57 protein-coding genes and 1 tRNA gene (1 of these 58 running past the window's edge) are annotated in these 57,671 nt (G+C 43.6%); 27 read left to right on the top strand and 31 right to left on the bottom strand.

Annotation, left to right across the window (positions count from 1 at the left end):
- Positions 1–1,258, top strand: the 3' portion of a protein-coding gene (mltF, locus tag BW947_RS01835; RefSeq protein ID WP_076496613.1) for a membrane-bound lytic murein transglycosylase MltF. It extends 170 nt beyond the left edge of the window; 1,258 of the gene's 1,428 nt are visible here — the last part of the coding sequence; its start codon lies off the left edge, out of view; the stop codon is at positions 1,256–1,258.
- 331 nt (positions 1,259–1,589) lie between these two features.
- On the opposite strand, the gene tadA is transcribed toward mltF, so the two are convergent.
- Positions 1,590–2,114 (bottom strand): tRNA adenosine(34) deaminase TadA, encoded by a 525-nt coding sequence (tadA, locus tag BW947_RS01830; RefSeq protein WP_076496612.1) that lies wholly within the window; start codon positions 2,112–2,114, stop codon positions 1,590–1,592.
- Between the two features lie 305 nt (positions 2,115–2,419).
- On the opposite strand from tadA, the gene BW947_RS01825 reads away from it, so the two are divergent.
- Positions 2,420–6,991, top strand: a complete 4,572-nt coding sequence (locus BW947_RS01825) for an NACHT domain-containing protein (protein WP_076496611.1) — start codon at positions 2,420–2,422, stop codon at positions 6,989–6,991.
- A gap of 72 nt (positions 6,992–7,063) precedes the next feature.
- Here the strand turns inward: BW947_RS01825 and guaA are convergent, their stop codons facing one another.
- Together guaA and guaB are read right to left on the bottom strand one after the other, a co-directional pair.
- The gene (gene guaA / locus BW947_RS01820) at positions 7,064–8,641 is read right to left on the bottom strand and encodes a glutamine-hydrolyzing GMP synthase (protein WP_076496610.1); all 1,578 of its coding nucleotides are present in this window, start codon (positions 8,639–8,641) and stop codon (positions 7,064–7,066) included.
- Positions 8,642–8,754: 113 nt separating this feature from the next.
- Positions 8,755–10,221 carry an IMP dehydrogenase gene (guaB, locus tag BW947_RS01815; protein WP_076496609.1) on the bottom strand — a complete coding sequence of 489 codons (1,467 nt, stop codon included), beginning with the start codon at positions 10,219–10,221 and terminating at the stop codon, positions 8,755–8,757.
- Positions 10,222–10,342: 121 nt separating this feature from the next.
- Here guaB and xseA point away from each other — a divergent pair, with 121 nt between their 5' ends.
- Positions 10,343–11,689: an exodeoxyribonuclease VII large subunit gene (gene xseA, locus BW947_RS01810; protein ID WP_076496608.1), complete on the top strand. Its 1,347-nt coding sequence runs from the start codon at positions 10,343–10,345 to the stop codon at positions 11,687–11,689.
- A 94-nt stretch (positions 11,690–11,783) separates the two neighbouring features.
- Here the strand turns inward: xseA and der are convergent, their stop codons facing one another.
- The 8 genes from der to rlmN form a co-directional block, all read right to left on the bottom strand.
- A complete protein-coding gene (gene der, locus BW947_RS01805) occupies positions 11,784–13,250 on the bottom strand; it encodes a ribosome biogenesis GTPase Der (protein WP_076496607.1) in 1,467 nt (488 codons plus the stop codon).
- Between the two features lie 79 nt (positions 13,251–13,329).
- Positions 13,330–14,517 carry an outer membrane protein assembly factor BamB gene (bamB, locus tag BW947_RS01800; protein WP_076496606.1) on the bottom strand — a complete coding sequence of 396 codons (1,188 nt, stop codon included), beginning with the start codon at positions 14,515–14,517 and terminating at the stop codon, positions 13,330–13,332.
- An 11-nt stretch (positions 14,518–14,528) separates the two neighbouring features.
- Positions 14,529–15,149, bottom strand: a complete 621-nt coding sequence (locus tag BW947_RS01795; protein WP_076496605.1) for a tetratricopeptide repeat protein — start codon at positions 15,147–15,149, stop codon at positions 14,529–14,531.
- A 24-nt stretch (positions 15,150–15,173) separates the two neighbouring features.
- Entirely contained in the window at positions 15,174–16,454 is a 1,281-nt protein-coding gene (gene hisS / locus BW947_RS01790) for a histidine--tRNA ligase (RefSeq protein ID WP_076496604.1), read from the bottom strand.
- A gap of 147 nt (positions 16,455–16,601) precedes the next feature.
- Positions 16,602–17,717 carry a flavodoxin-dependent (E)-4-hydroxy-3-methylbut-2-enyl-diphosphate synthase gene (gene ispG / locus BW947_RS01785; RefSeq protein WP_076496603.1) on the bottom strand — a complete coding sequence of 372 codons (1,116 nt, stop codon included), beginning with the start codon at positions 17,715–17,717 and terminating at the stop codon, positions 16,602–16,604.
- Between the two features lie 48 nt (positions 17,718–17,765).
- Positions 17,766–18,821, bottom strand: a complete 1,056-nt coding sequence (locus tag BW947_RS01780; RefSeq protein WP_076496602.1) for a RodZ domain-containing protein — start codon at positions 18,819–18,821, stop codon at positions 17,766–17,768.
- A complete protein-coding gene (gene pilW, locus BW947_RS01775; RefSeq protein WP_076496601.1) occupies positions 18,818–19,606 on the bottom strand; it encodes a type IV pilus biogenesis/stability protein PilW in 789 nt (262 codons plus the stop codon). The genes BW947_RS01780 and pilW overlap by 4 nt, the downstream gene beginning before the upstream one ends.
- 32 nt (positions 19,607–19,638) lie before the next feature.
- A complete protein-coding gene (gene rlmN / locus BW947_RS01770; RefSeq protein ID WP_076496600.1) occupies positions 19,639–20,760 on the bottom strand; it encodes a dual-specificity RNA methyltransferase RlmN in 1,122 nt (373 codons plus the stop codon).
- A gap of 151 nt (positions 20,761–20,911) precedes the next feature.
- On the opposite strand from rlmN, the gene BW947_RS01765 reads away from it, so the two are divergent.
- A complete protein-coding gene (locus tag BW947_RS01765; protein ID WP_076496599.1) occupies positions 20,912–22,003 on the top strand; it encodes a CNNM domain-containing protein in 1,092 nt (363 codons plus the stop codon).
- Between the two features lie 99 nt (positions 22,004–22,102).
- Positions 22,103–23,848 (top strand): bifunctional metallophosphatase/5'-nucleotidase, encoded by a 1,746-nt coding sequence (locus BW947_RS01760; RefSeq protein ID WP_076496598.1) that lies wholly within the window; start codon positions 22,103–22,105, stop codon positions 23,846–23,848.
- A gap of 50 nt (positions 23,849–23,898) precedes the next feature.
- Here the strand turns inward: BW947_RS01760 and BW947_RS01755 are convergent, their stop codons facing one another.
- Entirely contained in the window at positions 23,899–24,792 is an 894-nt protein-coding gene (locus tag BW947_RS01755; protein ID WP_076496597.1) for a LysR family transcriptional regulator, read from the bottom strand.
- Between the two features lie 195 nt (positions 24,793–24,987).
- Between BW947_RS01755 and BW947_RS01750 the strand changes: the two genes are divergently transcribed.
- Together BW947_RS01750 and BW947_RS01745 are read left to right on the top strand one after the other, a co-directional pair.
- The gene (locus tag BW947_RS01750; protein WP_076496596.1) at positions 24,988–25,431 is read left to right on the top strand and encodes a DoxX family protein; all 444 of its coding nucleotides are present in this window, start codon (positions 24,988–24,990) and stop codon (positions 25,429–25,431) included.
- 11 nt (positions 25,432–25,442) lie between these two features.
- Positions 25,443–26,153: a pirin family protein gene (locus BW947_RS01745; protein ID WP_076496595.1), complete on the top strand. Its 711-nt coding sequence runs from the start codon at positions 25,443–25,445 to the stop codon at positions 26,151–26,153.
- A 58-nt stretch (positions 26,154–26,211) separates the two neighbouring features.
- On the opposite strand, the gene BW947_RS01740 is transcribed toward BW947_RS01745, so the two are convergent.
- The 5 genes from BW947_RS01740 to BW947_RS01720 form a co-directional block, all read right to left on the bottom strand.
- Positions 26,212–26,739, bottom strand: a complete 528-nt coding sequence (locus BW947_RS01740; protein ID WP_076496594.1) for a GNAT family N-acetyltransferase — start codon at positions 26,737–26,739, stop codon at positions 26,212–26,214.
- 176 nt (positions 26,740–26,915) lie between these two features.
- On the bottom strand, positions 26,916–27,425 hold the full coding sequence (locus BW947_RS01735; RefSeq protein ID WP_076496593.1) for a GNAT family N-acetyltransferase: 510 nt from the start codon (positions 27,423–27,425) through the stop codon (positions 26,916–26,918).
- Positions 27,426–27,606: 181 nt separating this feature from the next.
- Positions 27,607–27,909 carry an NrfJ gene (locus tag BW947_RS01730; protein ID WP_076496592.1) on the bottom strand — a complete coding sequence of 101 codons (303 nt, stop codon included), beginning with the start codon at positions 27,907–27,909 and terminating at the stop codon, positions 27,607–27,609.
- 126 nt (positions 27,910–28,035) lie between these two features.
- On the bottom strand, positions 28,036–28,245 hold the full coding sequence (locus BW947_RS01725; RefSeq protein ID WP_076496591.1) for a DUF3820 family protein: 210 nt from the start codon (positions 28,243–28,245) through the stop codon (positions 28,036–28,038).
- A gap of 185 nt (positions 28,246–28,430) precedes the next feature.
- A complete protein-coding gene (locus BW947_RS01720) occupies positions 28,431–29,030 on the bottom strand; it encodes a dienelactone hydrolase family protein (RefSeq protein WP_076496590.1) in 600 nt (199 codons plus the stop codon).
- 272 nt (positions 29,031–29,302) lie between these two features.
- Between BW947_RS01720 and BW947_RS01715 the strand changes: the two genes are divergently transcribed.
- Positions 29,303–30,127 carry a M90 family metallopeptidase gene (locus BW947_RS01715; protein ID WP_076496589.1) on the top strand — a complete coding sequence of 275 codons (825 nt, stop codon included), beginning with the start codon at positions 29,303–29,305 and terminating at the stop codon, positions 30,125–30,127.
- A 28-nt stretch (positions 30,128–30,155) separates the two neighbouring features.
- Complete coding sequence (locus tag BW947_RS01710) at positions 30,156–30,731, top strand: nuclear transport factor 2 family protein (protein WP_076496588.1); 576 nt, start codon at positions 30,156–30,158, stop codon at positions 30,729–30,731.
- A gap of 102 nt (positions 30,732–30,833) precedes the next feature.
- Here BW947_RS01710 and ltaE read toward each other — a convergent pair whose 3' ends face one another.
- Complete coding sequence (ltaE, locus tag BW947_RS01705; RefSeq protein WP_076496587.1) at positions 30,834–31,847, bottom strand: low-specificity L-threonine aldolase; 1,014 nt, start codon at positions 31,845–31,847, stop codon at positions 30,834–30,836.
- 326 nt (positions 31,848–32,173) lie between these two features.
- Here ltaE and BW947_RS01700 point away from each other — a divergent pair, with 326 nt between their 5' ends.
- The 3 genes from BW947_RS01700 to tpx all read left to right on the top strand — a co-directional run bounded on the left by BW947_RS01700 (position 32,174) and on the right by tpx (position 34,410).
- Positions 32,174–32,779, top strand: a complete 606-nt coding sequence (locus tag BW947_RS01700) for an OmpA family protein (RefSeq protein WP_076496586.1) — start codon at positions 32,174–32,176, stop codon at positions 32,777–32,779.
- A gap of 33 nt (positions 32,780–32,812) precedes the next feature.
- A complete protein-coding gene (locus BW947_RS01695) occupies positions 32,813–33,640 on the top strand; it encodes a mechanosensitive ion channel family protein (RefSeq protein WP_076496585.1) in 828 nt (275 codons plus the stop codon).
- A 179-nt stretch (positions 33,641–33,819) separates the two neighbouring features.
- Complete coding sequence (gene tpx, locus BW947_RS01690) at positions 33,820–34,410, top strand: thiol peroxidase (protein WP_076496584.1); 591 nt, start codon at positions 33,820–33,822, stop codon at positions 34,408–34,410.
- 61 nt (positions 34,411–34,471) lie between these two features.
- Here tpx and BW947_RS01685 read toward each other — a convergent pair whose 3' ends face one another.
- Positions 34,472–35,113 carry a trimeric intracellular cation channel family protein gene (locus BW947_RS01685; RefSeq protein ID WP_076496583.1) on the bottom strand — a complete coding sequence of 214 codons (642 nt, stop codon included), beginning with the start codon at positions 35,111–35,113 and terminating at the stop codon, positions 34,472–34,474.
- Positions 35,114–35,491: 378 nt separating this feature from the next.
- Entirely contained in the window at positions 35,492–36,052 is a 561-nt protein-coding gene (locus tag BW947_RS01680) for a DUF4136 domain-containing protein (protein WP_076496582.1), read from the bottom strand.
- 191 nt (positions 36,053–36,243) lie between these two features.
- Here BW947_RS01680 and BW947_RS01675 point away from each other — a divergent pair, with 191 nt between their 5' ends.
- The 4 genes from BW947_RS01675 (at position 36,244) to ruvX (ending at position 38,144) form a co-directional block, all read left to right on the top strand.
- The gene (locus tag BW947_RS01675) at positions 36,244–36,561 is read left to right on the top strand and encodes a hypothetical protein (protein ID WP_076496581.1); all 318 of its coding nucleotides are present in this window, start codon (positions 36,244–36,246) and stop codon (positions 36,559–36,561) included.
- 165 nt (positions 36,562–36,726) lie between these two features.
- On the top strand, positions 36,727–37,056 hold the full coding sequence (gene yciH / locus BW947_RS01670) for a stress response translation initiation inhibitor YciH (RefSeq protein ID WP_076496580.1): 330 nt from the start codon (positions 36,727–36,729) through the stop codon (positions 37,054–37,056).
- Positions 37,057–37,124: 68 nt separating this feature from the next.
- Entirely contained in the window at positions 37,125–37,688 is a 564-nt protein-coding gene (locus BW947_RS01665) for a YqgE/AlgH family protein (protein WP_076496579.1), read from the top strand.
- A gap of 30 nt (positions 37,689–37,718) precedes the next feature.
- The gene (gene ruvX, locus BW947_RS01660; RefSeq protein ID WP_076496578.1) at positions 37,719–38,144 is read left to right on the top strand and encodes a Holliday junction resolvase RuvX; all 426 of its coding nucleotides are present in this window, start codon (positions 37,719–37,721) and stop codon (positions 38,142–38,144) included.
- A gap of 74 nt (positions 38,145–38,218) precedes the next feature.
- On the opposite strand, the gene hemH is transcribed toward ruvX, so the two are convergent.
- The 4 genes from hemH to BW947_RS01640 all read right to left on the bottom strand — a co-directional run bounded on the left by hemH (position 38,219) and on the right by BW947_RS01640 (position 42,148).
- Positions 38,219–39,232, bottom strand: coding sequence for a ferrochelatase (gene hemH, locus BW947_RS01655; RefSeq protein WP_076496577.1), 1,014 nt, complete (start codon positions 39,230–39,232; stop codon positions 38,219–38,221).
- A gap of 33 nt (positions 39,233–39,265) precedes the next feature.
- Complete coding sequence (locus BW947_RS01650) at positions 39,266–39,805, bottom strand: glutathione peroxidase (protein WP_076496576.1); 540 nt, start codon at positions 39,803–39,805, stop codon at positions 39,266–39,268.
- A gap of 183 nt (positions 39,806–39,988) precedes the next feature.
- Complete coding sequence (locus BW947_RS01645; RefSeq protein WP_076496575.1) at positions 39,989–41,101, bottom strand: PilT/PilU family type 4a pilus ATPase; 1,113 nt, start codon at positions 41,099–41,101, stop codon at positions 39,989–39,991.
- A gap of 9 nt (positions 41,102–41,110) precedes the next feature.
- The gene (locus tag BW947_RS01640) at positions 41,111–42,148 is read right to left on the bottom strand and encodes a type IV pilus twitching motility protein PilT (RefSeq protein WP_076496574.1); all 1,038 of its coding nucleotides are present in this window, start codon (positions 42,146–42,148) and stop codon (positions 41,111–41,113) included.
- A 35-nt stretch (positions 42,149–42,183) separates the two neighbouring features.
- Between BW947_RS01640 and BW947_RS01635 the strand changes: the two genes are divergently transcribed.
- The 8 genes from BW947_RS01635 to BW947_RS01600 all read left to right on the top strand — a co-directional run bounded on the left by BW947_RS01635 (position 42,184) and on the right by BW947_RS01600 (position 49,275).
- Positions 42,184–42,882, top strand: a complete 699-nt coding sequence (locus tag BW947_RS01635; protein ID WP_076496573.1) for a YggS family pyridoxal phosphate-dependent enzyme — start codon at positions 42,184–42,186, stop codon at positions 42,880–42,882.
- Positions 42,883–43,109: 227 nt separating this feature from the next.
- Entirely contained in the window at positions 43,110–43,928 is an 819-nt protein-coding gene (gene proC / locus BW947_RS01630) for a pyrroline-5-carboxylate reductase (RefSeq protein WP_076496572.1), read from the top strand.
- Positions 43,929–43,978: 50 nt separating this feature from the next.
- A complete protein-coding gene (locus BW947_RS01625) occupies positions 43,979–44,527 on the top strand; it encodes a YggT family protein (RefSeq protein WP_076496571.1) in 549 nt (182 codons plus the stop codon).
- Positions 44,527–44,826 carry a DUF167 family protein YggU gene (gene yggU / locus BW947_RS01620; RefSeq protein WP_076496570.1) on the top strand — a complete coding sequence of 100 codons (300 nt, stop codon included), beginning with the start codon at positions 44,527–44,529 and terminating at the stop codon, positions 44,824–44,826. Before BW947_RS01625 ends, yggU begins: the two co-directional genes overlap by 1 nt.
- 87 nt (positions 44,827–44,913) lie before the next feature.
- Entirely contained in the window at positions 44,914–45,348 is a 435-nt protein-coding gene (locus tag BW947_RS01615) for a DUF4426 domain-containing protein (RefSeq protein ID WP_076496569.1), read from the top strand.
- A gap of 139 nt (positions 45,349–45,487) precedes the next feature.
- Entirely contained in the window at positions 45,488–46,105 is a 618-nt protein-coding gene (rdgB, locus tag BW947_RS01610; protein ID WP_076496568.1) for an RdgB/HAM1 family non-canonical purine NTP pyrophosphatase, read from the top strand.
- Positions 46,105–47,271, top strand: a complete 1,167-nt coding sequence (hemW, locus tag BW947_RS01605; protein ID WP_076496567.1) for a radical SAM family heme chaperone HemW — start codon at positions 46,105–46,107, stop codon at positions 47,269–47,271. The genes rdgB and hemW overlap by 1 nt, the downstream gene beginning before the upstream one ends.
- A 153-nt stretch (positions 47,272–47,424) precedes the next feature.
- Complete coding sequence (locus BW947_RS01600) at positions 47,425–49,275, top strand: DUF885 domain-containing protein (RefSeq protein WP_076496566.1); 1,851 nt, start codon at positions 47,425–47,427, stop codon at positions 49,273–49,275.
- A gap of 652 nt (positions 49,276–49,927) precedes the next feature.
- On the opposite strand, the gene BW947_RS01595 is transcribed toward BW947_RS01600, so the two are convergent.
- The 5 genes from BW947_RS01595 to trmB form a co-directional block, all read right to left on the bottom strand.
- On the bottom strand, positions 49,928–50,869 hold the full coding sequence (locus BW947_RS01595; RefSeq protein WP_076496565.1) for a LysR family transcriptional regulator: 942 nt from the start codon (positions 50,867–50,869) through the stop codon (positions 49,928–49,930).
- 427 nt (positions 50,870–51,296) lie between these two features.
- Positions 51,297–52,115 (bottom strand): YggN family protein, encoded by an 819-nt coding sequence (locus tag BW947_RS01590; protein WP_076496564.1) that lies wholly within the window; start codon positions 52,113–52,115, stop codon positions 51,297–51,299.
- Positions 52,116–52,394: 279 nt separating this feature from the next.
- Positions 52,395–53,309 carry a glutaminase B gene (gene glsB, locus BW947_RS01585; protein ID WP_076496563.1) on the bottom strand — a complete coding sequence of 305 codons (915 nt, stop codon included), beginning with the start codon at positions 53,307–53,309 and terminating at the stop codon, positions 52,395–52,397.
- Positions 53,309–53,635: a YggL family protein gene (locus BW947_RS01580; protein WP_076496562.1), complete on the bottom strand. Its 327-nt coding sequence runs from the start codon at positions 53,633–53,635 to the stop codon at positions 53,309–53,311. Before BW947_RS01580 ends, glsB begins: the two co-directional genes overlap by 1 nt.
- 50 nt (positions 53,636–53,685) lie before the next feature.
- A complete protein-coding gene (gene trmB / locus BW947_RS01575) occupies positions 53,686–54,402 on the bottom strand; it encodes a tRNA (guanosine(46)-N7)-methyltransferase TrmB (RefSeq protein WP_076496561.1) in 717 nt (238 codons plus the stop codon).
- Positions 54,403–54,602: 200 nt separating this feature from the next.
- Here trmB and mutY point away from each other — a divergent pair, with 200 nt between their 5' ends.
- The gene (mutY, locus tag BW947_RS01570; RefSeq protein ID WP_076496560.1) at positions 54,603–55,694 is read left to right on the top strand and encodes an A/G-specific adenine glycosylase; all 1,092 of its coding nucleotides are present in this window, start codon (positions 54,603–54,605) and stop codon (positions 55,692–55,694) included.
- Positions 55,695–55,696: 2 nt separating this feature from the next.
- Positions 55,697–55,975, top strand: a complete 279-nt coding sequence (locus BW947_RS01565) for an oxidative damage protection protein (RefSeq protein ID WP_076496559.1) — start codon at positions 55,697–55,699, stop codon at positions 55,973–55,975.
- 85 nt (positions 55,976–56,060) lie between these two features.
- On the opposite strand, the gene BW947_RS01560 is transcribed toward BW947_RS01565, so the two are convergent.
- Both BW947_RS01560 and BW947_RS01555 read right to left on the bottom strand, forming a co-directional pair.
- A complete protein-coding gene (locus BW947_RS01560) occupies positions 56,061–56,636 on the bottom strand; it encodes a YceI family protein (RefSeq protein WP_076496558.1) in 576 nt (191 codons plus the stop codon).
- A gap of 4 nt (positions 56,637–56,640) precedes the next feature.
- Positions 56,641–57,192, bottom strand: coding sequence for a cytochrome b (locus BW947_RS01555; RefSeq protein WP_076496557.1), 552 nt, complete (start codon positions 57,190–57,192; stop codon positions 56,641–56,643).
- A 390-nt stretch (positions 57,193–57,582) separates the two neighbouring features.
- Between BW947_RS01555 and BW947_RS01550 the strand changes: the two genes are divergently transcribed.
- Positions 57,583–57,658, top strand: a tRNA-Phe gene (locus BW947_RS01550).
- Positions 57,659–57,671 lie beyond the last annotated feature (13 nt).

Genomic DNA, 57,671 nt, shown 5'->3' with positions numbered 1-57,671 from the left:
TTACGATATGGCGGTGTTGTTTGCTGAATACTTAAACGTGCCGTTAAAAATGGTGCCCTATACTAATCATGCAGAACTGTACGAAGCCCTTAAAAAAAATCACATTGATATTATTGCCGCAGGCATGACTGAAACGCCCGCCAGACGAGAGCAGTTTCGTCTTGGTCCACCGCTATACCGTGTTAATCAAGTCTTAGTTTATCGTGAAGGTATGCCTGTCCCAAAAGATATCAGTGACTTAAAAGGTAAGATTACTGTGATAGCCGATTCGGCCTTCGTCGAAACCTTAACCCAGTTGCAAAAACATTATCCAACATTGGTATGGGATCAAATTGCCGACAAGGACAGCGAAGAATTATTGGCAATGATCGCCAATAAGGAAATTGACTACACCATCGCCGATTCAAGCAGTGTACAAATCAACCGCCGTTATTTACCCGACTTACGTTCAGGCCCAGTGTTAGAAGAGAAGCTCGATGTTGTCTGGTTATTACCTCCCAATCATAGCGACCAGCTTATGAGCCAATTGCTGGCCTTTTGGCATCAAGAAAAACGCGCTGGTACACTCGACCACTTAAATGAAAAATACTTTGGTCATGTGAAACGTTTCGATTATGTCGATACTCGCGCATTTATCCGCGCCATCGAAACCGTATTACCCCGTTATCGTCACTTATTTGAAAAATACGCTGGCAATTTAGATTGGCGTAAACTGGCGGCGACAAGCTATCAAGAATCGCACTGGAACCCAAATGCTCGTTCAGCAACGGGGGTACGTGGCATGATGATGCTGACCCAACCCACGGCTAAAGAAATTGGTATTACTAATCGTTTGGATGCGGAAGAAAGCATTCGCGGCGGCGCGGCTTATCTCAATGATATGATTAACCGTTTGCCAGAATCGATCCCTGAAAGTCAGCGCATGTGGTTTGCACTGGCGTCATACAATATAGGTTATGCCCACGTTGAAGATGCGCGTAAACTCGCTGAATCAATGGAGTTAAACCCGAATGCATGGCGAGATTTAAAGAAGGTGTTACCGCTACTGCAAAAGCGTAAATACTATCAAAAGACTCGCTATGGCTATGCTCGCGGCAGTGAAGCGGTACATTATGTCGATAGTATTCGCCGCTATTATGACACGCTGGTGTGGATGGATAATCAATCCAAGCCCCATCCCGATGATGATAGTAGCGATTTAGAGGAAGAACAGCCCACACTCCCAGCAGGAACATTAAGCCCAGATCAGCCTAAATAACCTCACTCACCTTTAAAGACGTAAGCTTATCCAAGACTCAGGCTAAAACACATCTGTAGGCTAAACGCATGCTGAATTAAGCTTATCTAACCCGTGCTATTGCCGCATTCTAATGCAACTGCTACTGTCGTGGCTTAACGGCGAGGATAATGCGTTAACCGACAGCAAAATAACAATAAATGGGGTCTATATGAAAAGAAAAGCCATCAGCAACACAGCTGCGCGTCGTCGCACTTTACTCAAAATCCGTCATAGACGTATTCTAAATCGTCAAAAACTGTTCTTCACTTTTATCCAATCTCAAGATTAATCCTGCCGCTTAAATCAATGTTTACTCAATTGATTGCTGCGCCTTTTTAGCCTGTTTCAGGGCTTTTTTCTCATCCCTGCGACGTTTAAAAAAACGACTCAATTGTGCGCTACAAGCCTCGGCTAATACTCCAGAAGTAACTTCAACTTGGTGATTAAATACAGGGTGTTGCAGTAAGTTGATCACTGAGCCTGCTGCACCCGTTTTTTCATCCCGCGCGCCAAACACCACCCTTGCGATACGACTATGCACCATAGCACCAGCACACATAGCGCAAGGCTCAAGCGTGATATACAAAGTTGCATCTAACAAACGATAGTTTTCGACTAAGCGCCCCGCTTCCCGCAAACATAAAATTTCTGCATGGGCACTAGGATCGTGTTGGCTAATCGATAAATTGTAACCAGTGGCAATTTGCTGACCGTCCTTTACCAATACGGCGCCCACGGGCACTTCGCCTGCGGCCTCGGCTTTTTCGGCCATCTGCATTGCTACTTGCATCCAATATTCGTCTAACTTCATTTGGTCCACTAGGCTGTCACTCATCTGTAAAAATACGGCAATTATACCTATAACTAATAAAAAGACGCACTTGGCGCCTTTAGCCTAAAAGACTTATCACTCTTAAACTATTCCCACTGAAGTATATAACTAGTAAAAATACCTTTTAAAAAAATCAGTTAAAAAAACTGGTGTGGTAAGTAACATCTAGAGGAATTACTATGTTGAGAAAAATGCGCACTATAGATATCCCTTTCAATTAAGCAGTTCCCATTATCAGTAATTTAATTTTGAAAGGAATAGCATTATTAATAGGGACAACGCTCCATCCAAATTAAACGAGAAAACACATGAGCGAATCTGTTTGTCGATACTCAAAAAGCCTTGAAATAATCAGAACCGGTATTTTATCACTAAAGGCAACAGGCGCAGATGGATTTGAAGGTCTCCTTCGCATTGTGCTGACGAACTTGACTGGTATCCCATTTCGTCTTTCTGCAAGTGGGCTACAGGGTGGCATGGATGGAGATGCTGCAATGCCTAGCGATTCAATTTGTTTCGAAGCCAAGCGATACTCAGGTGATATTCCCAGAAATGAAGTCTTGACAAAAATAGCGGATTTGGCACGCGACAACAATGCCGCGGATCGTTTGTGGATTCTTGGTGCGACAACCGAGGTAAGTTCACAGATTGCAAGGGATATCCAGGAAGATGGTGACCGAAATGCTATTTCTACCTTTATTTTGGATTGGACCTCTGCCCCACTGCCGCTTCTAGCCATAGCCGTGGTTGCAGCTGGCGATCCTGCCATCGATTTCATCGTCAAAAATTACTCATTGAAAACGTGCCAAACAAAGATAACTGATGGTGACCTTAAGGCATCATTCCGAGATATCTTGCATCATCCAGAATTCGAAAATCTCCTTCAAAGACTCAAGTCGAACCTCAATGTTTCGAAGCTGGCATTACAACGAGCGATTGAGTTGAACCATGAATGGCGAATTAAAACATTTTGCGACACGCGCTTAGCGAAGGAACGTTTAGGGCAAGGGCTAGCAGTCTTAAAAGATAAGCACTTCCCATCGGTGCGCAATGAACTGCGAGATCAGATCGCAGGAGAAATTCAAGCTGGAAAAGAACTCATTCTGTTGGGTGATGAAGGCCACGGCAAGTCATGGCTTTCAGCGCAATTGTGTTCTGAGACTAAGGGCTTGGCGTTATTCGTCAGTGCAGAGCAACTTGAGGGAACATCGGTAGAAGAACTTGATGACTTCCTCATTGATATTTTGATTAAGCAAACCAATGAAATTACAACTAAAGCACTTAAGAGTCGATGGAGACATCGCCTTCAGGCTTGGAGGATTACACCACCACAAGCTTCCCTGTTAGTAGTTATTGACGGCTTAAATCAACGTCAAACAATCCCATGGGATAAGTTACTTAACGGATTTCAATACCGATTATCAAAAATTGGCGGTCGGTTGATCGTGACAGTTAGGCCAACATTTTGGAAGAAGACAGTCGCCCCAGGATTAGAATTCAAGCCTAAAGTCATCACGGTTCCGGAGTGGTCATCTGCTGAACGCAATATGCTGCTTACATACCATGGAATTTATCTTGATTGGCTCGATCAACAAACTCTGTTAACACTCCAAAATCCAAGATTGCTTAACGTTGCTATCACCACCCTTCCACATCAGAAGGCGATGGCTTGGAAAGGGTTAACAACCGATAGGTTGCTGCTGGAGCACCTTCGAGCGTCGCAGCGTGAGAACTTCGAAGACGAGATCTTCACGGACTTGACCAGCCGCCTCAGTCAGCACGCAACAGAGGTGTTAAAGCGAGTGCAGGCATCTATAAACGAACCGCCTCAGAACTTTCAGGCAGATTCCAGCGCCGTCATTGAGACACGTTTCTTCCGAACTCTCCCAGGGCCAGGTGATCAGTACGAACTACGTGAAGAGGGTTTGACTCTCGCCCTCGGCTTCACGCTGGTTGACCAACTTTGGCAAACGCTTCGGGCAAAACAGGATTTAGCCGCTCGGATATGCCAGCTTGTCGAGCCGATACAGGCCATGGACCGAACCGCTGATGTGCTCTTTGCATCTTTAATGATCTGCGCACTCGACGGCATTAGATTTGATAATAAAATCTTATCTGGTCTGCTAAATGAGTTTGCCAATCTACAAAATGTGGATAACCGTCGCTTTGAAACATTCGTTGGGATCGTCAAGCTTCAACCAGAAACACATTTCGACGTTTTAAAGATTCTGTGTCTCGAAAATGGAAGAAGAATCAATCAAGACTGGTTCATCCACGCCACGTTTGAAGTCACGCAATCTGAAATAGGATGGCAAGCGGCTGAAGCAGCCATACGTCAATGGCTTCACTGCTACAACAAGGATCCCGTTGAACAGACTAATCGTTATCACAGGCGAAATGACTCAGAGTACGAAAAACAGCTTGAGAGAAAAAAATCTGAAATCGAAGAGACCTTGTCTTCTCTATCCTCTTTTGAAAAGCAACTACTGACGCAGATGACCGAGGTATCGAGCGAACCTGACGAATTGTTTACGATAGCACTTCGGCTACTGGCGGGACGCTCCCTCGTTGGCTTCGCCGAAAGCTTTGTTGCAATGGGCTTAGCTTTTTCATTGAATAAAGATATCTCTTTTGCACGGAAGGCATTTAATCAACTTACAACATTTAATCGGGTGGAGCGCGCCGCAACCAGATATTCCTTCCTCAAAGCGATTGAGCCACTACGCAACAATACTACTTCGAAAGGAGCCCAGTGGACGATTGTACGAATGCTTAATTCGAGCGGTGAAGAAGTTGACGCGACAGAGGCCGATGCGATTGCTGAAGAGCTACGAAAGGGGGGATATAACTTTGAACCGCCATCACCCGACAAATGGCGTCAGGTTAAAGTGGCAAATCCTGATGCTGCTCGACCAACAGATATAGAGCAAGGGATCCAACAATTCACAGCTCTTGCTCCCGATATGATGTTACAGACAATGATGGGGCAAAGCAGCGAAGACCACAGCTTCATACAATTTCTGCCAGTTGCATGCCGATTTGAACCCGCAGTCGCTATTGAAAAAACTCAAAGTATCCTTGCAGGGTTGTTAACAAGAACAGGACTTCCTCTGCGGCAGCTAATTCTAAACAGTGAAAATGACATCCCATTAGTTACCCCTGACTTAGCGAAGAACTTGCTCAATAGAATGGTGGAAAGCGATGCCTTTGAGGTTCTGACAGAAAATGATCGGGATATTTGTCAGATGTTTGTGTTTTACTATGCCGCCGCACAAATTTCAGCAGAAGAACAACTCAAATGCATGACGAACAAAATCGTCGGGACAAAATATTTACTAAAAGCCATCCCAAGCCTTAAACGCCAACCAACAGAAGCAATCGTCGCAGCACTTCAAAAATCACTCGAAACTAACGATGAAGAAGCTGTTTATGGAGCTCTTGCGGCTGCGTTATATGGCAAAACCCAGATAAATAGTGAACTCGAAGAGCTGATATTAAAGTGTTTTATTTATGATTCTTCTATGCTTCGCTCAGTTATCTATGAATTAGCAGTGTTCAATGATTTGGATCTTGTTCGACAGGTTCATACGCTAGATAGTTGGAACGCAACCTCTGCAGACGAAAAAACCTATGAGGAGTGGTTCGGCTCTATGCTATTGGTAGAGGCGTGCTTTCGAAACGAATTATCGAGCGAAGAGCTACTAAATCGAATAAACCATAAGACTTGGTTCGCATCAGCCAATAGATTAGGAAAGTCATTTGCTAAACCAATGGTAGACTGCTTTATACAACGACTTACTAGCGGGATTACTGCTGCCAGCAAAATACAACCTCCACTTGCAGACTTGGAACTATCTAGGACTGAATTAGCCCCATACGCTTTCATATCTATCGAAGAGTCAAATCGAACAAACGAACGCTTCCCTAAGCAAAAGAGCTTAGAGGAAATTCTAGATAACGATGATTATTTCGACGAAAAGCAAAGCAGACTAAATGCAGTAGCGGAAGCTTTTTTCACAAAGCTGAAAGGCACAGATGCAGAACTCTTAGTTAAAGAAATTACTATAGACAATCTCCAACGCCTAGTTTTTCAAGTACCCTCGCTGATCGATGAACTGGTCAACATTTTAGAACAGACGGACACGGCTAAATTCCTTTGGCTCAAGAACTTGGCCTTTGCTGTGGCAAATCTACTTTCCTCGAAATATCCAGAAAAAGCTGTGGCACTGCTAAACCGAGCAGCAACGTCACAAGGTTTCGTGACACTGGCTTTAGGAGACGATCTGACCCTTGAACATCAAGCCATTTGGGGAAGCGAAGTATCTAAACCAATACAAAAGTTGCGGTATCAAAGACTTTTAGGTGCCGAAAATGACGCAGTTCTTGCCCGAGAAATACTCGCAGCAGAGCGTTTTGGTGCGGCTGACTTTATTACATCATTGATTCAACAATTTGCTTCCAGCGAAGATAGTTTAGATCAAGCATACGCCATAACGATTGCAGGATACTCGACTCAGTCTGATAAACTCGTTGGCATAATTGATAAACACATCAATGGTAAAGGTATGTGTGCCAAAGCAGCTAAACATGCATTTACAGAGTATGAGAATGCTCTATGGGCACAAACATGGGTTCAAAATATGTGGGACGCACCAACACCAGAGGAGTTCTGGCGGTATCTAATCATTGCCAAAACCTGCATGGATGCACGCATTAGTACACAACCTCCGATAGCTTGTAAATGGTCACATTATTCCCCTGTGTTTAACCAAGCAAGGGAGAAAGCAATCAAAGAAAGAAACAAGGAACGAAAGAAGAGACTTATTGGGCAAGAAATACCTGATCCAATCTTTGTCACTTCTGTAGAAAAAATGTTTTAAGCATTACCTCCATAAACAAGAACCCCGCCTTTTGGCGGGGTTCCCTCATCGAATCGATGAGCCGTAATTAACTTATTCCCACTCGATCGTCGCTGGCGGTTTGCCAGAGATATCGTAAACCACACGGGAAATGCCATCGACTTCATTGATGATGCGGTTTGATACGCGGCCTAAGAAATCATACGGTAGATGCGCCCAATGGGCGGTCATAAAATCGATTGTTTCTACGGCGCGCAGTGATACAACCCAATCATATTTACGGCCATCACCCATTACGCCAACTGAGCGTACAGGTAAAAACACCGTAAAGGCTTGGCTGACTTTGTTGTATAAGTCGGCTTTATGCAGTTCTTCGATAAAGATAGCATCGGCGCGGCGCAGCAAGTCACAATATTCTTTCTTCACTTCACCTAATACGCGCACACCAAGACCTGGTCCTGGGAACGGATGGCGATAAAGCATATTGTAAGGTAGGCCTAACTCAAGACCAATTTTGCGCACTTCATCTTTAAACAGTTCGCGCAGTGGCTCAACTAAACCTAAAGCCATATCAGCAGGCAGACCACCCACGTTATGGTGAGATTTAATCACATGGGCTTTGCCTGTGGCGCTGCCAGCAGATTCAATCACATCAGGATAAATCGTGCCTTGGGCTAACCATTTTGCATTGGCGCATTTTTTTGATTCTTCATCAAAAATTTCTACAAATACACGACCGATGATCTTACGCTTAGCTTCTGGTTCGGCCTCGCCTTTCAGCGCGTCAAGGAAGCGGCTTTCTGCAGCAACATGAATAATATTCAGGCCAAAATGATCGCCAAACATGTCCATCACTTGCTCAGCTTCGTTCAAACGCAGTAGACCGTTATCAACAAATACGCAGGTCAGATTTTTACCGATAGCACGGTGCAGCAGCATAGCCACCACCGATGAATCAACACCGCCTGATAAACCGAGGATCACTTCATCATCACCAATTTGCTTTTTCAAGCGCTCAATCGCATCTTCGATAATTGATGAAGGTTTCCAATTTGCCGCGCAGCCACAAATGTCTAAGGCAAAGTGCGATAACATGCGCAGCCCTTGGCGAGTGTGGGTCACTTCTGGGTGGAATTGTACGCCATAGAAACGCTTTTCTTCATTGGCCATAGCTGCAAACGGGCAAGTGTCGGTTTTAGCAACCGCAACAAATCCTTGGGGAATCGCCGAGACTTTGTCACCGTGGCTCATCCATACATCTAGTAGTGGCTTGCCTTCGCCGCTGACTGCATCTTCAATGCCTTTAAATAACAAAGAATCTGTCAGCATTTCTATTTGCGCGTAGCCAAACTCGCCCTCACCCACACCTTGAATGACTTTACCGCCCAGCTGCTCAGACATGGTTTGCATGCCGTAGCAAATGCCAAGCACAGGCACGCCAGCAGTAAATACGTATTCAGGTGCACGTGGCGAGTTTTCAGCCGTCACACTTTCAGGGCCGCCAGCAAGAATAATACCGTTCGGGGCAAACTCGCGGATTTGGGCTTCTGTTACATCCCACGCCCATAATTCACAGTACACACCGATTTCACGGATACGACGGGCAATCAATTGAGTGTACTGAGATCCAAAATCGAGGATCAGTATCTTGTGCTCATGAATATCGCTCATGGGGAACCTTTATCTCATCTATTGTTTTAACATTGCTCAACGCGGCCATGGCCAACCTTGAGTATTGGATCATAAGTATTAAAGAGGCGCCTTAGCGCCCTCTCATCAAACGCTTAAGAACCTGAACGGTAATTTGGTGCTTCTTTAGTAATCATGACATCGTGCACATGGGATTCACCCATGCCCGCAGAGGTCACTTTCACAAATTGCGCTTTTTCATTCAGTTCGGTAATCGTGGCACAACCGGTTAAGCCCATGCATGAACGCAGGCCACCCATGTGTTGATGAATGATTTCTTTCAACTTACCTTTGTAAGGTACGCGGCCTTCAATGCCCTCAGGCACCAGTTTGTCGGCAGCATTGTCAGATTGGAAATAGCGATCTGAAGAACCTTGAGACATAGCACCTAATGAGCCCATACCGCGGTATGACTTATAAGTACGACCTTGGAATAGTTCTGTTTCGCCTGGGGCTTCTTCTGTTCCTGCGAACATAGAACCCGCCATAATGCACGATGCGCCCGCTGCTAAAGCCTTAGCTAAATCGCCAGAAAAACGCACACCGCCATCAGCAATAACCGGAATACCTAGGCCTTTTAATGCTTCAGCCGCATCAGAAACAGCAGTAATTTGCGGTACGCCCACACCAGTTACGATACGCGTGGTACAAATAGAGCCAGGGCCGATACCCACTTTAACTGCGTTAACGCCGGCTTCAACGAGTGCTAATGCACCTTCCGCCGTGGCAACGTTACCGCCAATGATTTGTAAATCGGGGTGCTTAGCACGGGTTTCACGAATACGTTGTAAAACGCCTTCTGAATGTCCGTGGGAAGAATCGATAAGTAGTACGTCAACACCGGCTTTAACGAGTGCGTCAACACGCTCTTCATTACCCGCACCAGCACCCACGGCTGCACCAACACGTAAGCGGCCTAACTCATCTTTACAAGCGTTAGGTTTACGTTCGGCTTTCTCGAAGTCTTTAACCGTGATCAAACCTTTTAGTTTGAAATTATCATCAACAACAAGGACTTTTTCAATGCGATGCGAATGCATTAGCTTTTGCACTTCATCTAATTTAGTGCCTTCGGCAACCGTGACTAAACGCGATTTTGGCGTCATCACTTCTTCTACCGTTCGGCTCCAATCAGTCACAAAGCGCACGTCACGTCCGGTAATGATTCCGACGAGTTCATTGGCATCGTTAACGACGGGGTAACCCGCAAAACCATTCTTCAAGGTTAATATTTTGAGGTCAGCTAAGGTCGTTGATGGGGTAACAGTAACAGGTTGTTGGACCACGCCTGCTTCGTAAATTTTCACTTTACGAACTTCTTCAGCTTGCTGTTCAATACTCATATTTTTATGAATAAAACCTAAACCGCCTTCTTGCGCGATAGCAATGGCAAGACGAGCTTCGGTTACTGTGTCCATAGCAGCAGACACAAGTGGGATATTCAATTCAATGGTTTTGGTCAGGCGAGTTTTTAGGATGGCGGTATTTGGGAGTACAGTCGAATGCGCAGGAACAAGTAACACATCGTCAAAAGTAAGCGCTTCTTTAATTAAACGTAGCATTTGCAACATCTCCCAATTTGAGTAGGATTTTAGAGGTGAAATATTGCGGCGGGATTATACCTTGCATATCACCACTGGTAAATGGAAAATAGTAAATATCACCCATTTTTTGAGTAAAACGATGCAAGGCACCAAAAATAATATTTACACTGTCTCGCGGCTCAACGGTGAAGTCAGACAAATTCTCGAGGGGCAACTGGGTAAAATTTGGCTCAATGGTGAAATCTCTAACTTTTCATCACCCAGCTCAGGTCATTGGTATTTAACCTTAAAAGACCACTCGTCACAAATTCGTTGCGCTATGTTTAAAGGGCGTAATCAGAGCGTCAGTTTTAAGCCTATCAATGGTCAGCAAGTATTAGTCAAAGGCGCGATCAGCGTATATGAGCCCAGAGGCGACTATCAATTATTGATTGAGTCCATGTTACCCGCTGGCGATGGGCTACTGGCGCAGCAGTTTGATGCACTCAAAATGAAACTCGCCGCCGAGGGGCTATTTGCCGCAGATACTAAAAGATCTTTGCCGAAAAATATCCAACGTATTGGTGTGATTACTTCGCCAACGGGCGCGGCCATTCGTGATGTGCTGCACGTATTAGCAAGGCGCGACCCTTCGATTGAAGTCATTATTTACCCGACTCAAGTGCAAGGCGCTAATGCTGACATCAACATTTGCCAAGCGATTAATATCGCCAATCAAAGGCTAGAAGTTGACGTGTTACTGCTCACCCGTGGCGGCGGCTCGCTTGAAGATTTGTGGTGTTTTAACAGCGAAGCTCTCGCGCAGACCATTTATAACAGCGCCCTGCCCATTGTTAGCGCAGTAGGTCACGAAGTCGACACCACCATCAGTGATTATGTGGCCGATATTCGCGCACCAACGCCCTCTGCTGGCGCCGAGTTGTTATCCCAAGATAGCGACAATAAAACACAGAAACTGGCAATGGCATTATCGCGCCTAGCTCAAAGTGCGAAGCATTATCAGCTCAAGCAGGAACGGCGCTTAAGTTTGCTTGAACACCGACTGCAGCGCCAAGATCCTAAACGTAGCTTGCAGCAGTTCGAACAACGATTCGATGAGATGCAATTAAGGCTAGAGTCGGCGCTATCGAATCGATTACACCAGCTTGGCCGCTGCCAGCAATTGCTCACCAGTCGCCTTGAACAGCAATCTCCCAAGCATAGGCTCGCGATTGAGGCTAACAGGCTAAGTTACCTTACCAGTCGCTTACAGGATGCATTACAGGACAAACTGAGCCAAAGTGAGCAGCGGATAAAATACGCGGCCCATCAGCTTGAAACCGTCAGTCCGCTTGCCACTTTAAGCCGCGGCTACAGCATTACCACCGATGTGCATAACCAAGTCATAGATTGTACCGATAACCTAGCAATCGGTGATAGTGTGCAAACCCGCTTGCGCCACGGGCAGTTAATCTCAACGGTTACGCAGATAACTTCGCTCGAATAAGTAAAAGAACGCCATCACACAAAGGTTAAACGCGCTTAAAATACAAAAGGAACCCTAGGGTTCCTTTTGTTTCAAATGTGCATGGTAAATAACACTATTTGGTTTTTCTGTCTTTGATATGGCTTTGCGCGCGCTTGCGACGACGCTCTTGGCTCATGGTCAATTTTTCAATCTTGTTTTCAAATGGGTTATCACCCTCGTGGAAACGCAGTTGAATCGGCGTACCAACCACTTTGAGTGAACGACGGAAGTAGTTCATCATGTAACGCTTATAAGAATCAGGTAAGCGACTCACTTGGTTACCGTGAATGACCACGATTGGAGGATTATACCCCCCCGCGTGAGCATATTTAAGCTTAACACGACGACCATTGACCAATGGAGGTTGGTGATCATCCTGTGACATTTGCATGATACGAGTCAGCATAGAAGTACTGACACGGCGCGTGGCACTATCATAAGCTTCTTCAATCGATTCAAATAAATGGCCAACACCAGTACCGTGCAGCGCCGAAATAAAGTGAATACGGGCAAAGTCAATAAAGCCAAGGCGACGGTCAAGCTCGCTCTTCACTCTGTCTTTAATGCCTTGATCTATACCATCCCACTTGTTAACAGCAATCACCAACGCGCGGCCCGCATTAAGTGCGAAACCTAATAGACCTAAATCTTGCTCGGCAACACCTTCACGGGCATCGATAATAAGCAACACCACGTTGGCATCTTCAACTGCTTTCAAGGTTTTGATCACCGAGAATTTCTCAATGACTTGATGTACTTTACTGCGACGACGTACACCCGCAGTATCGATAAGCACGTATTCGCGGCCTTCACGTTCCATTGGAATGTAAATACTGTCACGAGTTGTACCAGGCTCGTCAAATACCACGACGCGCTCTTCACCTAAAATCCGGTTAGTAAGCGTTGATTTACCGACGTTAGGCTTACCGATAATCGCCAGCTTAATAGGCAAATCTTGTAGACGCTTTTGCTCAGCTTCAGCTTCTTCTTCGCTGTATTCGCGCTCTTCGGTCACTTCACCGTCTTCTTGGCGCACAATACCCATAGCTTCGGCGTAAGGCGTTAACGCATATTCAATCATGTTGGTGACGCCGCGTCCTTGAGACGCTGCCATTTGGTAAACTTCACCTAAACCTAATGACCAAAACTCACCACAGGCTGAGTCAGCATCAATACCGTCAACCTTGTTAGCAACCACAAAAGTAGTTTTTTGACGGCTACGTAAATGCTGAGCAATCGACAGATCCGCAGCAGTCAAACCCGCGCGCGCATCAGTCATAAATAAAACGACATCGGCCTCTTCAATGGCGGCAAGGGATTGCTCGGCCATTTTAGTCTCGATCCCCTCTTCAGTGCCGTCGATACCACCGGTATCCACCACAATGAACTCATAGCCAGATAAAAATGCGCGACCATATTTACGGTCACGTGTTAGGCCAGGAAAGTCAGCAACCAACGCATCACGCGTGCGCGTAAGGCGATTAAATAGGGTGGATTTACCGACGTTCGGCCGACCAACAAGGGCCACTACAGGGATCATGATTTTGCCTCTAAAAAACTTTTCAATAAAAAGCCCCCGGAACACACTTCCAGGGGCTCTACAAGGATAACACTGTTAACTATGGAAGTGTTACAACAGCTAACTTTCCGCTGCGACCTTGAACATAGATTTTATCATCCACCACTAATGGTTGGCTGTATAACCCAGAACTGTCCACTTGGACACGACCAACAATCGTCCCTGTACTGCGATCGATAAAATGTAGGTAACCTTCAAAATCACCTACTACTAAATAGTCTTGATACACAGCGGGCGATGTCAACGTGCGGTTGGCGAGCTCTGAATTACTCCATAACTCTAAACCGTTACGTTTATCAACCGAGTAAATACGGCTGTGATCATCAACTAAAAACAAGCTTAAGCCCGCTGAGGCTAACTCGTTAAAGCTAGAATACTTACGCGTCCACACCACACGACCCGTGCGTAATTCCATCGACACTAAGTTACCGTTGTAACTTACTGCATATAAATTGTCGCCAAGGATCAACGGCGTCATATCTACATCGGCCATACGAGTAAACTCGTTACCACCGGTTGGGTTATAAATCGCTTGTTCCCATGCAGCTTGACCATTATTTTTGATCACTACGGCCACTTTGCCATCGGCGGTGCCAATGAAGAAACCACCGGCTTCGTAAGCTGCTGAACCAGTACCACGCAGGGTCAGGTTCGGTAATTGCATTTCATACACCCATAGCTTAGCGCCTGTATCGACGTTAAATGCTTCAAGTGAACCAGAACTCGTGCTAACCACCACCACATCATCGGCAACCGTAGGTGCTGACAGTAACTCACCGCCTGCAACTACATACCATAATACTTGGCCATCTTCGGCGTTGAGTGCGGCTAATAACCCACTTTCACCACCAACAAAAACTTTGTTGCGCGCTACAGTTAAGCCCGCGGCAATACGGGCGCCTTTGTTTTTAGCTAAGACATTGTCGCGAAATTCTTCACTGAAATCTTTAGTCCACACGCGATCGCCTGTCGTTTGATCAAAGGCGATAACTTGTCCATAGCGATCGGCAGCAAAGATTTTTCCGTAATTTACAGCCGGAGCTAGGCGAGAATAATAATCGCCCACGCCACTCCCGACAGAGGTGCTCCAACTCACTTCAGGAAATACTGTTGCCTGAATTTCTGTTAGCGCACTCACTGGCTCGTCTTCAACATCGCTGGACGAACAGGCAGATAACATCGCCAGACTTAATCCAGCGGCCAGCAGGTTTTTGCACCAAGACTTCATCAAAGGATCCCTTATGCCTGATTTAGGCTATCAAGTTTGATTTTAAGCGCAGGGCTTGTCACCACACCACCATTATCCATGGCAGCTTGATAAGCCACTTTGGCTTTTTCATGTTCACCTTGACGAACTAAAAAGTCACCTTTCAATTCTTCGCGCTGGGCGATAAACGCTTTGTCAGTCACTTGCTCTAATGTTGCAAGCGCTGCATCCATTTGATCTTGTTCTGCCTGAATGCGTGCTAAACGCAAGGTTGCAATCACATCAAGACTTGCCCCCGGTTTAGCTGCTATTACTTTATTTAAAGCATCAATAGCTTTAGGGTAATCTTTCGCTTCTACCGCTGTTTTTGCCACGATAAGTTCTAATAAAGCTTGATAACCCTTTTGATCATGACTTTTAGCAAACTCTGCAACGCCAGCAAGCATTGCGGCTTCGTCGCTTGATTTTGTGGTCAATTCGTGAAACGCTTTTGAGGCTTCTTCCGCCTGCGCCACTTTTGCGTCGGAATAGTAATTCCACGCATATAAACCACCTAATCCCACTACTGCACCAATTAAAATTGAACTGCCGTAATCTTTCCAGAACTGCTTGATAGCATCAACTTGTTGTTCTTCTGTGCTATAAATTTCCACGCGCACGTCCTCTTATGTAATCTGTTACTTAATGGCCAGTTCAGCTAAATATGCACTTAAGGCATGTCGAGCTATCCGTTGTTGTTCGTTGTTATTGCGTAAATGTTTCACTGTAACCATGCCGTCAGCGAGTTCATCCTCACCTAACAGTAACGCTACACTCGCGCCGCTTTTATCGGCACGTTTCATTTGTTTTTTCACGTTGCCACCGCCACAGTGACTCATCACTTTAAGACTTGGCAGTGCATCACGTAATTCCTGCGCCGCTTTAATCGCTTCGACAAGGCAACTATCACCCAGAGCGATAACATAGACATCGACAGCTGCAGGAATATCTTTTGTCAGCTCTAAGGTTTCAAGCAGCAATACAATGCGCTCTAGCCCCATCGCAAAACCGACTGCAGGGGTATCTTTACCGCCTAACTGAGCAACTAAACCATCGTAGCGACCACCAGCAAGTACAGTCCCTTGCGAGCCTAAACTAGATGTAACCCATTCAAATACCGTGCGATTATAATAATCTAAACCACGAACTAGGCGCGGATTAATGGTGTATTTGATACCAACAGCATCAAGTAGTTCACGCAATTGCGAAAAATGTGTCTTTGATTCTTCACCGAGGAAATCCATCAACTCAGGCGCATCGGCTAAAATAGCTTGTACATTGGCATCTTTTGAATCTAAAACCCGCAGCGGATTAGTGTACATGCGGCGCTTGCTTTCTTCATCGAGCGCATCTTTATGCTGCTCTAAAAACGCAATCAAAGCATCACGGTAAACCGCGCGTTCGGCTGGATCGCCAAGGGTGTTTAGCTCTAATGAAACATGCTCACTAATTGCGAGCTTGTCCCACAAGCGGGCAGATAACATTAAGACTTCAGCATCAATGTCAGGCGTACCTATGCCATAGACTTCAACACCGAATTGGTTAAATTGGCGATAACGGCCTTTCTGTGGGCGTTCATGACGGAACATAGGGCCCATATACCAGAGACGTTGCTCTTGGTTATACAGTAGGCCATTTTCGTTACCCGCACGCACGGTTGATGCCGTACCTTCTGGGCGCAACGTTAGGCTGTCACCATTGTTGTCAGCGAAGGTATACATTTCTTTTTCAACAATATCAGTTACTTCACCAATAGAGCGTTTAAAAAGATCAGTATTTTCGACTATTGGAGTGCGGATCTCGCTGTAACCGTAAGCACTGACGCTTGAACGTAGTACTGCTTCCACTTTTTGCCATAGAGGACTTTGAGTTGGCAGAATGTCATTCATTCCGCGAATCGCTTGGATCTGTTTTGCCACTGTATCGACTCGTTTGATTTCGCTAAATTAATAAAAAATGTCACGCATTATAGGCTTTTCAAGGCTAAACGTAAAACGCCCCCATCGGTTCCGAGGGCTGGCTCAACATTTATTGAGAACAATCGATGCCTAAATGCAAGTGCATAATTACTCAGTAGTATCTTTTACTTGAATGCGGTTGGCCATTAAGCTGGCTTTTGCACGTATTTTCGCTTCGAGGGAATCGACTATGTTGTCGTTATCAAAACGCTCTTTCTGGCGTTCGCCCTCATCGTAATATCCGCTCTTATTATATCCGCCTGTTAAGCCAATATGTGACACTAAGGCTTCACCTGGACCGTTAACGACGCAGCCGATAATAGACACATCCATCGCGGTAGTAATGTCTTCGAGACGACGTTCTAACTCATTAACCGTACTTATCACATCAAACTCTTGCCGAGAACACGATGGGCAGGCAATGAAGTTAATACCGCGGCTACGAATACGCAGCGATTTTAGAATATCAAAACCGACTTTGATTTCTTCGATGGGATCGGCGGCAAGCGAAATACGTAATGTATCGCCAATACCTTCGGCCAATAGCATGCCTAAACCTACCGCAGATTTGACTGAACCGGCGCGCGCACCGCCCGCTTCAGTAATCCCCAAATGCAAAGGCTGGCGAATTTGTTTAGCCAATAAACGATAGGATTCAACCGCTAAAAAAACATCAGACGCTTTAACGCTGACCTTAAATTGGTCGAAGTTTAATCTGTCTAGGATATCTACGTGACGCATGGCTGATTCAAGCAGGGCTTGTGGTGTTGGCTCTTTGTACTTGTCCATCAGATCTTTTTCTAATGAACCGCCATTCACACCAATGCGAATAGGAATATTGTGGTCACGGGCACATTCAACCACGCTACGAATACGTTCTTCATTACCGATATTACCTGGATTAATACGCAGGCAATCAACACCGTATTCGGCCACTTTTAAGGCAATACGGTAATCAAAATGAATGTCAGCGACTAAAGGCACATTAACCGCTTGTTTGATGAGCTTAAAGGCTTCTGCCGCATCCATAGTCGGCACAGAGACACGTACTATGTCGGCACCGACTTTTTCTAAGGCACGAATTTGAGCAACGGTTGCTTCAACATCGGTAGTCTTAGTATTGGTCATTGACTGAACAGCAATCGGCGCCCCATCACCAATCGGTACATTACCCACATAAATGCGGGTGGAAGGACGTCTTTTTATGGGAGTTTCATTATACATGCTTAATACGCTCTATTTCAGTTCGTGCTGCAGATCATTACGTGGTCATCAGACTTTAGGCAAGGTTAGACGTGCAACACGCCCCTTGGGGAAATCCGCTAAATTAACGATTTGACCATCTAAGCTTAAGGTTGCCACATGGGGCGCCCCTAAAATAATTTTAAACGGCGGCATACCGCTCACTTGTACGACAGCGCCAGCCCCCTTAACGCCATCGACTAAGGCTTTGCCTTTAGCATCGACAATGTTTATCCAGCAATCACCACTCAGCTGAAGATCTATTGTAGATTGGCCTTCAATTACTGCCACGGTATTGGTGTTAGTGGCTGGAGATACCGGAATCGGTGCAGGAGTTGACGCGACAAGAGGCTGTTGAACTATTGGAGCCGTTTGTGAGGTTGTTGTCGTGGCTGCAATGACTGAACCACCATCTTCATTATTTGTGTCAGCTGCTCGTGCATAATTATTGTCAGTTGGCCCTGTGCTGATATCGATAGTACTAGCATCAGTATCTTTAATGGGGCCATCGATTGACATAGAGCCATTGGCGGCTATTTCCGTTAACTGTTGGCTCGCATCGGTTTCGGTCAAAAGTACGTCACCGGGCAAAGTTTGATTAACCGCCGCGACCTCTTCTGCTGTAGGTTGTGACAAATCAACGGTTGTCAGTAGGGTTGATTTTTGCATCCACCAGACCACCAATAAACCGAGCAACACGATGACAATAAAAATACTCAACCAAGTTAAACGCTTGTCGCTGGCTTGATAGGTTGTCTTACGTGAAAAGCTTTGCATTGAAGGCTCGGTTGCTACCGGCACCTGCCGTAATAAGCCTGCTTCAATTAAAGATGTGTCTGCATGAACCATACGGGCATAGTTTTTAACATAACCACGGGTATAGGTTGGCGAAGCAATGTTGGTGAAGTTATCAGCTTCAATATCCTCTAAAACACTAGGACGTAAGTGCAGTTTTACTGCAGCTTCTTGAAGACTGAGGCCCATTTTTTCACGGCCATGTCTTAATAAAGTTCCAAGCGTTACATCTGGCGCAATTGACTCTGTTACTAAGGATTCAACTGGTGCATGGGTTTCATGATCTTTCATTGATGCAAATTAGCTCTGTATTGCTTGGCCTGAGGTGATGCTGGGAATTTGGCAAGCAATAAAATACCAAATCTTTTCACAGCGGCATCATCATTCACTGCCTGCTCTATTTGAATTCCGAGCGCTAAACTTTCTGGAGTTTGTTCTGCAACTTGGTGATAACGCGCTAATTGATTTCGCGCCTGTATATAATCACCCTGTTCGGCTTCTAACTCAGCTAACTCCAGCAACGACACCGAACGTCTCGGGTCATACTTTAACGCCATCTGAAAATACTGTCTTGCCTTTTCTGCTTGTCTAGCTTCTCGGCTACAAAGGCCTAAGTTTTCATAACTTGAAGCAGTACGCGTATATTTGGGCATTTCAATTGCGGCCAAAAACATTTTTTCAGCTTTGTTGTATTGCTTTTGTTGACACAAAAACACCCCGAAATTATTCATGGAATCGCCAGAGGCGTCCTTAGTACTAATGGCATTCATGTACGACTCTTCGGTACGTACTAAATCGCCCACGGTTTGGTAGTAATAAGCCAAAGCAATATGGACATCTTCAAGCTCTGGAGCATATTCTAATGCTTTATCGAGATTATATTTAGCTTGTTCTGAATTGCCTCGATTTAAATAGGTTAATCCCAGTTGCATCCGCTCGCGCGCAGCGGCGACCTTGTCTAACTTTCGCTCCGAAACAGGAATATCGGTTCCGGTATAAGTACGCTCAGTAACGCACCCTGTTATTAATAAAGACAGGGTTAACACTAACGAAAACTTTGGCAATCCATGCTTCATTGGCAAGCCTATAAATCTGTGCAAACAAAGAGTTAATCTATTGTGACTGATATCTGATTTTCTTGCATGCGTTTTTTTGCTAAACGCTTGGTTCTATCGCGAATATCTCCTGCTAACTGACCACAGGCCGCATCAATATCATCGCCACGGGTTTTACGCACTATCACAGTAAAACCGTATTCCATTAACACCTTAGAAAAACGATCAATTCGAGAATTAGACGAACGGCCGTAAGGTGAACCAGGGTAAGGGTTAAATGGAATTAAATTTATCTTACAAGGTGTATCTGCCATCAATTTAGCTAACTCATGGGCTTGGTCTGTGCTGTCGTTAATATGATCGAGCATCACATACTCAACTGTGACGCGGCCACGGTTAGCATTGGACTTGGCAATATAACGACGAATACCCGCTAAAAACTCATTCAGCGGATATTTTTTATTAACGGGGACTAAAATATCACGCAGCTCATCATTTGGTGCATGAATACTGACCGCAAGAGCCACATCAATCGCATCACCTAATTTATCTAACGCTGGAACCACGCCTGATGTTGATAGGGTCACGCGGCGTTTTGATAAACTAAAACCAAAATCATCGAGCATAATATCCATTGCTGGGATTACGTTGGCTAAATTCAGTAATGGTTCGCCCATACCCATCATCACCACGTTAGTGATAGGACGCTCGCCGGTGTCTTTAGCAAAACCTAAAAAGTGCGATACACGCCAGATTTGGCCGACGATTTCAGAAACGGTTAAGTTACGGTTAAAACCTTGCTGGCCGGTAGAGCAGAAAGTACATTCAAGGGCACATCCCACCTGTGATGATACACATAAAGTGGCACGTTCCTCTTCAGGAATATATACCGTTTCGACTTCTTGACCTTGACCAACGTTGATTGCAAATTTGATGGTACCGTCAGTCGATTTTTGAAAACTGGCGATTTCTGGTGCAACGATTTCACAGCGCGCCGCCAACTTTTGACGTAACACTTTGTTGATGTTGGTCATCTCTTCGAAGTCACTGACACCGAAATGATAAAGCCATTTCATGAGTTGGTCGGCACGAAAGGGTTTCTCCCCCATATCCGCAAATAATGCGCGCATTGCCTTACGATCAAGGTCTAACAAATTGATCTTCTTTTCACTCATATAACTAACCTCAACATCAAAAACCGAATCCTGCAACAGGGCGGCGAATTATACAGACGCAAATAAATTTTAGCCAGTAACTCAATTAACCTATGGTAGAATACTTCTGGGCCAATGTTGACCTAAAATACGGAGTTGTAATTCCACCTATATGTTAACCCTCATCATTATAGTGCTTGTCGCTGTCGCAGTATCTTTTCTGTGCAGTGTGTTCGAAGCTGTTCTTCTTTCTGTTACCCCTAGTTATATCGCTTCACTCGAACAAACTGACAAAGCGGCAGCTACGCGTTTGCGTAAATTGAAAGAGAATGTCGAGGCTCCTTTAGTGTCAATTCTCACTCTAAATACGATTGCCCATACCGTTGGCGCTGCCGTTGCGGGTGCTCAGGCAGCAAAAATCTTTGGGGATGACATGCTGGGTGTGTTTTCAGGCGTGTTAACTTTTATTATCCTGTTCTTCTCAGAAATTATTCCTAAATCACTGGGTGCTAACCATTGGCGTCGTCTTGCTCCGAGTGTTTCTATTGCCGTGACATGGATGAAGCGCGTAACCAAACCGTTGATTTGGATGTCACAACAAGTGACTCGTTTGATGGGTAAAGGCGATGAAGGCCAATATATCCGTCAAGAAATGAGCGCAATGGCAAAAATCGGCCATGAATCAGGTGAACTCGATGAGCAAGAGTCAAAAATTTTAACTCAAATGCTTAAAGTTCGAGATATGCCAGTCACAGCAATTATGACACCGCGGACAGTGATGTTCTCGTTACCGATTGATTTAACCCAAAATGAGTTTGTGCGCCAGTATCGCGACAAGCCTTTTAGCCGTATTCCTGTGTATGACCAAGATCATGATGATGTGATTGGCTATATCACTCGCACCGATGTATTACTGGCTGAGCGCTATACACCAGACGCCCCGATTGGTGAACTCAAACGCAGTCTATTTGTCGTGCCTGAAACGGCAAAAATCCTGCCATTATTTGAGAGAATGATTAAGCGTAATACCCAAATTGCTATGGTCGTTGATGAATACGGCAGCAGCCAAGGAATCGTTACTCAAGAAGATATTATCGAGTCTATGTTAGGACTGGAGATTGTTGACTTGAACGATCCTGCCACCGATATGCAACAATTAGCCCGAAAACTGTGGACTAAGCGCATGAAACAAAAAGGCATTCGTCTATCCGATGATGGTGATTTTGAAGCCGCATCCGATGACGATGAAGCCAAATCTGGCTAAAACGCGTATAATTCAGCAATTAATGAAGTAAGGGAGCCTAGCTCCCTTACTTGTTTTAGGGGAGACAGCTATCATCTCCCGCCGTAATAGAGGTCAGTTATGAAACAGAGTTACACACTCTCACTCGCGCACATTAATGATACCCATTCCAATTTTGAACCTAGCCGCGTGCAATTTAATCTAATAGTAGGTCATCTTAAGCTTGATATGACTAGCCATAGCGGTGGTTATGCCCGTATTGGCCATCATATTGCCAAGGCGCGCCAAGCGGCGACTGAAGCCAATACACCTTTTATCTTTTTGCACGGCGGCGATAGCTTTCAAGGCACGCTTTATTTCAGCCACTTTAAAGGTAAAGCTAATGCTCACTTACTCAACCTGTTAGCGCCCGATGCGATGGTCATTGGCAATCATGATATCGATGAAGGTAACGCAACACTTGCCGAGTTTGCTAAGCAGATTGATTTTCCATTGCTTGCGGGCAATATGGATTTAAGCCAAGAGGATATTAATAAGCCGGGTTGCCTACGGGGTTTGCCTAATCTTTTGGATTATGACCATGAGCTAAAATTAGCTAAATACCTCGTTAAGCCTTTTCACGATAAAACGCTGGCCATAATCGGTATTACCTTAGATCAGATGAAAGAAATAGCACGTCCCGATCCCGATACCCATTTTGTTGATGCCATTGCCACCACGGCGCGCACTGTTGAGCATCTTAAACAACAAGGTATTAAGCATATTATTGTGCTCAGTCATTTAGGCTTAGATCAGGATAAACGTCTTGCGGCCGAAATCGATGGCATTAGCCTTATCGTAGGGGGACACACTCATACGTTACAGGGCGATTTTCGTGCGCTGGGTTTGAGCAATATGCCCTACGGTGAAGTTATCAATAACACGCCAATAGTGCATGCGGGCAAATATGCTGAAGTGCTCGGTTTAGCCCAGATAACCTTTGATGCTGAAGGGAAAATGCTAACCTTAAACGGCGGCAACTACTTTATGCTCGATCAACACTTTGTGCTAAGTGCTAACGTCGCTGTCAACGATACCGACTATCGAGCTGTACGTCAGCAACTCAACCATCATCCACATATTTTGTGGGACGAAGCCGATGCTGATATCGCTGGTGTGATTAGGGATATCTACAAACCCGCTATTGCCGAGATGGAAAATTATGTCATCGCACAAGTTCCTAAAAATTTAGTGCATACTCGTTTGCCCTCAAAAAGTTTGCCCCACGGCAGTCAAATTGCGCCTTGGGTGAGTCGCAGCATGTTTCAAGAGGCTAAACTTGTTGACCCACGGATAAACTTTGCCCTACATAACGCTGGCGGTGTGCGCCAGTCTGTTTCCCAAGGGCAATTGACGCTTGCTGATGTCATGGGGCAATTACTGCCCTTCGAATTGCCGCTAGTAAAGTATGAAATCCAAGGCCAGTTTTTGTACCAGGCACTAGAATCTGCGATTAACTCCGCCACTAACAATAGTGTGTTAGGTACAGGCGCGGGTAGTTTCCCGTATACCTATGGTTTGCGTTATTACTACGATGGCAGACGTCCATTGGGCGAACGTTTATTTAGGTTAGAAATGATGCAACAGGGCAGCCAATCTCTTTGGCAGACTGTAGAGTACGAATCATTGTACATGGGGGTTTCAACCTCTTACACCGCTGCAGGGAAAGAAGGTTATCATCCACTGCTGCAAGCTCGCTGGCAGGAGTCGATGGAATCATTAACGTTGCCACAGGCATTTATTCGTTTTTTAAAGCGCTCACCTAATTTATCGGATTTGTGGTCACAACATGTGCATTACACCAGTCACAGGCCGCGTGGAAAATAAACGCGGCATCTTGTATCTGCATATTGTTCCTAAATGGCAAACTCAAACATCTAAAATGGCCAAATACATTGGAGTAAGCGCTCAGTAAACCATGCCTGCGCTTTACCCTCTTTATCTTTACGCCAAGCCATAAATACACTTTGGGCTGGGCGCGGAATGTCTACGTGGCAAGCAACTAACGCCCCCGTAGCCAATGCATCCAAGATCAGGTGTTTTGGAATATAACCCACACCTAACCCTAATTGCTGCGCCTTAATTTTGGTCTGCATGTTCGGCACTCTAATCACTTGACGACTATCAAATAAACCACTTGAACGTTGCGCCAGTGCGGTTGAACTGTCGGCCACCACAATCGAGGGAAACTGCAATAAGGCCTCAGTCGGAATAGGATCCCTATATTGCGCTAATGGGTGGGCAGGATTTAAGGCAAACACAAACTCTAATTCACCCATTTCAACCACATGATATTGGCCTTTGGGCCGATCACCTGTCACGCCAATCGCGATATCGGCACGGCCAGAATAAAGTGCATCCCAGCCGCCACCTAAAGACTCTTCACTAATATTCACAGTCACTTGCTTGCCTAACTCAGTAAATTCACCAATCAACTGCAACAGGGGTAAATCTGGCACCACGGTATCTATGGCTAAGGTTAGCGAAGACTCCCAGCCCGTCTCCAATTGACGTACTGCCTCTTCAAGCCTTGATGTTGCGGCGAGGATTTCTCGACCTTGGCGCAATACCAGTTGACCAACTAAAGTCAGCTCAGCGCGCTGCCCTTTACGTTCGAATAATTTAGTCCCTAAATCACTTTCTAGTTTTTGCACTGTGTAAGTCAACGCCGACGGTACTCGAAACAAAGACTCTGCCGCAGCAGAGAAACTGCCCTTTTTATCAATCGCATCGAGCACGATTAATCCATCAAGACTAATAGATGGCAACATACACACCTCTTGTTCAAATTATTTGAAATACAAATTGAAAATGTTCCGATTTTCTTCAATAAAGATCAAGTCTACACTGCTTAGCAATAGAGGTGTTCTTTCAGATGCACGACTAAAGACAATGAGGAACCCGTTAATAACACGCTTAAATATTACTTAAACATAATTTAAATAATTTGAAACAAGGAACATACCATGAAAACACTCATTACAAAAATACTGAAATCGGCACCAAGTTTTGCCCCTCTGGCACTGCGTATTCCTATCGGGATTATTTTAATCGCCCATGGTTCACAAAAACTTTTTGGCTGGTTTGGTGGCTACGGTTTAGAGGGAACAGGCCAATGGATGGCGTCAATTGGCCTAACGCCCGGTTACTTAATGGCTTTAATGGCAGGTTCAAGTGAGTTTTTTGGTGGACTGTTGTTGTTATTGGGTCTACTGACTCGCCCAACAGCTTTGGTACTGTCATTTACTATGATAGTGGCGATTTTCTCAGTGCATATAGGTAATGGGCTGTTCCTTGCTAACAACGGTTATGAATTTGGTTTAGCGCTACTGGCAGCCACAGCGTCACTGGCTGTTTCAGGTGCCGGTAAATTATCACTCGACAATCTTTTAGCTAGCCGCATCAAATAAGGGGAATCAAGATGATCACACTACGCAAAGCACAGGATCGCGGTCAGGCAGATTTAGGCTGGCTTAAGAGTCAACACACTTTCTCTTTTTCTAGCTACTACGATCCAGCCCACATGGGAATTTCATCCTTAAGAGTGATTAATGATGACACAGTGGCACCCGGCGCAGGTTTCGATACCCATGGCCATAAAGATATGGAGATCATCAGTTACGTGATATCCGGCACTATCGCCCACAAAGATAGTTTCGGTAATATCAAAACCTTACCTGCAGGCGAGTTTCAATTGATGTCGGCGGGTAAAGGTATTTACCACAGTGAGTTCAATGCCTCAACTACTGAGCCACTGCACTTTTTACAAATTTGGATCCGCCCAGATACCTTAAGTATCGATGCGGGTTATCAGCAAAAAGCCTTCGAGCAAAGCTCAGCGCTGACGGCCGTGGTGACTCCCACTGGTGACAATGGCACGCTTAAAGTACAACAAGATGCCACCGTTTATCGTTTAGTGCTGAACGAAGGTGAAAGCGTAACAATGAACAGAACACCTGCTCAAGCGAGTCGTCATCTGTATGTTCAATTGATTGAAGGCACACTGGATATCAATGGTACGACATTGACGCCAGGAGATGGCGCGCATTTAACTCAGCTTAGCGGTGTCGACTTTAGCGCGACTTCTGGTCAAGCCATGGCGTTAGTATTTGATTTATCGGCTAATGCCTAAAGTTTGGTACATAAGGTTTAATAGCTAGCTGACGTAAGCTGACGGCGGTAGTTAAATATTAGAGGGCAAGAGTCATGCTAAAGTTAACCAGAACTTGAGCGGCCTGCCCTTTACTCTTATCTAGCGTATTTAAAAAGCGTTTATGCTCATTTCGGCGCGTATTACGAAAACCCTGCTTCTCAAAAAAAGGCCGCGCTAAATAGGATGCCTCTACCGTTAATCGTTTAAGAGCTAAGCCTTTTACTTGTTCAAATAACGCAAAATACAAAGTGGTTGCCACACCTGAGCGTGCATATTCAGGATGAACAAATAAACATTCGATTTCGGCAGAAGCCTCAACCTCAGTGTCATCCCCCAGCTTAAGATTAATAAAGCCTACTAGCATGTTTTCTGTCTCAGCCACCCAAATAGTGGTTCCTTTAAGACGCTCAAGCCAATAACTGTCGCTGCGGCTCTCGCCTTCGATATAAGCCCAAGCTGAACGTTCAGCAAAGGAGTAATACTCGCCTGAGCCTTGCATCACACTCGCCTCAAAGATTAGCGCGAGCTGCGAAACGTCCGCTGGCGTAAATAGTCGAATCTTCATTCTCAGCCCTTATCTTAAATGATTAACAGATTGAGATTAACGGTATTTTGCTACAAATAAAATAGTCAGCTTCAACTGCTTTACGCCCATGCTTTACTACACAATTCTTTACACCACTTTTTAGAATCAAAAGTTAATCAAACTAAAAGCTAGCTAAAACCAAAATTGAACAATGTTTAAATCTCTTTAATCATATAAAAACCGCGAATAATTTGCCCTCGTTTTTGCTGGTAACTGGCCTGTACCTGCGTAAAGCCCATTTGATTAAATAACCCTTTCGATAAATAGGATGCATCTAGGCTCACACGAGAATAACCCTGTGCCTTAGCCCAATCCTCTACAACAAGGTAAGCACGCTCGCCTAATCCCTTGCGCTGATAATCCGGATGTATATATAAACTATCAAGGTAACCTTGCTGGCTAAAATGGGTTTCAATATTAATAAAACCGATACACATTGCCGATGTTGCTAGGGCACCTTTGGCCAATACCACCCACGCTTTTGAGCGGCTTAAGCGTAAATCCCAATGCTTAGCTGATCTGGGCGCCGCTGACCAAGCCGCAAGCTGCGCCGATGAATAACGGGCATGATTGATGCTATGCACACAAAGATGAAATAATTCACTCACCTCACGGGCATAACATGATTGATAAGGCTGAATTTCAAACTGTTCAAACGCCGCCACTTAATTGCTCCTTCGATTAAAGCATAGCTAAAAATAGTGACATTTTGCCGCGTTTAGCCCCATCGAGATAGCCAAAAACTGACATTTAACACCATCAAGCAATAGAAACAAAAACGGCCTCGAAAATATCGAAGCCGCTTAATCGGTATGGCGCACAAGAGGGCGCACTCAATGCTACTGACTATTTTTTCTCGATTTGACCCACAAATAATAGTTTATCAAAGGTGCGATCCAAGGTTTTGCTAGTGAATTCGTTCATCCACATTTGTTCAACTACAGATACTTTATCGCCTTTACTCACTTGAGTTTCAGGACCCGCTGCCCAAAAAGTCGTGTCAGCTTCTTTAATCTGTACGTAGGTGTAACCGCCACCATTCATAGTATCAACAACAGTACCTTCGTGGGTTACGCCCTGCGCCCAAGCACTTGACATGCCTAATGCTAACGTTGCTACCGCTGCTAATTTTACTAATTTCGCTATCATGCCTATGTTCCTTTTGTTTTACTAATATGCCGCATTAAAGCACGCCAACAACAATAAATCGCTAATCTCTATCACGAAATACAACACTTATCGCAAAAGCAATATTTTTATGCCAAGGCAGGGAACTCATTTCAATAACGGTTTTAGCATGCCTTCTAAGCCATTTAGCTTAACTTCATACATTAAGGCTAATTGCTCACCCAACTTCCCCTGAGGAAACCCTTGCTTATGGAACCACACAAGGTAAGGCTCGGGTAATGTTAATAATTTACGCCCTGCGTATTTACCAAACGGCATAGTCTGGTTAACCGCATCAATCAGTAACTGTTGATCCACTTCATTATTCTCCACGCAATCCAGCACTATATATTACCGCAAAACCAAGTCATTTTCTTATGTGTTCAAGTCGCAACAAATAGCTGAAAGATGCTATAAAAATACCCTACTATTGTTTAATGTAATAATTAAAAAGGCTTAAATATCAATAGAAAAAATAATTTTAACACTATTGTGAATTGAGATTAACGCTGTAATAACCGACGAAGCATAGTGACGTCTGTCAGCTGACTGATTTGGTTAATGACCGCGTTAAATGCATCTGCACCACGACTGGAATAATGTGCAGATAAAGGATTCATAAAACCATGTCCAAATTCTGTATTAATACAATAAACCTTATCGACTTTGGACAACACATCGCTCACTTGACTCACATTAAAGTGTTCTTCATGGTTTGGAAATATCAATGTACACGGATATTGGGGTATTACATTAAGATGATTTCTGATTTGCCCAGGATAAAATCCAATAAAATGCAGAGGTGCTGCTTTAAAGCAGCAATCCATAACTCTCCATGCAGCAGACGCACCCGCACTAAAACCAATAATGACTAAATCTTCTACTGAAGATGAAACAGCATGGTGAATTTTGTCAAAATAGCGCTCATGGCCACATTCTTTCAGAAAGGCCTCATAAGCAGAGTGCTCATTGATAAAGCATTTTATTTCCCCATCGTATGGATCAACAATCTCCACTATAACGTGTTCGTTATTTATACTACCGACTAGCCTTATAATATCCGCTGTCACACCAAAAATATCAGTTGATATGAGTATTCTCATGGTTTCCTTAATGCATTTAACCGCACTTTACTTAGGCTGTTGCTAAACGAGTAAATACACGAAATTTAGACTTTAGGGTAAATCAATTTAACCGCGACTGTAAATCATCACCGTTATGACGCCACAAATAAATTGTTACGCAAAAAATAAGCAGCGACTTACCACGCCAAGGGCTATAAATGTTAAAACAATGCCGCAAAGGTTGACTTCATCCGACTTTGTCCTCATTAACTGATATAGGTAATGACATTTCATTTCGCTAAAGGCACATTATGTTTGCGATCTCACTCACAGTGCTACTTAGTGTGGCCACAATAGCTTGGTTAATCTCAACCCGCTGGCGTAAAACATTGCATCGACGTCGTATAGCGGCAAGACCGTTCCCTAAAAGCTGGCGAGTAATTCTTAAACAAAGGCTACCTTACTTTCATGCGCTACCAACAGATTTACAACTGCAACTCAAGCGGCATATTCAGATCTTTATCGATGAAAAGACGTTTGTCGGCTGCGATGGTTTTGAAATCACCGATGAAGTTAAAGTTACCATCGCTGCCCAAGCTTGTCTTTTATTACTAAATCGTAAAACAGATTTCTACCCCAAACTGACACAAATCTTGGTCTACCCTGATGCCTTTATCGTTAATAATCAGCATCAAGATGCGAGTGGTATTGTGTGGGAACAGCGCAATGTACTGGCGGGTGAATCATGGCAATATGGCAAAGTGGTGCTTTCGTGGAGAAATACCTTAGCTGGCGCCGCCGATCCCCATGATGGTAATAACGTCGTCATCCATGAGTTTGCCCACCAGCTTGATCAAGAAGATGGCCAAGCCAATGGCGCTCCTATCTTGCAGCACTTTGCTGACTACAGCACTTGGTCTGACGTACTAAGCCATGCTTTTACCCAATTGCAGCATTGCGCCAAAGTAGGTGCCCCCTCTATATTTAATTATTATGGTGCAACTAATCCGGCTGAGTTTTTTGCGGTAATAACCGAAACCTTTTTTGAACGACCAGAGGATTTCCACCAGCAGCACCCCGCCTTGTATCGAGAGCTGAGCCATTTTTATCAGCTCGACCCCATTAACTGGCACTAAATAACCTGAACCTGACAATGAGACCAATATGATGACATACACAAGCTCAAATCAGCGCCATCGTAACCTGAAGATTTTTTATACGTTAATGATGTTACTCAGCATATTAGTCTGCCATCAGACCTATGCAAAAGATCAAACAAAACAGTTGTCAGCAACAAATGCTATGACACAGGATCAGGCTAACAGCGATCAGCAAGCCGCAGCTAAGGTTCTCGATCTACTCAACGAGTATTCGAGCCATGCTGACTGGGATCGCTATTTTGCGCTTTATCGTGCAGATGCAATTTTTATCGGTACCGATGCCAATGAACGTTGGGGGATGGAAGAGTTCGAACGTTATTCAAGACCGACAACAGGTTGGCGTTATGATTTAACCAAACGCGCTTTGCTTCAATATGGCGATGTGATGTTATTTGACGAGTTACTCACCAGCCCCGCCTACGGAGTGAGTCGCGGCACAGGGACGTTAATCAAAACGGATGGCAAATGGAAAATCGCTCAATACCACTTGAGCTTTCCGATTCCTAATGCAATTGCCAAACAGATAATGGCTGAAATAAAAGTCGCAGCCGCAACGCCCAGTGATTCAGCGCCTCAATAATACAACCCCGACTGAGTAAAACAATAATGCCCGAGTAAAAACTCAGGCATTTAACCGCTCAGATCTCCCATTAAAAGTGGATACAGTTAAGAGGCGATAGCACTAAGACTGCAAATGCAGCTTAATAATACGGATCACCTTATCGATATCCTGTCGACTAATATCCTTATGGGTGACTAAGCGCATCGTGCGTCCTGGGCTTATCAATATCCCTTCGCTACGGCATCGTGCGACTAATAACTCAATATCGACCTCTGGCGTTAAGGTGACAAATAGCATATTGGTTTGCACCGCTGTGAGATCAACCGTAAATTCGCTAAGCTGACTTAACTGTTGTGCTAAATAAGCCGCATTGTCATGATCTTCACTTAACCTTTGTACTTGCTCCGTTAATGCAAGTGTACCAGCAGCAGCAAGCACTCCGGCTTGGCGCATACCGCCACCAAGCATCTTGCGCCAGCGTATGGCTTTGTTAATTAAACGCTCATCACCTAACAGTAATGAGCCTACGGGCGCACATAAACCCTTCGATAAACAAATCGATACCGAATCAAAATGCGCGGTAATGTCACTTATCGCAATATTTTGCGCTATGGCAGCATTAGCTACTCGAGCACCATCTAAGTGAATTTTTAAACCACGATTAAAAGCCAGCGCCTGTGCGCTGGCTAAATAGTGCTGTGGCAATACCTTACCGCCAATCGTATTTTCTAAACTCAGCAAACGCGTGCGAGCAAAATGGATATCATCAGGCTTAATTGCCGCTTCAATATCAGTTAAAGCAATACTGCCATCAATTTGATTAATAAGAGGTTGGGGTTGAATGCTGCCTAAAACCGCCGCGCCACCGCCTTCAAATTTATAATTGTGTGCTTGCTGGCCGCACAGGTACTCATCACCACGTTCGCAATGGGCCATTAACGCCAACAAATTAGCCTGGGTTCCTGAGCAGGTAAATAATGCACTTTCAAAGCCAAACATGTCGGCGGCCATCTCCTGCAAGTGATTGACGCTAGGATCATCACCATAAACATCATCGCCGACTTCTGCCCTGGACATGGCCAAACGCATCGCGGCGGTTGGCTGGGTAACGGTATCACTGCGTAAATCTATCATCTTGTCCTCGATTTAAGGTCTGCTTGGCACTTTATAGGCACAGGACTCTAGCGCCAAAAAACCATGTTGTATAGTTTGCGGTATACTCCAGAGGCACGTTAACTGATAATAAATGTAAGCTTACGATATCTCTTTATCATACAAAATAGTGTAAACCTGAATATACTCAATAGATTGTCGCTATCGCTCCATTCGTTACTATAAGCAGTTTAACTTGGCCATATGCGTCTAACTCGATAGAATTACTCGCTAAGATATTTGCGTCACAACAAGGCATAAATCTTAGTGATTTTGGCTAAGGCTTATCATATATAAAGGGGTTTGTGGTGAATTATTCCCAGTACAGTTGGATTAAAGTGTGGTTTTTAATCCTATGTTTAAGCCTAATATCCCCCGTATTCGCTTGGACGGATAGCGACCTAGATGGCGTGCCTGATATCAAAGATGCCTGTCCGAATACGCCGCTATATACCATAGTGATGGCTAATGGTTGCCCTGCAACGCCCGTTGAAACAATGGTTAAAACAGCTGAAGCCACAGGTTCATCACTCGATTGTGATTCTGGCAATCTTAATCACACCAGCGCTGATTGTTATGATATTTCCTCAGCGGTAGTGTATTTTGACTTTGCGATCGCTGAAGTTAACTTTGCTCAATGGAAAACACTCGCTTTTGTGAAAGCATTTTTAGAACAAAATGATGTTGCATTAACCTTAGTTGGACACACTGATGTGGTCGGGACTCCAGAGTTTAATTATCAACTGTCCCTGCAAAGAGCTCAAAACGTAAAACGGATTTTGGTTGAAGATTATGGCTTTAATCCAAATAGATTTACCGTAATTGGTAAAGGAATATCTGAACCCGTCGCAGACAATCGCTCTAGCGAAGGGCGCAGTTTAAATCGACGAGTACAATTTATCGTCAATCACTAAGTCATTTTTTTCATCAATTTAGGGAGTGAGTCAATGGAGAACCTAGAAGGTTTATTAAACCAAGCGCCTGAACTACTAGTCACTTATGGTTTGCAAATATTATTTGCACTTATTATTTTTTTTGTTGGTAAATACTTTGCAGGTGTCGCACAAAGATTAACGCGTAAGTTACTCAATAGCCGGAAAGTAGACCCTACTGTGGTTTCATTTGTTGCAAACCTCGCTTGGGCAGTGGTGTTTGTATTTGCGGTGATTGCTACATTAGGGCAAATTGGCGTACAAACGGCATCTCTGGTCGCCGTTATCGGTGCGGCAGGTCTAGCGATAGGTTTAGCTTTGCAAGGCTCTTTATCTAACTTTGCCTCAGGGGTATTGATGGTTTTATTCCGCCCTTGCCGCGTAGGCGACTATATTGAAGCCGCTGGCGTGGCGGGTACTGTTGATGAAATTACTATTTTCTCAACCAAGCTGCGTACGCCAGATAACAAGGTTATTACCGCGCCTAATTCATCTATTATGAATGGCACCATCACTAACTATTCGACGATGGATACCCGCCGTATTGACCTCGTTATTGGCGTCTCTTATTCTGCCGATATGGCGCTCACTAAAAAGATTTTTCAAGATATCTTAGACAATAACCAATATGTGCTAAAAGATCCGGCCTATACGATTGGACTATCTGAATTAGCCAGCTCTACCGTTAATTTTGTGGTGCGTCCTTGGGTCAAAAAGGCGGATTATTGGACTGCCCGTTTCCAACTTCTTGAGGAAATAAAGCGTGATTTAGATGCGGCTAATATCAGTATCCCATATCCTCAAATGGATATTCACGTTAAAGCATTGCCTTTGAACCAATAACGGTTTTGCAACAAAAACTTAATCATAGATGTAATAGTGTGCAGTTAGGCTCATCTATATTTCTCGAAGGCCTTATCGCTATGCGATAAGGCCTTTTTTATGGTTCTGAGTGCCATTTTAGCGTACCGTAAGCGATAGATAGCTGCCAAGATACTGACATTCATTTGCGAGGGGAATTCATGCAAAAATACGTTTCATTTTTAGCCGCAAGCTGCATTTATGGCTTAGTTCTAATAAGTCCAAATGCTATCGCCAATGATAAAACACAGGTTCTCATGGGCGAAAAAACGGTCACCTTAGAAGGTAAATTACCAAAGTTAGCTCAAATGGCACCAGGATTTAAAGTCGTTGATGAACATTTTACGCCTGTAATGCTAAGTGATTTTAAAGGTAAAACTGTACTCATCAGTGCAGTCCCAAGCTTAGATACAGGTGTTTGTGCATTACAAACCAAGCGTTTCAATAGCGAAGTGAGCCATTTTTCTGATGATGTGGTTATATTAACAATTAGTGCCGATTTACCCTTCGCACAAAAGCGTTTCTGTAAAGTTGAAAACGTCGATAAAATTAAAGTGCTGTCTGATTCTGTATGGCGTGATTTTGGCGAAAAATATGGTTTGTTAATTCAAGATTATGGCTTGCTGGCTAGAGCTATTTTTATCATTGATGCTGAAGGTAAACTGCAATACCAAGAGTTAGTTCCTAACATCGCGGAGCATCCTAACTATGATGCCGCACTTGAAGCGCTGAAGACTATTCAAACTCAGTAGCCACTATCAGATCAAACAGGGCAGCCTTAGCTGCCCTATCTTATAACAACCACTATAAAAATTAGTGCGTGTGTTGATCGCCATTGGCCTGATAATCAAAGGTTGGCATAGACCAATGATACCGTAATGCTAACATCCGCAGACTAAAACCAACGCTGATACAAAGAAGCAAATTAATCCATTCCGTTAATTGATAGTCTTTTAAGACGATATACAAACTTGCCGTTAGTAATGAAATTACCGCATAAAGCTCTTTCTTAAAAATCAGAGGTACTTGATTACACAGAATATCACGGATCACACCGCCAAATACGCCGGTCACTAATCCCATTACGACGGCAATCGTCGGGCTAAATCCCAGCATTAAGGTCTTCTGCGCGCCCACGATAGAAAATACCGCTAAGCCCAACGCATCAATAGCTAAAAACAACTTAGACAAGTAGCGCATCACAGGCGCGATAACCACAGTAAGTAACGAAGCAAAGGCTATCGCAATGAGGTAATGCACGTTCTCAACCCAAATTAACGGATAATTGCCTAGCATCATGTCCCTTAGCGTGCCGCCGCCAATTGCAGTGGCGCAACCAATAATCACCACACCAAATAAATCCATCTGTTTGCGACCCGCCGCTAAAGCGCCCGTCATAGCCTCGGCAAGAATACCTATTAGCCAAAGTAACCCAATAATCTCTGTCTCATGCATATTAACTACGACCGACAATTCAAAGGAGCCGATTCTGCCTGAAAAAACGGAGGTTCTATAATGATTTATTTTCTAATTAATCATTAGTAAATTTAATGCACTAATTAAATAGCAACTCAAGCGCCTACGATTCATCATCAAACCACATCATACAAAGCACTTTAATAATAGTTAGTTATAAAAGTAGTACATTAACGGCCCTTTATTTCACAGAAATTAATGATAAGTATTAATAAAGCAAATTTAACTAAATTGTAAATAGTAGTCAAAGTTCTATTTTAATGTGCAAGCGCATAAAAATCAGCCAAAAAAAAGCAGCCATGAGGCTGCTAATTTTTACTAAAACGCTATTCAAACTGAGGATTAAATAGGCGATTACTACTTAGCATCAGGTTTCGGAGGATAATTTTCCATCACACTACCCACGGCTTCATTGATAATTTTGACCCTCTCTTCAGGGGTGTTTTTATCACGAATAGTATCAACAACGGATCCACGCCAGATAAGTTTAGATGTTTTATTATCAACAAAATCAATTATCAGAGTACCCACTTCATATTCTCTAACCGTAGTCTGAGTTTGCATATTGCCACCCCATCCCCAACCAGGACCATAGTAAGGGCTATAACCGAAATTGCTGTTAAAGGTGTCGACATTTATTTTTTTATCAACCTTCGTAAAGTAGTTAACTAACACATCAGCATCTTTGGCATCGACTAACGTCATGCCCTTGGCGGCCAATTGTGCATTAACGGCTTCTCTTACTCTTTGGTCCATTAAACCATCGAGATGATAACTTGTGGAATCTGATTTCTGAGCAACCCAAGCATAGGTTTTATATTGCGTAAAGTTGGCGCTAGGATCGTAGTCCCAACCTGACTTCATTGTGCTACAAGCACTGAGTGCCAATACGGCTAACGCGACAAAAATGTTTTTCATCTTAATATCCTCAGAAGTTCAAACCGAACAAAAATAGGTAGGTGCTAGAAATATGAATTTAGCTTACATAGCAATAGTCTTATCTACAACTAAATTGATGTGTAAACTCGCATTTCATTTTACTTGACTTAAATAAAATAAAATTAGATGATAATAGTTATCAATTAGATTAAGGATAGCAGGTGGCGTACATGTATTGGTTTGCGAGCGCATTTATTGTAGCGTCTATTATTTTTTTTCTTGCACCAGAAAAGATTTCACTTGAAGCCAATAACGCTAAGCTAAAAAGGCACTTACCCGCAAGCTTGCTTGTTTTACCTGTCATAGTATTAGGCTGGCTAGTGATTAATGCTCTTGCTAACGGCGCCAATCTTACGACCGTCGCGGCTTTTGGCTTTGTCATCACAGCCTGCTTAATTGCATTACCTAAATTGCATAAATTTATCATGCCCAGTGCCTTACTCACTGCTGCAGCGTTGATTATCATGCTAGTCCTACGCATTAGTTAATTTAGTTTTTTAAAAAATATGCTTACCTCCCTGCAAAGAGTTAGCATTTTGTTCGGACCACTTAGTAATAATTCTTAAGTGGTCTTTTTTTTACCTCCCAGAACTCCCTCGAATTTGGTAAACTCAAAGAGTACCAACCACTTCTATTACTAATGAATAAAATCTATGAAAACAGATCCTAATGTATCTTTAGTATACAGTACCGATAAAGGCCGTATTAATGCAGAGCCTGTCGCTGCGCTTATTCCTGAATCTGATGGTGTCGTCAGGATCTACAGGGACAGTAAAGGCAGAAAAGGCAAAGGTGTTTCTATTATTTCCGGCTTGGGTCTTGATGACAGCGCGTTAAAAATACTGGCTCAAACCCTTAAAAAACAATGTGGCTGTGGTGGAACTGTTAAAGATTTTACCATTGAAGTCCAAACAGACAATCGTGAACAACTCAAGCTATTACTAGAGAAGCTGAATTACAAAGTAAAATTAGCAGGCGGTTAACCTCACTCAACACAGCAATATAACCCTATGTGCTAACACAATTTAGCCATATCAAACGGAGTCGTTTAATGGAGAGTTTGCAGAACCATTTCTTAATTGCCATGCCTTCACTGCATGATACGTTTTTTGAACGTTCGGTTATCTATCTCTGTGAACATGATGCTAAAGGCGCTATGGGGCTAGTTATCAATAAACCACTTGATATCGAAGTCAATTCCTTATTAGAACAAATGGAATTGCCCGCTGAGCAAATTCCCTCAGATTTTATATTTAACTCCAATGTTATGATGGGTGGACCCGTTTCTCAAGACCGTGGCTTCGTACTGCATACTTCTCAACCTTATTGGGCCAATAGCACTGATCTTAACTGCGGTTTAATGTTGACTACCTCCCGCGATGTATTAACGGCTATAGGGAGTAATAGATCGCCAGATAAGTTCCTTGTAGCTTTAGGCTTTGCAGGCTGGAGTAAAGGACAGCTCGAACAAGAACTTGCCGATAACTCTTGGCTAACGATCCCTGCAACACATGCACTCTTATTTGACATTAAACACCAAGACCGTTGGCCGCAAGCTAGCCGAACTCTTGGGTTTGATGCTTGGCAAGTTTCAGCTCAAGCGGGCCACGCTTAAACCTAATTTATTAATATAAGTCTGCACACTATGAACTCGAAAACTGTATTAGGCTTTGATTTTGGCACCAAAAGTATTGGCGTAGCCATTGGCCAAGAAATTACCGCCAGTGCCACACCATTATTGTCAATTAAAGCCGTCGATGGCATCCCAAATTGGGATCACATTGGGGATTTAATCAAAGAATGGCAACCCGACTTAGTCGTCGTAGGTCTCCCTTTAAATATGGATGGCACAGAACAAGACATGACCCATAGGGCGCGTAAATTTGCTAATCGTATTAATGCTAAATTTAAAGTAAAAATAGCCACTCAAGATGAGCGATTAACCACTGCTGATGCTAAAGCCAGATTGTTTGAATTAGGTGGCTTTAAGGCGCTGACGAAAGGCCAAATCGATGCCGTGTCGGCGGTGCTGATTATTGAAAGCTATTTTGAAAATAATTTCGGCAAATAAAACCACCGTAAAAACAAAAAGGATAAGTGGGCTTATCCTTTTTTTATATAACGGTTACGCTATGATTTATCGAATCAAAAATAGGGTTTAACTAAGTTTGCCATCATAGTGATATGGTCATCATTATCGTTCAGCGCAGCAATATAACGGAACTTCTCACCGCCGGCCTCAGTAAATATGTGACCATTTTCACCGACAATCTCCTCCAGCGTTTCTAAACAATCGGCACTAAAAGCTGGGCAAATAATAGCAACATCACGCACACCTTCTTGAGGTAACGCTTTCATTGTCGCATCGGTGTAAGGTTGTAACCATTTTGCTTTACCAAAACGCGATTGAAAAGTCATCACAAACTCGTCTTTACCTAGACCCAGTTTTTCGGTGACAAGCCGAGTTGTTTTCATGCAAAAACAGTAATAAGGATCGCCTAAATGCAAATTACGCTCGGGCATACCGTGGTAAGACAATACCAGCTTTTGTGGTTTACCATGAGCCTCAAAATCTGTCTTTATCGAGCTTACTAATGCATTAATAAAATCAGCATTATCGTGATAAGTATTAATAAAATGCAATGATGGTATATAACGCCATTTAGATAACTCAGCCGCAATCGCATCAAAAGCAGACCCAGTTGTTGGCGCCGCATATTGAGGATACAGAGGTAACACAATGATGTTATCAACGCCATTTTGATGCATTGTCTGCAACGTACTGGCTACCGAAGGATTACCGTAACGCATGGCTAAATGCACCGAAACGTCATGGTTATCCGTTTTTAACTTTTCGGCCAATTTTGCCGTTTGGCGTAAACTAATGTCCATTAACGGTGAGCCTGCAGCGCTCCAGACTTTCTGGTATAACGCCGCCGATTTAGCCGGACGTATACGCAAAATAATCCCATGTAAAATCAGCATCCAAACTAATTTAGGAATTTCTACTACGCGAGTATCCGCTAAAAACTCAGCAAGATAACGCCTCACTGCAGATGCAGTAGGTTCATCTGGGGTGCCTAGATTCAATAATAACACGCCTACTTTGCCGCGTTGCCCGTGTCCAACATCTTTGGATAAGCCTGAAAATTTAGCCAAAACAGCCTCTTAATTAAGTCTATAACAATAAGATTACAGTACCGATTCTATCGCTTGTTTAAGCTCTTCGCTATCGGGCTTCACTTTAGAATTAAATTGCTGCACAACTGTGCCGTCGCCGCTAACAACATACTTATAAAAATTCCACTTTGGCGCCGCTGTTTTTTCGGCTAAGTATTTAAATACACTATTGGCATCGCTGCCACGTACTGGCGATGTGGCCAGCATAGTAAAGGTGACACCGTAATTGATGTAACACACCTTAGCGGTATCTTTTTCGTCGTTTTCTTCTTGGAAAAAATCATCCGACGGAAAACCAATAACAACCAAACCCTTGTCTTTATAGTTTTCATGCAAGGCTTCGAGTGCTTTAAACTGTGGCGTATAACCACAGTTACTGGCTGTGTTTACAATCAACACCGGTTTCCCTTGCGTTAACTCACACAGATTAACCGTTTCTTCAGAATGTAGTTTTCGCACTTCAAGGTTCAGATAATCGGGGCAAGTTGCCGCCATAGCGCCAACACTTATCAAGCTCGCGCTTAAGGCCAATATTGTGGGTAATTTGTTCATTGCTTTCTCCTTTACCTTTACATTACGTCAGCATGCAAGGTAAAGATCATATTGAATTAAAAAATAAAAGCTATGTTTGACGCAGCATAGCGATGAAATGAAACCACTTAGTTGATGAAAATTTATCTACATAAACAAAAAACAGCCCATAAAGAGGCCGTTTAACGTCGAAATCAACTCTTGTTAATCCATGTCTAAGGTGACGCCTTCCATAAAACCTGAACCGGTAGAATCTTTACTTTGCAGTTTGATCATTAGACGTAAATCATTTGGCGAATCAGCATGATGTAGTGCATCAGCATAACTAATTTCACCATCTACATAGAGTTTCAACAAGGCTTGATCGAATGTTTGCATACCTTGCTCATTCGATTTCGCCATAGTTTCTTTCAGTAAATGCAGTTCGTTCTTCGCGATTAAACTCGCCACTCTTGGGGTGTTAATTAACACTTCAATCGCTGCGCGGCGACCATTACCATCGAGTCGAGGAATTAATTGTTGTGCGACAATCCCGCGTAAATTCAATGACAAATCGAATAATAATTGTTGATGTTTATTCTGTGGCACGAGATGCATAATACGATCTAAAGCTTGGTTAGCGTTGTTTGCATGTAACGTTGCCATACAAAGGTGACCCGTTTCGGCAAATGACAGGGCAAACTCCATCGTCTCTTGGGTACGTATTTCACCAATTAAAATCACATCCGGCGCTTGGCGCAAAGAGCTTTTTAATGCAGCGTCAAAAGATTCAGTATCAATACCGACTTCACGCTGGGTAATAATGCTCTTTCTATGGTCGTGAACAAATTCAACTGGATCTTCAATTGTTAAAATATGTCCACGCGCATGGCCATTGCGGTAACCGACCAATGCCGCCAAAGAGGTCGATTTACCCGTACCCGTTCCACCCACCATAATGATAAGACCACGTTTACTCATCACTAAATCTTTTAAGATTGGCGGTAACTTAAGCTCATCTACATCAGGAATTTTTGTTTCAATGCGGCGCATAACGCAGCCTGGAGATTCTCGCTGCCAAAAAGCACTAACCCTAAAACGGCCTAAATCCTTTACGGCAAAAGCAAAGTTACACTCACGACTCGTATGAAACTCTGCTTTCTGAGCCTCAGTCATCAACGACTCGACAAAATCTAATGATTGAGCTGGCGTAAAAGCACTTTCGGCCAAGGGACGCAATTCACCGTCAATTTTGGCGCTTGGCGGAAAACCCGCTGTGATAAATAAATCAGAGGCTTTGCGCTCAACGATCACCTTTAAATACGGACGAACATCCATCATAAATCCTTAAAATGTCGCTTGCTTATTTGAACTCTTCGCCATTGCATCTTCACGGGTAATAAGACCGCGATTGACTAGGTTCTGCAAACATTGCTCTAAGGTCTGCATGCCGTGTGCCATACCGGTTTGAATTGCTGAATACATCTGTGCCACTTTGTCTTCGCGAATGAGGTTACGAATAGCCGGTGTGCCCATCATGATTTCATGTGCAGCCACACGGCCTCCCCCTACCTTTTTAATCAGGGTTTGCGATATTACCGCTTGCAGTGATTCCGACAACATAGTGCGCACCATACTTTTTTCACCAGCAGGAAACACGTCAACCACACGGTCAATGGTTTTCGCTGCGGAAGTAGTATGCAAGGTGCCAAACACTAAGTGGCCTGTTTCTGCGGCCGTCATCGCCAAACGTATGGTTTCAAGATCGCGCATCTCACCGACTAAGATCACATCAGGATCTTCACGTAGTGCGCTTCTAAGAGCGGCATTAAAGCTGTGAGTATGGCGATGAACTTCACGCTGGTTTATCAAACATTGTTTATTTTGGTGGACAAATTCAATGGGGTCTTCGATAGTTAATATGTGGTCGTGTCGATTTTCATTCACGTAATCCACCATAGCAGCAAGTGTGGTACTCTTGCCTGAACCCGTTGGCCCAGTCACTAGCACTAATCCTCTGGGGAAACTGGCAATTTTTTTAAAAATTTCCGGTGCACCTAACTGCTCGAGTGACAAAATATCACTCGGGATAGTACGAAAAACAGCGGCAGCACCGCGGGACTGATTAAATGCGTTAACACGAAAACGCGCTAAATTAGGGACTTCGAACGAGAAATCGATTTCTAAATGTTCTTCATAGTCCTTACGCTGCTTATCATTCATGATGTCATACACTAGACTGTGTACGCCTTGATGATCGAGCGCCGGCAGGTTAATTTTTCTCACTTCACCGTCGACACGGATCATAGGAGATACCCCTGCAGAAAGGTGTAGATCTGAAGCTTTGTGTTTTACACTAAAGGCCAATAACTCAGTGATTTCCATCGTTTGGGATATCCTTGCAACTAGATAATTACATCATGACAACAATAGCAGACAGACTCGCAATCGCCCATAGCAGGATTGCACAAGCCGCACAAAAATGTGATCGCCAGCCTAGCAGTATTCGCTTACTTGCCGTTAGCAAGACTAAACCTGTTGAAGACATTATAGCAGCCTACCAAGCCGGACAGCGCTGCTTTGGTGAAAACTATGTGCAAGAAGGCGCTGAAAAAATTACTGCACTTAAAGCGACTTATCCTGATATTGAATGGCATTTTATTGGCCCACTTCAATCCAATAAAACCAACATAGTCGCGCAACATTTCGATTGGATGCATACCGTGTCTCGCGATAAAATTGCACAACGTCTTAATGATCAACGCCCAAACGAATTAACACCATTAAATGTCTGTATTCAAATTAATATCAGCGCTGAAGATACAAAATCGGGTATAGATACAGACCAAATGCTACCACTGGCTAAACTGATAACTCAGTTACCTAACTTAACACTGAGAGGCTTAATGGCGATCCCCACAGCAACCGCCGATACCGAGTTACAGCTGAAAGAGTTTTCAACATTACATAAATTATTCCAAGAACTTCAATTGCATTACCCCTCTATAGATACGCTTTCAATGGGTATGAGTAATGACTTAGATGCAGCCATTCGCTGCGGTTCAACTATGGTACGCATTGGCAGTGCTATTTTTGGTGAGCGCAATTATCCAGCATAAAAATGACTCATTGGCATAAAATGTAATGATAGCGTGTTACTTTAGCCTTGTTTTTAATGGATTTCGCCCAAATACTTTATTTACGTTCCATAAGTTTTAACGATTATAAGATCAACGAGCTTAAGCCGTTCAATCAGGCTTTAACATTCAAATGACTAACCGTTTTATCATCTTAATTTAAGGTGAATTTGTTACAAGATAACGGTTAACACACTGAAGAGAATCAAATGAGTCAACAAAAAATCTGCTTTATCGGTGCCGGCAACATGACGCGCAGTATCATCAGTGGCCTAGTGAACAGTGGCTACCCTGCTCAACTTATTCAAGCGACCAATCCTAGCCAAGGTAAACTCGATGCACTCCAAGCGGATTTAGGCATTTTGGTTTCTCAAGATAATTTAGCTGCAGCGCAAACTGCCGATGTCATAGTGCTGTCGGTAAAGCCACAATTAATGCAGCAGGTTTGTGAAGCATTACAAACTGTTGATATGTCAACAAAGTTAGTCATTACTATCGCAGCAGGCATTAAAGCACAACGTTATACCGACTATTTAGCACAAAATATTACACTTATCCGCGCGATGCCAAACACACCGATGCAAATAGGTGTGGGTATGACGGGCCTTTATGCGCCTCAAGCTATCTCAAGCACTCAAAAAACTATTTGCGATCGTTTGATGTCAAGCGGCGGCGAAATCGTGTGGGTGAATGAAGAATCAGAATTAGACCAAGTGATTGCATTATCAGGCAGCTCACCAGCTTATTTCTTTTTGCTGATGGAATCTATGATAGATGCGGGCAAAGAAATGGGTATGGATGAAGCTAAAGCCAGAAGTTTAGTGCAGCAAGCCGCACTCGGTGCTGCTATGATGGCAAAGCAAAATCCGCAGCTTACTTTAGGTAATCTAAGAGAAAATGTAACCTCAAAGGGTGGTACAACCGCGCAAGCACTTGCGACCTTTGAAGCTGCGGATATGCGAGGCTTAGTCAAAAAGGCCATGGATAATTGCATTAAGCGTGCAGAAGAAATGGCGAAGACATTTTAACTTATACCCTTAACGCGTTTTGTATCGAACTTAAATAGGTAAAAATATCGATGAATGCATTGACCTTTTTAATCACCACTCTATTCGATCTCTACTTGATGGTAGTGATTTTGCGGATCTGGCTCCAAATGGCAAGAGCCGACTTTTATAATCCATTTAGCCAGTTTATTGTTAAAGCGACTCAGCCCATTATTGCGCCAATGCGCCGTATTCTGCCTTCACTAGGGCGATTTGATACCGCATCTTTCGTGCTGGCATTACTGGTTGTTATTGTAAAAGTATTGCTGATCAGTCTTATCGCTGGCGGTGGTATAGATATACTGTTGTTTTTGATGTTTGCTGTCGTATCTGTGATCAAAAAAGCCGGTGTTTTATTATTCTGGATGCTCATCATACGTGCGATTTTAAGTTGGTTTAACCAAGGCTATAACCCGATTGTGATGGTCATGGGTCAACTCACTGAACCTGTACTTGCACCAATCCGCCGTATAATACCGCCTATAGGTGGCTTAGATTTATCGGTAATGCTGGTTATCATTGGAATGAATTTCCTCAATATGCTACTCGCTCAATATATTCCATATTGGGCTGTGATCTAATGTGTGCAGTGACTTTGCAGCAAGGTGACTTGCTGCTTAATCTGTATATTCAGCCGAAAGCTAGTCGTGATCAAATTGTAGGATTACACGGTGATGAGCTAAAAGTGGCCATCACCGCTCCGCCCATAGATGGCAAAGCCAATGCCCATTTAAGCAAATACTTAGCCAAAGCCTTTAAAGTGCCAAAGAGTAATATTCATATAGTAAAAGGTGAACTTGGCAGGCATAAGCAAATTCGAGTTATTGACCCCAAACTCATCCCAAGTGTCATTACTGAACTGATGAGCAACAGTAACTAAGGTTGATACAGTTGAAAAACAGCCACATTAAATACCAATAATTTATTGAAAAATGTAACTCACCCCATAACAGAAAGGTACCCCATTATGCTGCGTCATCTTCTCGCTATATTCGCTCTCACTGCGAGCCTTTGCGGCGTTGCAAATGCTGAACAAAAAGAAACTATTGGTAATTTCGATATTCACTATATGGCTCTTGGTAGTACATTCCTAACACCTAGCATAGCTAAATCCTATGGTATTCAGCGCAGTAGCTATAGAGGTATTATTAATATTGCCGTACTAGATAATAGCGAAACCAATAAACCCGCGGTGCCTGTTGAAATCACCGGTGTCGCTAATAATTTATTAGATGCACGAATCAACTTAACTTTCAAAGAGATCCGCGAAGGTGATGCGATTTACTATATTGCAGAAATCCCTTACCGCGATGATCAGGAGATCAATTTCAATATCGCGATAAAGCACGGTAACCAGTTAAATACCAATTTGCAGTTTAAGCAAAAATTCTACGTCGAATAAGCTAGGTTGCGGTTATCGCAAATAATAAGTCACTTTTGGACGGCACAAGCCAGTACCGTCCCTCCCTTTTTCTGTCCTTTAGCCCTCAGCTTGGGTATCATTGCCGCAGTATAAATCGCCCCAATGATATAGGTGTTACATGCAACAAATCGTCCTCGCCAGTGGTAATAAAGGCAAACTCGCTGAATTCGATCAAATGCTCGCAAGCTACGGTGTTACAGTGCTGCCACAGAGCAAATTTAATGTCAGTGAAGTGGCCGAAACCGGCACTACCTTTGTCGAAAACGCCATTATCAAAGCTAGGCATGCCGCCGAAATCACCGGACTTGCAGCCATTGCCGATGATTCAGGTTTAGAAGTCGATTTACTCCAAGGCGCTCCCGGCATTTATTCAGCGCGTTACGCGGGCGAAAATGCGAAAGATCAAGATAACGTCTTAAAACTACTTGAGACATTAAAAGATAAGCCTGCACCTCGCAGTGCGAGATTTCAATGCGTGCTGGTGTATATGCGCCACGCGAAAGATCCAACCCCAATTATTTGCCAAGCGTCATGGGAAGGCCAAATTGACGTTAGTCAGCGTGGCGAAAATGGCCACGGCTACGATCCGATTTTTATCCCTGAAAACTTCCAATGTAGCGCGGCTGAACTGAGCAGCAACGAGAAAAATACCTTAAGCCATCGCGGTAAAGCTCTAGTGCAACTCATTGCGGCCATGCAAGCCCAAGGCGTGTTAACTGGCGGGAATGCACAATAATGTCATCAACTGCTGTGACTACTGCGATAAAGCTTGAACTGCCACCACTGAGTCTGTACATCCATATTCCTTGGTGCGTACAAAAGTGTCCTTATTGTGACTTTAATTCCCATGGCCAAAATGGTGAGCTGCCGCAAGAAGCTTATGTTGATGCACTATTAGAAGACTTACGCCAAGATTTACATCTCGTCCAAGGGCGGCAAGTTCATACCATCTTTATCGGTGGCGGCACACCATCCCTCTTCGATGCTCTGCAAATCAAACGCATACTAGATGGTGCCAATGCGCTAATTCCCTTTAGTGATAATATTGAAATCACTATGGAAGCCAACCCTGGCACCTTAGAGCACGATGACTTTAGTGCCTATCGTGCAGCGGGCGTGACTCGTTTATCTATCGGTGTACAAAGTTTTTCTAAGGATAAGCTCAACTTACTTGGACGTATTCACGATCAAAACGAGGCACAAGTCGCCGCTCAAAAAGCCAGCCAAGCGGCATACTTGAGTTTTAACCTCGATTTAATGCATGGATTACCCAACCAAAGTTTTACCGAAGCCATGGCCGATATCGACACGGCAGCAGCACTGAACCCGCCGCACCTATCTTGGTATCAGTTAACGATTGAGCCCAACACCCTATTCCACTCAAAACCGCCGCAGCTGCCCGATGACGAAGCGCTGTGGCATATCTATGAGCAAGGTCAGCAAAAGCTGGCGGCATTAGGGTATGAGCAATACGAAATATCCGCCTATGCAAAACCCGGTTACCAATGTAGGCACAATCTCAACTACTGGCAGTTTGGTGATTATCTAGGCATAGGCTGTGGCGCCCACGGCAAAGTGACGCTGCCAGAAGAAAACCGCATCATACGCACGGTAAAAATTAAACATCCTAAGGGGTACCTCAGTGCCAGCAACTACACCTTCGAATCGATTGAAGTTGCAGAGGAAGATCGTGCGCTTGAATATTTAATGAATCGCCTGCGCTTAATGACACCTATCCCTAAGCAAGAATTTGAACTGCGCACCGGACAGCACAGAGAGACATTGATCGCCGGCATGGAAAAAGCCAAACAGCGCGGTTTACTCACAGAATCAGCAGAATATTGGCAATTAACCAGTAAAGGTCATATGTTTGTTAATGATTTACTGACACAGTTCTGCTGAGTTTAAACGTTAAAATAGCTATGTAAATAATGTGTTAGTCGTCAATATTGCAGTTTAACTGCATTACCACTAACACATTTTCTAACATTAATATCCATACATTCTTGTTCAGCTTCTTTAGAATTGATGCAACTCAATCTAGGAAGCCCGATCATGCCAATAAAAACTAAAATCAGCTTAGTCGCACTGACCCTTTCAGCTCTACTGACCATTCCCACATATGCAGCATCAACCTCGCCAACCTTACACAATGCAAATGAACCTGTGAATGTGGTAATACAAACCGAATCAGACAAAGCCAATGCTCTGTTCGAAACCATCTTCATGGAAAACATCATGGCGAGCCCCATTTCGCAAACTTATATGGGGATTAAGCAAGACTATGATAAATGGGATGAACTGGGTGATGCCGCCGATGATAAAACCCTAGAGCGCACCAAAAAACAACTGGTGCAAATCAATCAGATTGATGCAGCCAAACTCGATCCACAAACGCATCTTAGCCTCAGCTTACTGAAACAAAATCTGCAAAATGACATCGAAGATGACCAATGGCGCTATCATAATTACCCTGTAAATCAGATGTATGGCGGTCACTCTATGATCGCCTCCTTCTTGATTAACCAACATCAAATCACTGATATCAACGATGCCAAGGCCTATATCAGCCGCTTAAATGGCGTTCCCAAACGCTTAAGTCAATTACAGACAGTATTAACCGTTCGCGCAGATAAAGGTATTATCGCGCCTAAATTTGTGTTCGCTTATGTGATTTCAGACAGCCAAAACATCATCAAAGGTGCGCCTTTTGATAAGGGCGACGACAGCGCGCTACTCGCAGATTTTCGCCGTAAAGTGAACGCATTAGCGATTCAAGAAACTGAGAAGCAAGCACTACTTCAACAAGCTGAGCAAGCATTACTGACCCAAGTCGAGCCCGCCTATAACAAGCTCATCACTTACGTCAAAACTTTAGCGACCAAAGCTGATGACCGTGATGGTGTCTGGAAGCTCCCTAATGGCGCCGCCTTTTATAATAATGCTTTGGCTCGTACTACAACGACAAATATGACTGCCGATCAAATCCACGACTTAGGTCTTTCGGAAGTGGAACGTATCCACAATGAAATGCGCGCCATTATGAAGAAGGTCAACTTTAAAGGCGATTTACAGCAATTTTTTAGCTTCATGCGTGATGATCCCCAGTTCTACTACCCCAATACCACCGAAGGCAAAGCCGCCTATTTAGCACAGGCGACTAAGCTCATCGACAATATGAAATCACGCTTGGATGAAGTGTTCAAAGTAAAACCTAAGGCTGCCATGATAGTGAAACAGGTTGAAGCCTTTAGAGAAAAATCGGCTGGTAAAGCCTTCTATGAACAACCGGCACCGGATGGTTCGCGCCCAGGCAGCTATTACGCAAACCTATATGACATGCAAGCCATGCCAAAATATCAGCTGGAGGCATTGGCTTACCACGAGGGTATTCCGGGGCATCATATGCAAATCGCGATTTCCCAAGAACTGCAAAACATCCCTAAGTTTCGCAAGTTTGGTGGCTATACCGCATATATTGAGGGCTGGGGTTTATATAGTGAATCTTTCCCGAAAGAAATGGGACTCTATGCCGATCCTTATTCTGACTTTGGTCGCCTAGCAATGGAGCTATGGCGTGCATGTCGCTTAGTCGTTGATACCGGTATTCATGCCAAGAAGTGGACCCGCGAGCAAGGCATTGCCTATTACGTGGATAATACGCCCAATGCTAAATCGGATGCGGTGAAAATGGTTGAACGCCATATCGTTATGCCATCGCAAGCGACAGCCTATAAAGTGGGTATGATTAAGCTGCTGGAACTCAGACATAAAGCAGAGCAACAGCTTGGCAGTCAATTTGATATCCGCGACTTCCATACGTTAGTGCTTGCTAATGGCGCATTACCACTGGATGTATTAGAGCAACAAGTCGATATTTGGATAGCCAAGCAGAAAAAAGCTTAATAGTATTGAATTATAAAGCGCTTTTACCAATGTCTTATAGTTAGAAATACCAGTGAAGCGTTAAACAACGTTCAATAAAAAAGCCACTTTTAGTGGCTTTTTTATTGGGTTTATTACCAAGCTAGATAACACAACCCATCTCACGGTATGCCACTTATTTAGACTATTGCTTTATGTGTGGACTGACACAGGTCTTCACATCACTTAAAACAGAATAGTGGCTTTAGCGGGACTAAAAATAAGGAGTAAATTTTTTATAAGATCCAGATCATCCATAAAAAATTACCTCAGCAATAAAGCTGAGGTAAACCAAAAACTAGGATGATGGTTTAAAGCCAACATGGTTTTAGTTCTCAAACTTCTGTTGGCGGTGCTCCAGAATTGCATTAATGCTGACCTGCATACAAAAATTAAAAGGGGTCATTTCCAATAAATGTATAGGACTCAGGTCACTCTGAATCAACCATTGCCATTGTACTCAAATCAAAACAGACTTCAATAATGTTAGCGTTTTAAGCTTTAGAATCCACTAAAAAACCATTAATAAATACACGCAAAAACAAAACGCAACCATCTGATTATAAAGAAAAAGTAAATGGATTAATTTTTAAATAATTCAACAGGGTCGATTTTGTGAACAATGTTTTCTATTTTACTGACGTTTACTGAATAATTCGACATAGGGTGCATCCCAATAAGGCGGCGTTCCTATGTGTTCTTTAATAAATTCTATAAAGGAACTGACCTTAGGGGCTAAGTGTTTACGACGGGGATAAACCGCCTGTAAAGGTAAATGATGGGTCAATTGCCAATCTTTGAGTAACGGGACTAATGTACCTTTCTGAATTTCATCTTCCATCAGATAACTCGCCAGATACACGACGCCAAGGCCGCTGATAGCGGCAGATTTTAATGCGGGCGCATTATCGACCCTGAAATTGCCTGATACGCCAATTTCACAATAATCATCACCTTTCTTAAATTGCCACATACTGTGCTCATGCCACTCACCTTGATAAACCAAACAATTATGGTCAACCAATTGTTCTGGTCGAGAAGGTTCGCCATGTTGAGCAATGTAGCCAGGAGAGGCGACTAATAAAAACTGGCACTTCATCAGTGGTCTTGCAACCATACCTAGCGGTAATTGTTCCGACATAGTTAACAGTAAATCTAAGCCTTCACTCACCACATCAACTTTATGGTCAAGTAAACTCACTTGTAGCTCTAGTTCGGGATGCTTTGCCATAAAGGATGGCAAAGCGGGAATGATATGCATCACCCCAAATGATTGCGAAATACCCACTTTAAGCACGCCGCGAGTCGCATCATTTAAGTTATGTACGCTAGCAATGGCTTGTTCTGCATCACGTAGAAGCTCTTCACCCTGTAGGTACAATAAATGCCCTGCTTCAGTCAAACTTAAACTGCGCGTTGTACGTTGGATTAATTGAACACCAAGTTTATGCTCAAGATCGGCGACTTGTGTACTAACCTTTGACTTAGAAATTCCAAGCCTTCTTGCGGCGGCACTAAAACTACCAGCTCTGGCCACATGGGTAAAAATCGCAATAGGTTCTAATAGTTCTAACATGGAAGTCGCCTTAAGCTGTTTACGACAATAATATTAATTTTTGGTTCATTGACAATGATTTAGCGCAATCTTTGCTTAAAAATAACCACAGCATTGAAATCTCGCATTTAACGAACAAAAGGCGAAGATTTACACCAAAAACATCCACTAAAGTAGGAGTAATATCTGACTGATATGCCAGCTTTTAATTATATTTTAAGAGTATACCAAACATTACTCTGCAAAATGTAACATTCAACGCCAAATTAGCGTAAGTGATGTCATGTTAAGTGCTTAACCCACTCAGTCATTCGTATTACAGGCGATTTAACCTCATATTCAATCATATTAAAATAAAGCCCCTGGTACGAGTAAGTGCAGGGGCTTGAATGATAAGGCATAACGAATGACTTCTACTTAAAACACATCGCTAATTGCGTAAAATACTTTATTTTAATACCGTTGGCGAAGTGGCTTTTGTTAAGGGAAACGGTGCAAGTTCTGGCACCTCTTGGCGCACTTGCTTTTCTAGTACCAATAGTGATTCCATATTAGCGCACACTTTATCTGCGCGTAATTTTAAGGCGTCAGATTGTGATTCAATTTGCTTTTCAATCCCCTTACCTAAACCATCCATTTTTTTAGAAAAAGCATTCATTTTCGCCTCAAAAGAGCCGCCATCAGCAGACATTAACTGTCCACCCATAGTCATCATAATCGTACCTAATGAGCCTTGTACTATCTGGCCCATTTCAGCCTCAAATTCATTGTTAAAAGAATCCTGAATTGAACCTTCTGTGGCACTTAAATAAAAGTTATTGCCATCTTGATGGGCTATGCCATCGACTCTTTTCTGTACGCCATCCATCATCTTATCAATCTGTACACCTGAGGCATCACCCAATAGCGGGGTGAGCGCCATACTCACCGCTTGCGTTGCGAGTGTCACGCCATCATTCACTAAGCTCACCACTTCAGGGACCTGTGTTGACACATCTGCGGCATATTGGCTAACTAACTGTTGTTGTTGTTTATCATTTAACTTAACCAGCTTACCTTGCACAAATAATTTATTGCTATCGATACGATATTGCTCAGCCCCGTTATCGCTCACAATAACTTTTTTAGGTTCAATGTTAATATCATAATTAAGCGCCACGTCGCAGCGCTTGTCTGCGGTAAACGACATAGCAAAGGTCGATTGCCCGCTACCCATGCCAAATAACACGGCTGATAACACCAATCCACTAACGATATTTATGTTCATATTGACGATTCCTGTAAATGAAGTGGCCTTTGAATTAAATGGCCCAATAAACGAAATGAGTGCCCAACTAATGGTATTAACTATAACTAGGCAATCTTTAGCAGAATACATGCCAGAATCGTAATGAATTGATTTAAAGTACTTTAAATAAAAAATCGAGCATTATAACGCTACAAGGTTTTATCAAAAGCACTATTTTCCACACTATTTCGCTAAAATAGTACCTTATTTTACAACTAGATAAACTAAGGTACTAATATGGTAACAATGCGGTGATTATTAGAAAATAGATCGGCCAAGACGTTGGCTTAAATGCTCAAGCATGGCCGTGCCAGCAAGTGAATTACCATGGTTATCAAGCTCTGGCGACCAAACGCAAATCGACAGTTCCCCAGGAATAACGGCAATGATACCGCCACCGACGCCACTTTTACCCGGCATACCGACACGATAGGCAAACTCACCCGCACCGTCATATAAACCAGAGGTCGCCAACAGAGCATTAAGCTGCCGAGTTTGTACCGGAGAAATCAGTTCAGTCCCTGTAATGCTTTTACCGCGATTAGCCAAATACAACATGGCTTTGGACAAGTCAGCACAATTCATCTTTAGAGCGCAATAATGAAAATAGGTGCGCAGCACTGTATCAACATCACCTTGAAAATTTCCAAACGACTTCATTAAATAAGCAATCGCCGCATTGCGCGCGCTGTGTTGATATTCTGAATCGGCCACTAGTTTATCAAAACTCACTTTATCATTTTGGCTAAGCTGCCTAACTAACTCGAGCATTCTGTGTTTAGGCGCTCCTAAACGGCTCTGTAATAAGTCAGCAATCACTAACGCGCCAGCATTGATAAATGGGTTTCGTGGTTTGCCACGTTCTAATTCGACTTGGACTAACGAGTTGAATGAATGACCCGAAGGCTCTTTGCCTACACGACTCCAGATTTCGGTTTCTTCATATAACGTTAACGCTAAGGTTAAGCTGAAAACTTTGGAGATACTTTGAACCGAGAATGGCTCAAGATAATCACCCGCACCTAAGGTATTGCCATCAACGGTTGTGACGGCAATACCTAATTTGCCAGCATCAACACTGGCGAGTGCGGGGATATAATTTGCAACCTTTCCTTGGCCGAGCAAGGGTCGAACTTTGTCGACCACTTCCTCAAGTAATGCCAACTCGGGCATTATCCCCACCAGATGTCGTACAGTTCGCTAACTTCAAGCTGAGACACGTTTTGCTTAGCCCAGAAAGCCTTAACAGCCGCGACGTCTTCTTCAGTACATTTGCCGATAGTTTGGGTTGCAATAATGCCTTCCCATTCAATGTGACCACCACCGTGGAAACCTAACTTACGGACTTCAATCACTTCTTCGATGAATTTATCTACCGTTGCATCGATATCAGCTTCAGATATTGATGCATCAAAAGACCAAGCCATATCAAAACCTAACTCTTGGAATTCATCAACGCGCATTTTCTTACGTAAACGACGGCTACGATTAGTTGCCATAAAGATTTTCCCCGTTTTGTTAAAAAAACTAATTAATTGAAAGATTTAATTTAAGCGATACGCTCAAACATGAGATCCCATACACCGTGGCCAAGTCTATGGCCGCGGGCTTCAAACTTTGTCAGTGGACGATGATCAGGGCGTGGCACCACAGTGCCGTCACTCGACTGGTTTTTATAACCAGGCGCTGCTTGCATCACTTCCAGCATATGTTCGCTATATTCTTCCCAATCGGTTGCCATATGGAACACGCCACCTATTTTTAGCTTACCGCGGATAAGCTCTGCAAATTCAGCTTGCACGATACGGCGCTTATGGTGACGTTTCTTATGCCAAGGATCTGGAAAAAACAATTGCACTCGAGCTAATGAACTGTCAGCAATCGCATGCTCTAATACTTCCATGGCATCGTGGTGATACACTCGTAAATTAGTCACCTCTGCAATGGCTGCATCGCTTAAGCAAGAACCGACACCCGGTTTATGCACTTCAATACCAATGAAATTTTGCTCTGGTGCGTCTTTAGCCATTTGCACTAAAGAGGCGCCCATGCCAAAACCAATTTCTAGCACTGTATCAGCTTCACGGCCAAAAACGTCACTCAGTACCAATGGCGTTGGGCTGTAATCTAAACCCATGGCTGGCCACTGACTGTCAATAGCGTGTGCTTGACCTTTAGTTAAGCGACCTTCTCTTAGGACAAAGCTTCTGATCTTACGCAGATACTTGCCTTCTTCATTAAATTCAGCGGTAGTAACTTCGCTCATTTTTGCCTCGTCTAGTGGACAACACACTCATAAAAGAAGGGCATTATCCAAAGTTCAACATACAGTGCAAGCACTAATGGGGCGAAAGTATACCAAGATTATTTGAGAGTGCGAATTTAGTATGACTTTCGGTTTATTAACCTCTATATGACATGTCTTTGGCGCTTGTCTAGGAAGGGAACTGCCGCTACACTGCGCCGATGAAATCTACAGCCTCCTTTGCTACACGTATCGTCTCTTGGTACGACAATCACGGTCGTAAAACCCTCCCTTGGCAGCAAGATAAAACCTCATATCGCGTATGGGTTTCTGAGATCATGCTGCAACAAACTCAGGTTGCGACGGTTATTCCCTATTATCTTAAATTTATGGCGCGTTTCCCCGATGTGTTAGCACTCGCTAACGCACCAGATGATGAAGTGCTGCATCATTGGACTGGTCTTGGTTATTACGCGAGAGCGCGTAATTTGCATAAGGCAGCCAAGATCATCCGCAACGATTATCAGGGATTATTTCCAACAAATTTTGAACAAGTGCTCGCCCTGCCGGGCATAGGGCGCTCGACCGCAGGTGCAGTATTATTATTATCACTGGGACAACATCACCCTATTCTCGACGGCAACGTGAAACGTGTGCTGGCAAGACACGGCGCCATTGCTGGTTGGCCAGGCCAAAAAATAGTTGAAGCGCAACTGTGGCAACTGACCGATACCTATACGCCAAAGCAAGATATTCAGAAATATAATCAAGCTATGATGGATATCGGTGCCAGTATTTGCACTCGTAGCAAACCTAGCTGTGCCGCTTGCCCTGTGGCAATTGATTGCAAAGCACAGCTTATTGGCAGACAAACTGATTTCCCTGGCAAAAAGCCTAAAAAAACCATACCAACCAAAGCAGCGTGGATGTTAGTGCTGGTCAAAAACAATGAAGTGTTTTTAGCTAAACGTCCGCCAGCGGGGGTCTGGGGTGGACTTTGGTGTTTCCCTGAGTTTGCCACCCAAGCCGCCCTAGAAACTCACCTCGAAGAGCAAGGGTTTGCAACGCAGCAGCTTGAATGGTTAACCGGCTTTAGGCATATATTTAGCCACTTTCATTTAGATATTCAGCCCATGATGCTTAATTTAGATAATATCCACGGCAATATAGAGAGCGTGGACGCTGTCATGGAACAAAACCAGTCACTCTGGTATAACATAAGTCATCCTTCCAAAGTGGGACTCGCCGCTGCCACTGAGCGCGTGCTAGCCAATTTTGGATCACTCATTCAATCCGCAGTCAGTAAGGAATAATCATGGCGCGTACAGTCAATTGCGTATATTTAGATAAAGAAGCCGACGGCCTAGACTTTCAACTGTATCCAGGTGAATTAGGTAAACGCATTTTTGATAACATCAGCAAAGAAGCTTGGGGCCTATGGCAAAAAAAGCAAACCATGCTGATCAACGAGAAAAAACTCAACATGATGAATGTTGAAGATCGCAAGTTTCTTGAAGAACAAATGACCGCTTTCCTATTTGAAGGTAAAGAAGTAGAAATTGAAGGTTTTGTGCCTGAAAAAGACCAAGATTAATTATTGTCGTTAACTTAACGATAAAGCCCCAAAAAAAGCGCCTTTCGGCGCTTTTTTTATTCATCTAATGAAGAATAACTGAACGTTACTTACGCACGCCTTCAACCACAAGGTCTAACTCAACATGGCTTGATGCTGGACCTAAATCCATTTTGATACCGAAATCTTTCATCGCAAACGTAGTGGTGCCAGTAAAGCCTGCACGATAACCCCCCCAAGGGTCTTGACCTTCGCCCACTGCATGGGCATTGATCGCTAATGGCTTAGTGACACCGTTTAAGGTTAAGTTACCGTTAATCACTAAATCGCCATTACCTTTATCTTCAACTGTGGTTGAGGTAAACGTCGCTTGCGCAAATTGACTCGTGTTAAGGAAATCAGCGCTACGAATATGCTTGTCACGCTCGGCGTGGTTTGAATCCACACTGAGCGTATTGACTGTCACATTCACTTTAGCCGCAGTGGGTTTAGCTGCGTCATAGCTAAAGTCACCGCTAAAATCATTAAAGCGACCAACGACATAGCTATAACCTAAGTGACTTACTTTGAAGGTAATAGAGGCATGTGCTCCTTCACGGTCAATGACATAGTCTGCCGCAGAAGCCGCCATCGGAGCCAATAGAGATGCACCAATCAGTGCGCTTAACAGTTGCTTTTTCATTGTATTATCCTCGATTAAATTTAATCATTTTGAGTAAAGTTGCGTCTTTATCGATAAAGTGATGCTTTAACGCACCAGCAGCGTGGATCACGATTAGTGCGATTAAGCTATAAGCAGCGTATTGATGGATATCGCCTGCTATATCAGCTTGGTTTTCAAAAAAAGGGCCAAATCCTGGTAGTTCAAACCAGTCAAACAACATAATTCCACGCCCTTCTGCCGTTGAAATAAGAATCCCAGCAAACATAATAACCAGCAGTAAGACATAAATGGCTAAATGCGCAATGTGAGCCGCCTTTTTCTCCCAAAGCTGATGATTCGCCTCTGATACGGGTTTAGGGTTAACTAAGCGCCACAATAAGCGGAATAACGTCACTGCCAAGAGTAAAATACCGATACTCTTATGTAGATGCGGCGCTGTTTTGTACCAAGTGCTGTAGTAGGTTAACTCCACCATCCACACTCCTAGGGCAAACAACCCAATCACGACGATTGCGCTCAGCCAATGAGTCACAATTGCGGTTACCCCATAAGCAAACTGATTATTTCGAAACATACTGCGACTCCGTACTCGCACTTTCTTCATGCCATCCATGAAATAATATTCATTATCATAGGTCTAAATTTGAAAACTAAAATCAGTAAAAATCGCCCATATCTTTCTAAATTTTAGAAAGATAGCCAATAATTAGGATTTATGAGCATAAATTTATAGTAAACATCACCATCCCTCTGCCTTAAAAAGTACAGTCAACGAATGAAATTGACCTGAATTAACAGAAATAAGAGATAAAAAACAGCCAAGATGCACATTAAACCGCCGAACGAGTTATTAATTGGGAAAAAGCACTTGCAGAGGTCAAACTCCCTCGCTAATATAGCCGCACTTCGAACGAGATGGCTTAGACCGCGAGTTCAAAGTAGTAAACTAACACTTAGTTTAGTTGCCCGAATAGCTCAGTCGGTAGAGCAGAGGATTGAAAATCCTCGTGTCCCTGGTTCGATTCCGGGTTCGGGCACCACTTTTAAAGTAAT

It is taken from the genome of Shewanella morhuae (genome assembly GCF_900156405.1).
GTDB lineage: Bacteria > Pseudomonadota > Gammaproteobacteria > Enterobacterales > Shewanellaceae > Shewanella > Shewanella morhuae.
The sequence above is the reverse complement of the archived record's forward strand: the minus strand, read 5'-3'. Positions and strand labels throughout refer to the sequence as shown.

Excerpts from the sequence above, each read along its gene's own strand:
- yggU (WP_076496570.1), top strand. The coding sequence starts at position 44,527 with ATGTGTGCAGTGACTTTGCAGCAAGGTGACTTGCTGCTTAATCTGTAT.
- BW947_RS01695 (WP_076496585.1), top strand. The coding sequence starts at position 32,813 with ATGGAGAACCTAGAAGGTTTATTAAACCAAGCGCCTGAACTACTAGTC.
- bamB (WP_076496606.1), bottom strand. The coding sequence starts at position 14,517 with ATGAAGTCTTGGTGCAAAAACCTGCTGGCCGCTGGATTAAGTCTGGCG.
- BW947_RS01760 (WP_076496598.1), top strand. The coding sequence starts at position 22,103 with ATGAAACAGAGTTACACACTCTCACTCGCGCACATTAATGATACCCAT.
- ltaE (WP_076496587.1), bottom strand. The coding sequence starts at position 31,847 with ATGATAGATTTACGCAGTGATACCGTTACCCAGCCAACCGCCGCGATG.
- hemW (WP_076496567.1), top strand. The coding sequence starts at position 46,105 with ATGTCATCAACTGCTGTGACTACTGCGATAAAGCTTGAACTGCCACCA.
- pilW (WP_076496601.1), bottom strand. The coding sequence starts at position 19,606 with ATGAAGCATGGATTGCCAAAGTTTTCGTTAGTGTTAACCCTGTCTTTA.
- glsB (WP_076496563.1), bottom strand. The coding sequence starts at position 53,309 with ATGCCCGAGTTGGCATTACTTGAGGAAGTGGTCGACAAAGTTCGACCC.
- BW947_RS01780 (WP_076496602.1), bottom strand. The coding sequence starts at position 18,821 with ATGAAAGATCATGAAACCCATGCACCAGTTGAATCCTTAGTAACAGAG.
- trmB (WP_076496561.1), bottom strand. The coding sequence starts at position 54,402 with ATGAGCGAAGTTACTACCGCTGAATTTAATGAAGAAGGCAAGTATCTG.
- tpx (WP_076496584.1), top strand. The coding sequence starts at position 33,820 with ATGCAAAAATACGTTTCATTTTTAGCCGCAAGCTGCATTTATGGCTTA.
- BW947_RS01580 (WP_076496562.1), bottom strand. The coding sequence starts at position 53,635 with ATGGCAACTAATCGTAGCCGTCGTTTACGTAAGAAAATGCGCGTTGAT.
- BW947_RS01555 (WP_076496557.1), bottom strand. The coding sequence starts at position 57,192 with ATGTTTCGAAATAATCAGTTTGCTTATGGGGTAACCGCAATTGTGACT.
- BW947_RS01730 (WP_076496592.1), bottom strand. The coding sequence starts at position 27,909 with ATGATAGCGAAATTAGTAAAATTAGCAGCGGTAGCAACGTTAGCATTA.
- BW947_RS01650 (WP_076496576.1), bottom strand. The coding sequence starts at position 39,805 with ATGAACAAATTACCCACAATATTGGCCTTAAGCGCGAGCTTGATAAGT.
- BW947_RS01755 (WP_076496597.1), bottom strand. The coding sequence starts at position 24,792 with ATGTTGCCATCTATTAGTCTTGATGGATTAATCGTGCTCGATGCGATT.
- BW947_RS01710 (WP_076496588.1), top strand. The coding sequence starts at position 30,156 with ATGATGACATACACAAGCTCAAATCAGCGCCATCGTAACCTGAAGATT.
- ispG (WP_076496603.1), bottom strand. The coding sequence starts at position 17,717 with ATGTATAATGAAACTCCCATAAAAAGACGTCCTTCCACCCGCATTTAT.
- BW947_RS01745 (WP_076496595.1), top strand. The coding sequence starts at position 25,443 with ATGATCACACTACGCAAAGCACAGGATCGCGGTCAGGCAGATTTAGGC.
- mutY (WP_076496560.1), top strand. The coding sequence starts at position 54,603 with ATGAAATCTACAGCCTCCTTTGCTACACGTATCGTCTCTTGGTACGAC.
- yciH (WP_076496580.1), top strand. The coding sequence starts at position 36,727 with ATGAAAACAGATCCTAATGTATCTTTAGTATACAGTACCGATAAAGGC.
- BW947_RS01765 (WP_076496599.1), top strand. The coding sequence starts at position 20,912 with ATGTTAACCCTCATCATTATAGTGCTTGTCGCTGTCGCAGTATCTTTT.
- BW947_RS01595 (WP_076496565.1), bottom strand. The coding sequence starts at position 50,869 with ATGTTAGAACTATTAGAACCTATTGCGATTTTTACCCATGTGGCCAGA.
- BW947_RS01640 (WP_076496574.1), bottom strand. The coding sequence starts at position 42,148 with ATGGAAATCACTGAGTTATTGGCCTTTAGTGTAAAACACAAAGCTTCA.
- BW947_RS01560 (WP_076496558.1), bottom strand. The coding sequence starts at position 56,636 with ATGAAAAAGCAACTGTTAAGCGCACTGATTGGTGCATCTCTATTGGCT.
- rlmN (WP_076496600.1), bottom strand. The coding sequence starts at position 20,760 with ATGAGTGAAAAGAAGATCAATTTGTTAGACCTTGATCGTAAGGCAATG.
- BW947_RS01625 (WP_076496571.1), top strand. The coding sequence starts at position 43,979 with ATGAATGCATTGACCTTTTTAATCACCACTCTATTCGATCTCTACTTG.
- BW947_RS01750 (WP_076496596.1), top strand. The coding sequence starts at position 24,988 with ATGAAAACACTCATTACAAAAATACTGAAATCGGCACCAAGTTTTGCC.
- proC (WP_076496572.1), top strand. The coding sequence starts at position 43,110 with ATGAGTCAACAAAAAATCTGCTTTATCGGTGCCGGCAACATGACGCGC.
- BW947_RS01825 (WP_076496611.1), top strand. The coding sequence starts at position 2,420 with ATGAGCGAATCTGTTTGTCGATACTCAAAAAGCCTTGAAATAATCAGA.
- guaA (WP_076496610.1), bottom strand. The coding sequence starts at position 8,641 with ATGAGCGATATTCATGAGCACAAGATACTGATCCTCGATTTTGGATCT.
- BW947_RS01615 (WP_076496569.1), top strand. The coding sequence starts at position 44,914 with ATGCTGCGTCATCTTCTCGCTATATTCGCTCTCACTGCGAGCCTTTGC.
- BW947_RS01720 (WP_076496590.1), bottom strand. The coding sequence starts at position 29,030 with ATGAGAATACTCATATCAACTGATATTTTTGGTGTGACAGCGGATATT.
- BW947_RS01645 (WP_076496575.1), bottom strand. The coding sequence starts at position 41,101 with ATGGATGTTCGTCCGTATTTAAAGGTGATCGTTGAGCGCAAAGCCTCT.
- BW947_RS01565 (WP_076496559.1), top strand. The coding sequence starts at position 55,697 with ATGGCGCGTACAGTCAATTGCGTATATTTAGATAAAGAAGCCGACGGC.
- BW947_RS01590 (WP_076496564.1), bottom strand. The coding sequence starts at position 52,115 with ATGAACATAAATATCGTTAGTGGATTGGTGTTATCAGCCGTGTTATTT.
- ruvX (WP_076496578.1), top strand. The coding sequence starts at position 37,719 with ATGAACTCGAAAACTGTATTAGGCTTTGATTTTGGCACCAAAAGTATT.
- xseA (WP_076496608.1), top strand. The coding sequence starts at position 10,343 with ATGCAAGGCACCAAAAATAATATTTACACTGTCTCGCGGCTCAACGGT.
- BW947_RS01675 (WP_076496581.1), top strand. The coding sequence starts at position 36,244 with ATGTATTGGTTTGCGAGCGCATTTATTGTAGCGTCTATTATTTTTTTT.
- BW947_RS01685 (WP_076496583.1), bottom strand. The coding sequence starts at position 35,113 with ATGCATGAGACAGAGATTATTGGGTTACTTTGGCTAATAGGTATTCTT.
- BW947_RS01740 (WP_076496594.1), bottom strand. The coding sequence starts at position 26,739 with ATGAAGATTCGACTATTTACGCCAGCGGACGTTTCGCAGCTCGCGCTA.
- BW947_RS01665 (WP_076496579.1), top strand. The coding sequence starts at position 37,125 with ATGGAGAGTTTGCAGAACCATTTCTTAATTGCCATGCCTTCACTGCAT.
- guaB (WP_076496609.1), bottom strand. The coding sequence starts at position 10,221 with ATGCTACGTTTAATTAAAGAAGCGCTTACTTTTGACGATGTGTTACTT.
- der (WP_076496607.1), bottom strand. The coding sequence starts at position 13,250 with ATGATCCCTGTAGTGGCCCTTGTTGGTCGGCCGAACGTCGGTAAATCC.
- BW947_RS01715 (WP_076496589.1), top strand. The coding sequence starts at position 29,303 with ATGTTTGCGATCTCACTCACAGTGCTACTTAGTGTGGCCACAATAGCT.
- BW947_RS01600 (WP_076496566.1), top strand. The coding sequence starts at position 47,425 with ATGCCAATAAAAACTAAAATCAGCTTAGTCGCACTGACCCTTTCAGCT.
- BW947_RS01680 (WP_076496582.1), bottom strand. The coding sequence starts at position 36,052 with ATGAAAAACATTTTTGTCGCGTTAGCCGTATTGGCACTCAGTGCTTGT.
- tadA (WP_076496612.1), bottom strand. The coding sequence starts at position 2,114 with ATGAGTGACAGCCTAGTGGACCAAATGAAGTTAGACGAATATTGGATG.
- rdgB (WP_076496568.1), top strand. The coding sequence starts at position 45,488 with ATGCAACAAATCGTCCTCGCCAGTGGTAATAAAGGCAAACTCGCTGAA.
- BW947_RS01635 (WP_076496573.1), top strand. The coding sequence starts at position 42,184 with ATGACAACAATAGCAGACAGACTCGCAATCGCCCATAGCAGGATTGCA.